The following is a 56673-nucleotide window of genomic DNA, read 5'->3' as shown; positions in this document are numbered from 1 at the left end:
AATAACATCAGTGCCACATGACAGATTCAAACCGTCAATTTTAATTTTTATCATTAAATTTTTCCTCCAGTCTTTTTATTCTGTTCTCCAGTTTCTGTACTTTTTGAATACCGGCCATCGAAAGGGCATTATAATCAACGCTGTAAATACCTTCATGGTTTTTATCCAGAATATACATGCTTAAAGGATGATCTATAATATCCTGTGCAACAATACCTATCGCATTTTCTTTTCCATTTTTATAATCAAATGTTTTTATTTTTAAAATATCAACTAATTCAGAGAGATCGATATCCTCTATATTCTTTTTTAATTTTTTGTCTGAACCTACTGTAATAGGAACCGATGATGAGATCGTTGAACCGCTGATATATATATGATTGGATGCCAGAAGCTGAACATTAGGACCGTCTACAGATGTTGTAGGCGGATTCGAATTTAAAAATCTAAGAACTGTATTAGTTCCCATAACAGCAGCAAAATCGCCGTTCCCAGAAAAACGGATATTTCTTCCTATCGTAATATCCTTATCTGTAGCTATATTGCTCCCATTTATTTCTCCACCTTCAATCGTCGAACCTTTTACCGTACCTGAAAATTCGGCATCAGTTGCTTTCATATATCTTGTTACAAGCTCACCTTTATCCATATCCCAATAGCTGTTGCCCTGCCTGTCGCTTAGAATACCGGTAATTATGTAGTCAGCAACTATACTTTCAAAGTTTATAGCAGTTCCCCACTTCCAGTCTGTATCAGTCTCGTTTCGCTTTTTTGCAATTTGAATGCCCTGAGTACCAATACACAGCGCCCCGAAAGTCGGACTGTCTTTATCTATGTCCTCAAACAGAATTGCTCTTACATCCTGCTTTTTGGCAATATCTTTCTGTGCTTTCAGCGATGTGGTCAGAAGATTTATCACACCGCTTATTTTTTCTGCCATTAGGGTATTGTTCGATTTATCGATAACTTTATCTACTCTGTTCATAACAGAATCCATATCACTAAAATAACTGCTTATATAATCTCCTAAAGTCAAAGTATCTACTTTTTTTGTGATCATATCATATGTCATAGAAATAACTCTGGCCTCAGTTGTTATGTTAAGTCTTCTGTGTCCGATATGTGCAGTATCACCAAGATTTACATTTAAAAGTTTCTTATAATCCTTATACATATCTGTTTTAGATAAATCGACCATATCGACATCATAGGTAATCGAAGGTACGTCAATACCGTTTTCAAACTCGTCTGCTGCCCTGTTTCTCAGCGCTGTATATAAATCCTCTAGAGACTCGCATACAGTGATTCCATTTTCTAAATCACCCTCCTGTGCATCCTCCTTGAGCTTTATATCCTGATATTCAATTACTCTGGTATATACCACAGGATATTTGTTTATATTTGGACTGTCGACCGTTTCATTATCCGGAAGTATATAACCGTTATAACTTTTTGGTATGATACGTGTTGCCACTTCGGTCATATCGACAGTTTCAGAGATTCCCATTAAATTAAATCCAAATTCTACACGAAGTCCATTGTCAGCACCAAGATGCTCATTAACTGTAACAGTAAAATTATCATAAGAAATTTCCCCGCCCCACCGGCTGGTGAAGCTGTTTTCATCATCGCCGTTTAGTGCCTCCATAAAGTTTTTTTGGATATAATAACTGGTATTCACAGCCTTGATATCTGATGATGCTGAGTATTTTTCATTAGATGCTAGCATAATATCAAGTGCTTCCTGACCGTTTTTTTCAGTAGGTCTTACATCAAAAAGAAAACAGTCATTTTTAGAATCGAAAAATATCGGATATGCAGTACATGTCACACTGCTGTCATTTTTTGTTATATTCCGGATCCTGAATAGCTGTTTTTTCCCTACTGGTGTTTCACTGCATATGACCGCATTTTCAGTCAGATATTCAAGTTTATCATCCACCGGGTGAGTCATAGAAACACTCCACGCACCGTTTAAATTCATAGTTAACATGCATTCTGTCGGATTCAGTGTCATGTCGCCATTCATGCTGTATTCTGTATTTTCAGGTTTGTATATTTCTATCATTATCTGCACCTCCAGTTGGGAATTATCATAAGTTCAAATCCATCTGTTATGGATATTTCATTCATGCCCTCTTTTAACTGCATATCTTCATAATCTCCACTGACAGCTGTATTTTGAAGCGTACCGTCACTGCGGTAGCTTATTTTAAGAAATGTATCAATTACAAGATTCTGACCAATATTGCATTTAATGTCAGTACCGTTTATTTCCAGATGGCAGACTCCTTCACCTGTAATAAAATAAAGCGGTCTGGTTCTTTCATAACCGTTATACAGGACTTTTTTATATGGATATTTATATTTTCCTGAAACCGAATAATAATACGGATCAAGAGTGACACCTACAGAAAACTTTCCAATTCTTTTTGATACTCTTTCATTAGTATTTATAACTGCTTTTTTTACACGATGATAAAACTCGTTATCGTCACTGAATTCAAGAGTTTTTGCATCTAGAAACATTTTTTTACACTTCCTGAATGTGTCATGCCACTGATCGGGCGCACACATATAGTTGAACGTAAGTGTAATCTCAATATCATCATATGTCCCCAGATCCTCATACAGTTTCCCGTCACGACCGGGAATATCATATTCATTGTAATTTTTAACAGGTGCAGGGATATCCGGTCTTGTTGTCGGCAGTATCTTCTGCTCAATACAGCTTATATCATTAATATAAATATCGTACACAGTACTAATACCCCCTTACCAGTCTCATACTTTTTTGATTTGCTGAAATTTCTTTTTCAACATATTTAGTAATATCCCTGCCGTTAAGGTCTGCTCTTACGTTTACTATAACGGTACTTTCATTTACGTTTTTTGCACTTGATTCGATTGCCGGATTATATGCAAGATTCATGTTCGATGCTAAGGAAGCTATCTCATCTTCAACACGCCATCTGTTATCCTTGATTCCTTTAGACAGACCAGACATCATATCCGGCATCCATTCTTCATATTCTCTCAACGGTCCTTTATCCGGGCGTGAAAAATGAAGCCAGCTGAAGACAGTATCTGCAACATCAGAAACCGCATCGACCACTTTTCCAATGGTACCGGTTATCCCGTCAACAAATCCGTCAATCATATCCGATCCCCACTCGATTGCTTTTCCGGGAAGACCTGTAAAGAAAGATGCGATTGCATCGATTGTGTCGCTGACCGCAGTGCTTACCTTGTTATACATCTCACTGCCCCAGCTCGCAAATCCATCGATTGAATCAGAAAGCCATTGAGATATTCCATCGAACATGTTATGAAAAAATGAACCGATATCATCTACATAGTCGCTGATTGCTGCCCCAAAATTTGCGAACTGATCCTGAAACCACTTTACGATTTCATCCCAGTTTTTAAATATAAGAATCACCGCAGCTACAACAGCAACTACTGCCAGGATCGTCGCAATTACAGGTAACAGTGACATGTTAAGAAGACCAAATCCGACAGCTGAACCCGATGCGGCAGTACCTGCCGCTGCTGCTCCGCCTGCCGCTACCCCTGCCGATGCCCCGAAAATTGAAAACAGAGAAGATACCGCCATTATTGCAGGAGAGAGGATTGTCAGAATTGTTATAATTCCCAAAATCACTCCTATAACAGCCTGAACAGGCGCGGGCAGTGAATTAAAAATTTCAATAAGTTCAGTTATAGCTTCTGTAATAGAAGTAAATACAGGCATCAGAGTTTCGCTCAAATCACTCAATGCTTCCTGATACTCTGCCTGTGCCTCATTATTTTCAATCAGAGCTTTATTGTTGTCCCGATATGCTTCTGCAGAAGCTATCAGCCCCTGGTCAGCCAGTTCCTGAAGTATCATATTGGCGCGTTTTGACTGGTCAGTCGTTGCCTGGAGTTTAGTATTAAAATCATCTTCACTCGTACCTGCCCAGTTTAATACATCAGCAAAAGTACCGGTAACAGTACCTGTCTTGACTGTTTCATTAACTGCTTCTGCTAACCCGTCAATAGGTATACTGTCACCATATTTTGTCCATGCTCCAATTGTTCCGTAAGTCAGTCTGGTCAGTTCTTCCTGACTTAATCCCAATGCCTGCAGGTTTGCTGTAGTTGTGGCAGCTGTCTGATCATCTGCCAGTACTCCGTACAGGATTTTATATGTTTCAGCAGTTTGTTCAGCTGTGTATCCTGCAAGCTGTGAGGATGCTTCAAGAGCACTCATTATTTTTAAATGTTCTTTTGATTCATCAACAATGCCTCTGATATTTTCAGCAATTGCCGAAGCAGCATCAGAAAGCTCGCTAGTTGCAAATGCGCCTTTGATGGTATCGCCTAGATTTTTTGTATCATTTTCAGCGTTTTTCGCCTCATCGCCTAATTTTGACAATCCGGTAGCTGCATCACGGCTTCCTTCTGCCATTTCATCCAGATACGAATTGTTGGTCCTTATTTCATTTGACAGTTTATTTGAAAAGGCGGTAGTCTCATTTATAGAAGTACTCAGCTTGGAAATATTTGCCTCTGTATTCCTGTAGGCACTCTGTGCCTTGTTCACTTCTTTTGAGTTTTCGCCATACTGAGCAGTAAGATTTTTTATTTCTGCTTCCTGTTCGCTCAATAAACTTTTCTGCTTTTCAAGCTGCCCTTGAAACAGTTTTAATTTCTGCTGCTGTGTCTCATACTGTTTTTCCAGCACTTTATTTTTAGCAATAAGGGCTTCCTGACTGTTAGCATTATCATCAAACTGCGAAGATACAGCTTTTAATTCGCTGCCGTATTCCTTAAGTGAATTGTTGATTTTAATCAGCTGCTGATTAAATTCCTTTTCGCCTTTCAGCGTTATTCTTGGACCGATATCATATGCCATGCTCTCACCTCAGTTCTATCGGAATATAATAGTCATTTTCAAACGGTATATCTTCATCGCACAGCCCGTTTAATATATCGGCTGCATCGATCAGGTCGCTTAATTCACCAATAGGCATATATAAAAATTCACTGCTCGGGATATGCATCATATAGGCCTTGGCCTTTAAATAAATATGTGTATCTCCCGTCAGCTTCTTTGCTTCTTTTTTTTTGAATGACCGCTGATTTCAAATGGTTTAGTACCGATTTTTTTAACGTTTCCACTTCTGATACATTTTTGAATTTTATCGGTCAGTCCTTTGATTGAATTTTCATCCAGAGGCAGGCTGACTTTTACCTGTTCACTGGTTAAATAAAAAAATCTGCCCTGTGTATACGGAGCATCTTTATACGGGTCAAGATGATATGCATTGCAGTATCGAACCCCCGAGTATATCATCATTGCAATGATGTCACTCAGCATATTTAACTTTTTATCAACTGGATAATTTCTATCCTTTAAATTTCTCTCTAATACATTTAAATCGCGGTATTTTTTAGCAATCTGTTCAGCAGTAACAAGGGAAAAAGAAAGAGGGTATTTGATACCCTCTATATAGATGTATTCCAGATTCATTAATGATCACCTGCTAAATCGCTAGTAGTTTTCCCGCCCTTGAACATTAAGTATTCCAGTGCATCGGCCTTAGTTTCCAGATCTGCTGTAAACTGCCACGGATTGATATTATCTTCACTGATCTGTGCTGATCTTAAAATCTTTCCTGACAGTTCCTGAGTTTGCCATTCTACTGTCTCACCTTTTGTTGTTGCTGCATTGCTTGGAATATTGAACAGCACTCTTGCTAAAAATACCGCACGATAGAATGTTTTTCCGTCTACCTGATGCATTTCAATAACGCCTACACCAAGCTCAGCTGACTGCATATCACTGTCATAAGTTAATTCAGTTACACTCTTACCGTTCGGTAATTCTATTTTCTTTTCTTTTACGTTTAAAATAAGTTTTGACGTATCATTTGACAAATCACCGGTTGTAACATTAAATGTTCCGCTTGAAAAAGCTGCACTGTCGCTTTCAGCAATATCATCATCTAAATACAGATCATTAGAATCGCCGGCTTCTATCTCTGTTGAATATTCTGCTAGTTTTTCACTGATAACAGGATCACTGTAAGTAACATTGTTTCCATCTGCCTTATACTTTGCGAAAACTAATTTTGATAGTCCTTTTTTTGCCATTATTCCATCTCCTTTTTAATTTCCTCTTCAATTACATTATTCATCGTCTCAACTGTTTTTTCTTTTGCTTTGCTTATCGCTCTTCTTACAAAATCATTCTTATGTCTGAATGATGTTCCTGATATGATGGCACGGGCAGTAAGCACGACAGGGACACCGCCGGGATAATTTCTGGTTTTATGACCGTAGCCGTCGAAACCGATTTTTACATCAATACTGTCTGCGATTTTCTGCACTGGTGAAATCCCAAACCCTTTTATCAGATCATCCTTTTCTTCCGGCAGTACTCCAATCTTTTTACGTTTATCTTTTTTTCCCTGAATGGCTATCCCGCTTGCAGGCAGCGATTCGATTTCTTTTTTTATTTCATCAGCTGCTGTTCCTGCACCTTTATAAACTGCTTTTTTTGCAATCCCATCTGAATTCTTTACCAGTCTGTCAAGAACGCTTACAAACTCTTCTGCAGCTTCGATTTCCATTTTTCCCATTATATTTCAAATCTCCATTCATAGTGAATGAACTCAGTTTCCTCTTCATACTGAACTGAATTGAGTATAAAGGATATATCAGCCCCGCTGAGTGCATTCTGTATATCATCAATCAGCTGATCATATTCGTCTTTTGTAAACAGATCAACAGTTCCCGTTATGACCTGTTCATTCTTTTTGTCATTAAGATGAAGTGAATCGCCTTCACCATCCTCCATCCAGACTATATATGGACCGTTTTTATTCTCCGCTTCATAATGAAATACATTTTCTGTGACCTGCGTCAAGGCGTCTCTAACGGTTTTAAGTTTCGAAACAACAGACATTTTTATTCATCCTTTCCAGACTCAGTTTTGTACAGTCTATTCCGTCGCTGTCTTTAAAATGCTGAGCCAGTACAATTTTAAATTCTGAATCATCTTCAAATCTTGCAATATCATTTACTCTTATACTTCTGTCCTGATATATATTTACAACTGTTTCTATTTTTTCGTTATTTGCAAGGGCGGTATAATATCTTGTCAGTCCCAGTGTCTCATAACTAAAATAAAAGGAAGATTTATAGAACATTTTATATTTAGGCTTGTCGCCTTTTTCAGAAACGTTTACCAGTCTATAAATCTTTATTATTCCATCGTCAAATGTCATTTTTGTTTTTGCGAAAACAGGATATTATTAAGCTCATAACGCAGATGCCGGGGCATCTTCATTTCGCTGTTCGCTCTTTTTCTGAAAAGGAAGGCTGCATAGTCAACAACGGCCATATCGTAATCATTTGTACCGTCATTAACTATTCCTTCACGTTTCATTAACGATTCAGCCTGTTTCAGCAGTTCCTTTAGGTACAGATCCTGTGAATCAGTCAGGAGCTGTAAATTATTTTTCAGGACCGATAATTTATGGCTGTCATTCATTTTTATTTAGCTTTAGCCGCTAAAGTTTCAACAGTATTAGCGCTGTCAGGAGCAAATGCAGCCACAGTAGTAGGCGCTTTTCCTGCGATATTCATAATTGAAAATGATTCAGCAATTACCGGTTTACCATCGTATCGTGCAGTTCCTTTAAATGCTGTCTGGTCTTCAAAGAATAATACATCAGTTGAAGTTGCCAGCTGCATACCGCGCCGTTGAACAAGTTTGTAATTATTCATATATCCAAAGACGATATCACCATCAGCCATGAATGATAACTCCTCAATTTTCCCTCCTACAACGGGCATTGTATCATTCATACCGCTGACAATTGCAGCATTCATATTGCTTCCCATCGCTTCAACAATAAGATCAAGATGCGTATTTTGATTCATGATCCATACAAGATTATTTGATGCATAATCTGTAAAAATCGTTTTCATTGATTTTGTGATTTCTTTAAACAGTTCAATACCTGTTTTACCTGTAATTTTGATAATATTTGATGTTGATAAATCTTTCCACTCTCTCTCAGTTGCTGAATAATCGCCCGGCTTCTCTGTTTGCGCAAGTCTTGTTACGATACCCATAGGCATTTTGACACCTTTACCGTAAACAATTGCTTTATCAAGCGCCTTAGCAATTGCGATACCGATAGAATTAATAAACTCCTGTGCAAGATTAACATCATTATCTTCTAAAATCGCATTGCACATTTTAAAGAATCCTGACACTTTATAACCGTCGACCTCAATGTCATTGAATCCTAATGATAATTCATTGATCTTTCCGCATTGTTCAGTCCATACTGCTTCAGGATAAGACCCCATGATTACCATACGTCCTGTACCGGTCAAAGGTTGGAAATCAGTATATTTCTGCAGTTTTGAATTTGTCTCTACGACCTGCTTAACCATAGGTAAGAAGTTTTGAGGGATGATTAATTCTGTATTTCCAACTGCACGTTTTTGACTGAACAGTGATCTGATGTCTCCTAAGAATTTTTTAACATCCTCACGAGCAAATAAAGCATCTCTTTCGTGAATATTTAATCCAAAAAATTTATCTCTTGTATCCATTAAATTATTTTCCTTTCTTTCTTCATTGTTCTTGTCGGGGTTAGGCTGTGGAATTGGTTTAGGCTGTTTTTCCTCAATCTCTTTTATTTCATCTTCAATATCCTTGATTTCCTTTTCCAAACCTTCAATTTTTTCTTGATGTTCCTGTTTTTCAGTTTCCAGTTTATCAACTTCATCCTGTACTGCTTTTTGCTCCTCTTCTGAAGATTCAGGGTTTAATTCCTCAATAGCAGTTTCCAGTTCTTTTTCACGGGTTTCAAAATCACTGCCGTTTCTTAAATCTTCCAGTTGTTTTGCTAATCCGTCTTTTTTCTTTCTTAACATCAGTACTTTTAATGCCATTACTTTTCTCCTTTCAGTTTCTTTCTTAGATTTTGCTTTAAAGTTTCTATTTTTCTTTTGCTGATTTGAGCAAGATCGTTTTTCCTTGCACTCACACTGGTTTCTTCATAAGCCGGAAATGTAACTATTGAAACTTCATACAGTTTCACCGACTTGATTGTCCAGTGTACAGTACCGTCACCGTTATCAGTAAATTCCTCGTTTTCAATATCGAAACCAAATGAACACTGATCAACATCACCGCGCTTGACACGCTCGTATAGATTCATTGCATCCTGATCGTTTGGATTGATCTCAACTTCTCCCCACAGTCCTCTTGAATCAATTTTCAAGCTCAGCGTTTCGGCTTTATTACGTCCTAATACCAGTCTTGTATCATGATCGATTAGACACCTGATATCTCCGCTCAGCTGACCGTCAAATGCATGTGCATCTATACTTTCAGTTGCACCGGGCCACAATTCATAAACTGAATCAAAAACCGAGAAATAACCGCTTATATAAAGTCTGTCATCCTCGGTTCTCGTCTTAAATTTTGCATCTTTTCCAAGACTTCGATATCTTGTCTTTTTAGCATCATTCATTCTGTTCACCACCTCCATTTAATTTTTTCTGGTCACCGATCATCCCTGATGGAATATAGTTTTCCAGTATAATAAGCTCATCAAGACCTTCTCTAGGCGAATATCCGATCGAGTCTCTAACCTCATTTCTGGAAAGAATACCACGGCTGAATAAATTACATCCAACATTGGAAAGTGTCTCAATATCATACGCAAAAAGAGAACGGTGATTAAATCTAAAATACAGATTTGGACTAATCAAAATTACTTTTGTCAGCGCCTGTTCAATAACGTTGCATATGTTTTTAATCCGTGTATTGATCCAGTTATTCCATTCCTTTTCGTTAAAACTGCCTATTCCCAAAACAAAAGCCGGAATATCCAGAATACCGGCTACAGTTTTTTTATCAAGTTCAACACTGTCCCTAATTGCAAGATCATTTAAAGACAGCGGTTTTACGGTCACCACATCGAACTGGTCTGCCGGAATGATCCAGGGCTGACCTGCATCGCTTGACTCGATATATTTATTAAGGAGCTTTGTTCTTCCTTCTTTTGTTGAAAATTCTTCTGTCATTCCGTCTGCCTTAACGATAATCGACGGTTTCCATTTGGACTCCATGAATCCTTTTTTTGTTGCTGAAGCCTGTTTTAAAGTATCAGCAACCTGTCGCAGTGTTTTGCGGTATCCTGTACCTTTCCATGGAAATACCGGGTCCGGATTGATAGGAATATGTACCAGTTCATCACATGTATACTTTACTCCGTTATACATCATGTAATATCCAAATCCATCCGGAATAAATGAAACCTGTCCGGGAGGCAGTATATACAGCCCGTCTATCAGTCCGTTTCTTGTTTCCGGATAAATAACTGCATTCCCGTCTCCTTCAAGCAGCAGAATCCTGACAAGCGCACTGATGAAAGTTGCTCTTGTCATATACGGATTGGGATTTATATCTATCTTTCTTGATAATTCGTTGATCAGCCGCTGATCGCCGTTTTCAGTATTTTCCATCAGATGAATAGTCATGCCTGCAATCAGGTTGGCTGTCTTGTTTACAGCGCTAATTATTTCGGGATTCTGGGAAAGCGGTGTATATCCGCTGCTTATAAGTACGTCCCAGTTGTCTATACTGAATCCTATTGACCGGCTTCCAGATTCTTTTGGGACGCTGCTTCTGCTTTTCTTTTTTTTCTTTGCCATATATTCCTCCTTTTAATCAAGATACATGCTTGCATTCGATGATTTTTCACCTGCGATAAGAAGCTGTTTGCAGGCAATTACACTTGCATCAAATAAATCAATTCTCTGAGTAGGCATTACTTTCTGGAATCTCACAAATTCATCACTGTCTTCAATTGCTTTTACATTGCTGACACAGTATTCATACGCCTTGTTATGCAGATAATAAAATTTCTTTAAGGTGTATTTCTTTTCAATTTCTCTAAACGCTTCTGTTTTTTCAACATATCTTTGCAGCTGATCTCTTATTTTGAACCCGGCTTTTTTCATTTTTAAGATAAACTCTCTCGAATATCTTCTGTCATATCCCACCCATTTTATCTTAAAACCCATTTCTTTCATTTCGATAAACCATTTCACAACATCCTCATATTCGATCACATCACTGTTACAGGTTGTCAGCCATCCTTCCTCTTCCCACCAGAAAAACGGGATATTGTCTTCATCGGCTTTGAGATGTGCAACTGCAATCGGGATAAAGGCATGTGTGATACATATATCAACATCGCGGTAGCGACCGTATAAACAGACTCCTGTCAAATCGTGAAGTTTTGATAAATCGGCACCGCCGTACCAGTTGACTGGTAGTTTTGCCAGTTCCTCAAGAGTCCAGCTGTATTTAAGATCACTTGCCTCAACAACATTCATATCAAAATAAGTATCGATCTGATTTGTGAAAACATTTAACGATTTAGCAAAAAAATCCTTCCGCTGCTGCGGATCATTCATTGCCTGCATAGCATCGTTCATTAATTCTTCAGGTCTTATTGACTCCCCGTATGCAGGATTTGCCATTTCATGAACTTCGGGATTAGTATAATCAAGTATTTTATTGCCGTCCTTGTCAACGGTCATATCCGCTTCACAGATGAAAACAAAATACTGATCATCAGTTACTTCCTTATCAAGAATTCTTTTGCAGTATCTGACTCTGTTTGCTAAAAAAGAATTGGGATCATCGCCCGCAGTTGAAATACCAATTAATAATTTATTGGTGTATGCTTTCATCATTTCTTTAAAAAGATTGTACTGTTTCGGCTTTTTAAAAGCATGGATTTCATCACATATAGCAAAGTTCCCATTAAACGAGTCCTGACTGTCGGGGTTGGCTGCCAAAGCATTTAATTCAAAGAAACCACCACCGATTTCAGCCTTAATCGAATGTTCATTGTTATTGTCAATGATATGAAAATGTCCGCCGTCTTCATCATGCTCACCCATGTTACGAATGTTGTACTTTAAAAAACCAAAAGTTTCTAATGTCTGCTTTAATGCAGCTGCTACAACATATATCTTTGATCCGCTGTTTCTGTATAAAAGACCAAGTGCATAAGAAAGTGCTCCTGCAAAAGATGTCTTAACATTTTTACGCGGAATAAAAATAAGCGCTTCTTTAAATCTGTTTATGATCGTTCCCTTTTCCTTGAATCCAAGAAGGTTATATATAATAAATTTATGAAATGTCATTAAAAAAAACGGAGTACCTCTTAGCGGCGTTCCGTCTCTTTTTTCACCCTGCTGATGACAGATAGTTTTTTCGATAATATTGATAACAAAATCTGCATCTTTTGGATTAAAATCCCATTTGTCATTTTTTAAATCATCCATGAATCTTTGACATGCTTTTTTTCGATATTTATTTGCTCTTATCTTTCCAGTTATACATCCCTCAGCATATTCAAGAACTTCATCAAAATATTTTCCCTTATACATCCTGATCAAAGATCCTGTCTAGAGCACTTTTTTTATTTTGCTCAAGTCCTTTATTTTTAATCATTTTCAAACCTTTTGGAGTAAGTCCAAAAATATTCTCAAGTTCCAGAAGTTCTTTTCTTAATGATTCGATCGAAAGATAAATTGCGGTCTTTCTTTGATTGGTTGCACCATTTTTATTTGTATACGGTTCGGTGACAGCACACCCACTTTCAATCCATTTTTCATTTAAAATCTCATACTGAAGCTGCATTTCTGCATATCTTCTGATCGTCGTATCAAATTCAATTTTATAAGTTCCTAAATCTTTCATTTTATTTGTTGTATCCTTAATAAAACCGTTGATTTTTTTTGTTCTTGTCTGCTTGTGAATTGCCATCACCCCCTTTCACAAAATGTTCTCAGAGTTGGAAAAAGCTACCCACCCCAGTAGAAATTTAACGATATTTAACGTTTTACAGGTGGGGGGATTGCAATTTTTCTTTGGTTTTATTTTCAGATTTTAATATTTTTTTATTGTATTTCACATTAAATCCCCAGCCTTTCTTTATCAATCTTATCTTTATCAATACCCAGCTGTTTAGCGATATCACTGATACTAATCAATCCGCAATTGAATGCTAAATTTAATTTCATAATATTCAAAATGTTTGTAAGTGTATTATCTAATGAATCTATCTGTTTATAGATGTTACGTAGTTCATCGTGTATCTCACTGTCATTAACTTCCATTATTTTTCCTCCATTCAACTCCTGGTACAGTTTTCTGCATCAGCCATTTTCCTAAAGGTGTCAACTCACCAGTCTTACGGTTTTCCAATTTATTATGTGATTTATTGCTTACACTAATCAGATTCCAGTCACACCATGCATATTCAGGATAATCCTTCGCAGGATATATATGATGCACTGTATTGGCTTCCTCACTACGACCGAACCATTTAGCTATCTGACATTTGTATTTATCTTTTCTCAAAATGCTGTTTCGTTTCTTTTTCCATTTTCCACCATAATAGTCAAACATACGTTTCTCCTTTGCAGATTATTTTAAACTGCCACCTATGCATAAAAAATGAAAGCGAGGTATTTTGCTGCATAACTGACAGTTTAAAATAAAAGAAACCCATATAAATGGATTTCTTCCAGTAAAGTGTTGATTAACTGTTGTTGTGGTGTTCTTTCAAAAACTCCACAATATCATAATAACACATTTTTTCGTGAACATTGTTGCAACTTTACTTTTTTTTCAAAATTTTATTAATTTCTTTATTAATATTACGATACATAGTACTTCTGTCCATTTTGTGATTCTTTGCTGTTTTTGTGTGATTTAAACCAATGCAGTATATTTCCATCATCATGGTCTGCACCTCTAAAGGAATTTGATCAAACAATACTCTTACATCATATATCTTACGAATGTATTTATCACGCTCTAATATTAGGTTTTCTTCATCAATTAGCAACGAATTTATTCCCTGCATACTGAACGGTATTTTATTTTCAATGTGATATTCTTTTGGTGCTATTGATTTAACACCTACAAGCTGTACGTGTATAGCTTCCAACTGATTAGTCAGAGATATGATTTTACGATTGTAATAACCGCATGATGTTACATCTCTGATAAACTGTTTTCTATCTTCCTTGGTTACTTCATTTTCTTCCATTAAGCCTCTCCTTTAATGTTTCATAATTATCTGCAATATAGATATATGTATTTATATCCAATCCACTGTACTCCTGTCGTTCATGACTGTAAATTGATGGCTGTTTAGGGTAATCCTTAAACACATGATTCACAGCTGCCTCATATCGTTTAATATAATCCGCTAACAGTTCATTACTTATACCTAAATCATCCGTTCTATTTATCTTCATTTTTTACTCCTTTAAACGCGCAATATATCCAAGATGTTATATTGCATTTATATTTTCTCTCTAATCCCTTGCTACATAAGCGATTAGAGAGATTTTTTTATTAAAATAGTTTTTGTTAAATTTCTAAATCCTCCTATGTCCTTAAATCTCTCTTATTGCTTAATTCATAAGCAATTTGATTTTCTTTATTGTAGCCTATTGGAATGATTGATTTAGGACCGCTTCTGTTTTTCTCGATTACCAGATAATAATCTTCTGCGCAGTCTTTTTCGTTCCTCCAGACAAATATAACCTTGCTTGCACTTTGTTCAAGCTCACCCGAATCTCTTAACATTGATAAATTAGGCTGTTTTGCATTTTTAGTTGCTTCTCTGTTTAATTGACAAAGTCCAATAATCGTACAGTTGTTATCCAAACTCATTTTTCTTAGCTCCTTGGCTACTTCTGTCATTTTTTCATAACTGTTTTTAGCACGTACACCAATAAGCCCTACATGGTCCACAAACACTATAAAATGCTTATCGCTTTTGTAGCTCATAATAAACGATCTTAATTTATCCAATGTTGATGAATGATTGATAATATCAATATGTCTTTTTGAAATATCATCAATTGCATCATTAACAACGCTCATATTTTTTTGTGGCAATGTTTCATAACTCTCTAACATTTTTTGATTTAATTTTGAATTAATTGAAATAAGCCTTTGATACAGCTCCTCTTCTACCATTTCGAAATTGAAATATACACAAGGATAATTGTGAGACAGATCATCTAATAGATTTATAGCTATACCTGATTTACCTACACCGGTAGCACCGGCAAGTATAACAAAATCATTCTCTTTTAGATTTAGTTTCTTTTCCAAAATTGTAAATCTAGTAAATTTGATATTATTCTTGTGTTTAGTGATAGAACCTTTTAACAGTTCTTTAGTAAGCCTCGTCGATGAATAAGACCCTAAAGATGCAAAATTGTTTGTATCCTTGTAAAATTCATCAATTGTAATTTCTTCATTCTGGAGCTTTTTAGCAGTTGCCAATAAGGCTTTCTTTTTATACTCCTTAATCGCGTAATCCTGATACTGTTCAAATAGAGCAGTTGTTGCGGTACTTGTAGAACAGGCAATAACAAGATCAACATCAATTCCCTTTACTGCTAGGATATCCTCTAAAATAATAGTTTTATTTTCCTTATACGACTTTTTTATAGCAGTAAATATATCGCGATGCTTCTTATCGAAATATGACGGTTTTAGAATAGTTAAATCCAGAAGCTGCGGTTTAACAAGAAACATACCGATTAGATCATCCTGATAATTATTCATATCCGCTCATCCATTCATTATCATCATTTGTATTGTTTTTAGAAACTGTACTGATTTCATCTTCCCATCTTTCGCCGTTAAGCCATGTGGAAGCGTGAGGGATAAATCTTTCATTCTGCCACTGTTCTGTCTCTTTATAATCAACAACTGCGCTTAACATCTTTTGCAGTACAGTTTCATCGGTACATTTTTTAACAAAAACATCAAATGCTTTTTTCTTGTTCGTATGTCTGGGATATACACTCCAGAATCTTTTAAATGCATCATTTTTATCAAATTTTGCACTATATATATTACTAGTATTATATTCTATATTATTGGGTGAACTTTTTTCACCACCCCCGTGAACTTTTTTCACCCCTGGTGAACTTTGTGACACTACTTTGTAACTGCAAAATTTAACACCATTTTTCTCTTTTTCTTCTTTGATAATCAATCCGTTTTCAACAAGAACATTTAATACTTTAGTTACATTTCTTTTTGTAGTATTGGTCCAATCCGCTAAATATTGTCTACTCCCAGTATAAGAATCATCGCCATTTTGTGAAAAGCCGTAAATAATTGCATAAATAAGCAGTGCACTTCCACTTAATCCTAATTCTGAAACCATCCATCCTAAAATTGTTATGTAATTGCTTTGTCTAACTTTAGTCTCCATCATTACCACCGATCCTGTTTTTTAATCTCTGTATCTTTAATTCAGCATTGACCTTTAGTTCAGTTTCATCGATACCGAAAATAAATTTAAGCTGTTCAAGCATTATGTAGACATCTGCCATTTCCATAGCTATATCACTTCTATTCTCTTTACCTCTGCGGTCTTTAAGCAGCTCCTTTGTAAGTTCGCTCATTTCCTCTATGGCCATATCGACCTGAGGACCGTTCCCGTAATGTTCCAGGGCATCAAGCATTATGTTAATTTGGTTTGTGTTAAATTCCATGCTGTTTCCTCCATTCCTTAAATAGATATCTAATTCCCAAAACAAGAGACAAAATAAACGCAATAAGCATAATTAGGAAAAATACGAATGCTATTTGTTTAGATGTCATTTTCCTTTGCTTCCCTTGTTGACTTAACATATTTATCACGCAGTTTCGTAATTAGTTGGCATTTTTCACATGTACCGATTTTCTTTTCTTCCTTGCATCCCCATTCATAACAGCAATCAGTGCAGATTTTATCTACAACAAATAGATCATAAAACTCTTCATCATAAATAGTCTCACGTTCTTCATCAGTAAATGTATTTTCAAATACTATATGTATTTCTTCCATACCTTTAAAACCAATTCTAGCGTTTTTGTATCCATTTTTTTGCCTAATATCAAGCCACCGTTCAATGTGCTTTAGAATATTTTGTTTATCCATCTTCTTTCACTTCCATTTTAATTAAATTAGCGTATTGCACTGGAAAGAAACGGTTTTCTTCAAATGCACCATCTTCGCAAGTTCCATCACTATAACTACGATGTGGATATATTCCAGCGATAAAATCTATTCTACAAAATTCATCATATTTAATATCATAAACCCACATATCCTCTTTTAAATCTTCAAGTTTGTATGGTTTGTTTAAATAGATATTTTTTAGCTCTGCTTCATTCTTAACTCCAAAATGTTTACAAAGGTTTCTTATTGTCATTTTCATACAATGTGTCTCAAAACGATAGTCGTGGACATCATCAAGAATTTTTGAGTATTTTTCTTTAAGTTCAAAATAATCATCAATTAGCATATTATATAATCCAATATTTTCAATTTCTCGTTCAGTTACATCATCATCTAAAAAATCAAATAGAGAGAAAAATCGTTGTGAAAGTTCATAATATCTTTCCTTATATTCTTCCTTACTCAACATTTTCTTTTACTTCCTTTAACTTTATCTTTAATGTTTCAACCTCTTTTTCTAATTCATTAGTTTCAGCAATAACCTCATCCAGCTTTTCACTCAGCAGATTAAATCCTTGTATTAAAGTGTCTATAACCTCTGCATGTCTATCAAGCGGTTTATAATAATTTCTTCTTATTTTCTTTTTTAATAATTTAATCATCTTCATCACCGCCCACAATGGTACAGTTAGCTAGAATTTCATAAATTTCCCGCGGTTCTGCATCTTCCCACTTAATGAAACTGAATAAACCGAAATTAAATATTAATGAGAAATCCCCTCCATCACTCCATGCAATTTCTTTTTTATCCGGCTTGTTTCTATAAAAACAAATCTCCCCATCAAAATCACATGCTACAAACCTGTATCCCAGTTCTCTTGCATATCTGAGTATTCTGAATTCAAGCACTGTTAACTCATATGGTCCTTTATATTCTTCTAATAAATCCATAAGCGACAGCTTTAAGCAATCTGAGCAATCTATACCTATTCTATAACAGGTATCATCGTAATTCTGATTTGTTGCAATCCGAGATAAATAACATTGCAAATCCTCACCGGAATTCACCGTATCAAAATTTTTAATTATATCTTTTAGTCTTTCAATTTTTAACATTTTTTCATCCTCACCTTTCCGGTTTCAACACCTGTAAAAAAAGTTACATAATCCCTAAGAGTGTCAATTTTTTTGATAGATAACCTAAATCGTTTAAACTCTACAGCCATCAACACTCTTGGCAATTTTTAATCAATTAAATTTCTAAAAAAAGTTACCGTGACCCCGATTTACGTAAAATCGCACTTCCAGGGTGTTACTTTCTATTTTGTAAAGTCCACTCTTTCCACTGTTCTTTGTTTTTTATATCAACAAAATCACCATCGTTAAATGTCATATCAAATACTTCTAATTCTTCACACGCTTTATCTAATGCTTGTTCCAACTGTTCGATATATTGTTTTACAAGCTCATATTCATCTTCAAAATAATCACCAGCATTATCAAACAGTGCTTTCAAATCATGCATTACTTCACCTTTGTAAATCGTTACTTTATTCTCCATCAAATCCACCCCTTATTTACAAATATTTTAAATACTTCTCTAGGTGATAAACATTGCTTTTCGCTCTCCTCAATCGCTTTATAAATATGGTTGCAATCAACGATACGACTTAATGCAAACTTACCTCTAAATAGCACATTTGCTATGACATATTTTTCCTTAACGCCTCTATACAACATACAATCAGAACATAATTCATCTAATAAAAGAATTAACTCTGTTTCTAATTTTAATTGCTCTTCCTTACTCAACATTTTCTTTAACCTTTAACAATCCTTGTTTATAATTTTTACTAAAACGTGATTTTCCATTATTAATCCATTTATACCCTTTTGGATTAGTTGTTGCATCTTTTATTATTTTCCAATCTTTTGGTAACTTGTCATAAACAATTACACCATTTTTACATAATTTTTCTAACACTTCATCAGCAACATTATTTTCCATCATTCCTATCTCCTAATTAAGATCCTGCACTCATCAGATAATAAGAAATTAAGTGATAAATTTGATCTGACTAATCCACAAACTGAAATTTTCATAATACCATAATTATCAAAATAATATTTTTCTATTTTAATTGCCTGATTACTAAAATAAAATTGTTGAAACTTTTTTAAATGAAGTTTCTTTCTAATTAAAAATAAAATCAATTTATTTAACATTTTCATCATCCTTTTCTTTTTGTCCTAAATAATCAACAATTAAGATCGTTATTATTGCTTCTGCTGCGATGGTTAGGATTACCCCTAACCAAAAATCACTTATCATTTATGTACTCCTCCTAAGTAAACTGCTTCTCTATCATTTTCCGCATCTTCTTTACCCCAACAAATATACAGGAGTGTTACATTGGGTTCATCGTGGTTATACATCTTCATAAGAGTTAGAAGATTACCACCATTGGCATAATACTGATATCCGAATGTTTTTCTTAAACTGTGCATACCAAAAGTAAAATCGATGCCCACTTCCTTCGCATTTCTAGATACAATTTTATGTGCACGCTGTCGCGTTATAGGATAAACGTATTTCTTACCGTTCTGAACCTTCTTTTGTCCAAGAAACAAATAATCATAGTCTGTTAGATTGTTTCTATTTATGTAATCCAGAACATCATTATGCAGTTTCTTATTCATCTTAAAATTTTGCATCTTGGCGGTCTTATTTTCCTTTATATGCACATATCCTTTTTTTACGTCTATTACCCTCAGCTGAAGCAAATCCTCTGCTCTGAAAGCTGTATTAAAACCTAACATGCACATCATCCAGTTGCGATCAGCTTGGTATTTTTTGATTGGCGTTTTTGCTTTGTCTCTTTTCCTTAGAAGATTGAACATAAATTCATCAAGCTGCTTTTTGTCTTTTATTGGTAAGGTTTCATGCTGACCGCCAAAATGCTTTATTCGTCTTGCCAATTTATCACCCCTTTGGTGCAATATAACCTAAATATTATATTGCATTTATATTTTCTCTCTAATCCCTTATGTACCAACGGATTAAAGAGATTTTTTAACTAAAATAGTTTTTGCAGTTTTAAATACTTGAATTTCTTTGACCTCCACCTTGTGATATAATAAACAAATGAAAGTGAGGTGAAAAAAATGTCAAAAAAATGTTTTGTGGTTTGCCCAATTTCTGACGAACAAACTGATATTCGTAAGCGTTCAGATCAGTTACTTAAACATATAATCACACCTGTATGTCATGCATGTGGATTTGAAAATCCGGAACGTGTAGATCTAATTGCAAACCCAGATTCTATAACAAATAAAATATTAGAATGTTTATCAACTTACGACCTTGTAATGGTTGATATAACTGATCATAATCCAAATGTATTCTATGAATTAGGCTATCGTTCAGCATTAGGAAAACCATTAATTCAGCTAAAGTCGAAAGCTGATTCTATTCCTTTTGATGTTTCTAATATCAATACATTTGATTATGCTTTAGATGATCTAGATGAGGTTGAAAAAACAAGAGAGCGTTTAATTGCAACAATTAAATCATTCGATTTTGATAATTTAGATACAAAAGCAAGTAGTAAGCCAATAAATCAACAACATTATTTATCTAATGTTTTGCAGGAACTATATCAAATAAAAGATGATATCGAAATCATAAAAGAGCAAACAAAATCAACAGATATAGGTGCTATATCAGTATTAGCTGATAAACTAACTGCCAATAGTCAAAAAACTGATAATCAAGTTTTAATGGAAACTATGATCCCAAAATTACTTGATAACCCAGAATCTTTTATGGCTTTATTCGAATTATCTAAAAAAATAAATAAGTAATATTTAAAGTTTTATTTCTTTTAGGATTTCCTTAAACATTGCTTCAAGGAAATCTTTTGTTTTCCAAATTTTCTGATTGTCGATATTTTCTATTGAAACAGATAAAATTATTTTTTCTTTACTTTTCTCAAACTGTATACATTTTGAAACTGTCTTGCTAGTTGTCTCTAACATCTTTTTATTTCTCACTTTCTTTTTTAATATTCAAATTTACCGAACCAGTAGTGATCTTTGTTGATAATAACTCTTGTAATTTTCTTCTTTTTAAATATCTTTCTAAACTGTTTTACTGCCTTTTTATAGGCTGTTTCCCTTGTTTCTGCATAAATAACCAAGGGGAGTACAATTACCTCACTTTCTATGTAAATGTTGTATTTAAACATCGCCTTCTATGCCTAATCTGCCTTCAAGCTCGATAATATATTCATTGTTATTAATAACCTGACATTCAGCTGCTCTCAGTTTTTTTAACACTTCATCAAGATTATTTTCAAGCTGTTCAATGCGTGTATGCGCCTGCTTAAGTTCATTCATCACATAGGCTTCTGTACTTTTGTATTTATCCATTTCCACACCTCCAAATATTCAGTTTTAACTTATTTTTATTTGCCCACTCTTTTACAAATTCCTTTACATGATCATCTGGAATATAATCATTTTTACCATAGCACTGTTTTATCTCTTTTTGCTTAAGCTCCAATGTTACATACGGTCTATTCGGCTCTTCTTTTTTTCTTATAAAGAATATTTCTGTTTGATTTTCACAAACCCTGTCTATGTACTGCTTAACGCAGTGGTTTAATACATTAGATTCCTCTATAAGCTCACCACTGTTTCTGCATGGACAAATTAAATAATTATCGTTAAAATAAATATATTTATCGTATTTTCGAGAATTACTGAGTATTTTCTTATCCTTTTTTTTATTTCTAGATACGTGTATTTTTTTATTTAATTCATCATGTGCTTTTTTTAAGTCTGCGGGGTATCGATTGGATGAATTCATAATCATTGCAATCTCTCTACCCATTTTGATATAGTCGGTGTAAAGATTTATTACATTGTTTATGGAATACGATACATATCTGCCCGTTGCACCGTATAGATTTTCTTTAATCATTTCACACTGCCTGTTCATATAGTCAAAGAGCTTTTGTGTTGGATTTATGTTACATTCAATAAGTGTTTTATAAAGTACGTATTCAGGCATATGTTTAATCTTATATTTCCTTATCCACTCTAAATTTTTTCTAAATTCAGTTAAAGGAAGTTTTAAATGCCTTAAATATTCTATATCGTTCTTATCTATCCCTAAAAATTGTGACATAGGTTTGGTAAATCTTAATCCAGATGTATTTCTTATTAGATGCTGCAGCCCCATCTTGGCCAACATTTCAATCTGTTTTGGATGATCATCATATTTTTTTAAATACTTAAACAGTTCCTCTACCCTGTAATCGGTAAATTCAAATGCACAGTATTTATGCATCGAACTGTCTAGAAAATGCCTGTAATCATTGTGTTCTACGACCTTATATTTTGTGTTGTCATAAAAAATATAACTGTCTACATTGTTCTTTTCCCAGAGCATTTCATTTCCATTTACATTAACGGTGTAGGTAAAGTAGTTTCTATACCAGTCACCTGTAAGGATTAAAATACCACCAAAAGATGATGCATAAACTCTATTGGTAACCATCTGTTTTAGTCCTGCCAGTTGTCTTTTTACTTCGTAAATATACCTGTAGAATTCTTTATTTTCGAATCCCTCTTCGATGTAAAATGAGCGACATAGCAAACGTTTTTTATATGTACTGTAAATATTTACTATTTTTGCATTAACAACTCTTTTTCTTTTAGATCTGCCGATTTCTTCAGGGGTAGCGAAATACTGTTTAAAATAATTCTCGGAATATTTCCTAAAACTGTGATGTTCAAGTTCATAGAGCAGTTTCTCTTCCATTTTCTTTTCCATTAAAACAGACTCATCTGCCCTTCTGGAATATCCGGTTTCTTTATTTTTTTGGTTTTAGGCTTAGATTCAACTGTTTTTTTACTTTCCTGCTTTTGCTTATCTACACCTGATACTGTTTTCACATTTCCTGAAAGTTTATTTATTTTTATTTCATCTTCCTGATAATAGTGAAGAGCCATTTGATACAGTTCGTCATTATCCCATCCAAAATAGCGGTTATTGACTGCTTTTTTATAAACTTCCCCGGTTATATAATCGGCACACTCGCTCAGAGATTTATTTTCTTTTGCTAAGTTAGATGCCAAAGTTAAATCCTCTTTAGCACGTTCAAGCAAATATAGTCCTATCCCTTTTTCAAGAGATCCGTCTTTGTATTTTTTTATTTCTTCCTCGATTTTATCCATAAAATCCCTCCTTTTACCTAAAAATGGTGCAAATAAAAACAGTACCCTAAAAACACTGTTAAAAACCTATATATTTTTTATTATCCCGACGATAAAATCGAGAATGATACCTGAAGCTCCCGCAGCTATAAAACCTACCAAAATAATAATTAAAACGATTGTATAAAAGCCTCTGGCATTAAGCCTGTTAATGTATTTTTCCATTCTCGATATCCTTTATTAGATTATCGACAAGATATGAGCTTATGCCTACAATTGAAGGATATGTAGATTCTTTACAAAGAGAAAATCCCGCAGCATCCGGATACGCTTCGATAAGCTCCTCTAAAGTGTTAGAATCAACAACGTGTTTTATTTCATTTAAACGTTCAATAATTTCTTTATTCACCTTTGACACACTCCTTTTTATAGTCTATAATTAACGTGGTTTCATTGATTAGCTGCTACTGGACATAGCAGCTTTTTTCATGTGTTTTTCATGTGCTGTTACTGTTTCAACATAATTACTCATGCGTTCGCCACGATATTCCCTTTGAAAATCTAGAATTTCTTCTTGGCTAAATTTCCAACCTTTTCCTAAAAAAATCGGATTAAGCAAGCCTAAATCAATAAAAATGTTTAGCTGTTTAGTAGAAATTCCTAAATCTGTCTTAACCTGCTCGAATGTAAGCATTGCTGTAGGTCTCATTTATATCACCCTTTTTTTAATTTATTAATCTCATTAATTGTAAAATCACACGTTTTGCGAAATTTATCTTCAATATCCAATAAATGCCTTACCAATAACAAATGTGTTATCAAATAAGAAATGGTCACACTTATTGTTATACTAACTAATATACAATCCATACTATGCCCCCTCATTCACGCTTGAAATTTCAATTTGTAGATTATGATCCGGTCTCCATCCCTGCAGGTATTCTTTTGCCTTTTCGAAGTCTATCTTTAGGGTATCGCGGTAACTTGGAATCTTGAAATAATCCTTGTAATCTCTCCATAACTGACAGAACACTTTATGATGGAGCTCTAAATACGCTTGACTGTCTTTACCTCCCAAGACTCTAACTGCTGTTGCACTCGCTATTTTTCTTAGTGTGTACTGCTTTCTACTGTCTACAGTAGTTGTGTTTTCTAGATTAGTTACGCGACTATCGATAACCTTAACTCTGTCATTTGTTTGCTCGGTAGCTTCAAACATCAGCTTAAGAGCAATCATTGGATCGTCAGAAACTTGATAGACACCATATTTTCTAATTGATGGTAAAACCTCATTTGTTACCCACCTTTTAAATTTTTTTGCAGTTGGCAATTTACTGGATAGTATTAAACTGTATAACCCTGATTCATTAATAATTACAGTATCTTGTGTGCCACCTTGGGGGTGAACGATTCGTTCAGTCCTTTTATCATCTTCATCAATATGATCTCTGATGGCCTTTTGCGGATTGCTATAACCTAGAATCAAAGCAACATCCTTTCCAACAAAACATGGTTCATTATTTATTAATAGACTTCTCACTTCTCCAAATTCTTCATTTTTAAATATTTGTAATTGATTCATAAAATCCTCCTTAGACTATTTTTTATGTGTTAAAACATATATACATATAAATTCAATAAATACACAGAGCAGTAAAAATAAGATTATCCAGATCATATCAATTACCTAATTTCTTTATCAGCATATACATCAGTAAATCACGATTATCGCATTCTTTAGCCAGTGCAATCATTAGTCTGTATCTGCTTAAATTTGCTCCAATCAAATCATCAAAACCGTTTATAAACCCATTTCCAAGATTTAGGCTAAGCATTGTTTTAGCCAGTTTTATTTGACACCACTCATTGCATGAAAGATTAGATTTCATGTAATCATCAAATTCAGCTTCTGTTTCTATAAGTTTATAGTTACCCTTTTCTTTAAATATTTCCTTTGCTGTCTTAACACTAATGACCTCATATTCTAAAATATCTTCTGAATCAATAAACCATCTATCATCATGAAGTTTAAATTCAATAATCTTTTTTGCTTTTCTCTTTTCCTGATTCACTTTTCGTTCAACACACTCATCATAAGTGTTAGGAAATTTGTCATCACAATATCTAATAATTTTGAAGTTGTCTTTATGATTGGTTTCAATAATTTCATCTTTCTTTACTGTTATTGAAAAACCATACCAACCCGATTTACTATAAATGATGGTGAATTCATCCTGATCAATTAAATCCTTTTGTTTTTTAATCATCTAATGTCCTCCTTTTCATTCTTTTGAATCCGTTTTGAATAAATCATCGATTGATACATCTAAGGCAGAGGCAATTATTTTAACTTCTGCAATTTTAAGAATTCTTCTGCCATTAATAGCATCACAAAAACTTTGTTCACTGAATCCAGCTAATTGAGCTATTTTTTTCTGTTTTAGTCCTTTTTCATTTAGAATTTTTACAATGTTTTGCGCTACTGGACTGTTATAATTTATTATATTATTTGTTCTCATTACTCAACCTCCTTTTAAATAAGTTCGGTTTACTCAACCTATATCATCAGTATAGTCGAGTTTTACAACCTAGTCAATATTAAAATACGAAATTATCAAACTTTTTTTATTGACGTTCTAATATTTCGACTTTATAATTTTATTTGTAAAGAGACGGGGTGAAAACATGGCATTTAAAGAACAATTAAAAGCAGCACGATTGGCAAAAGGATATACTCAAGAACAATTAGCTACAGCTATAGGAGTTGCTAAATCAACATTTACTGGTTATGAAAAAGGGAATAGCGAACCAAATATGCTGACTATAAAAAAGTTAATGGAAATTTTAGAAGTTGATGCTAATTATTTATGGTATGACGAAAATGACAACAGTAATTCATTTGTGACATCTTTTATTGAACAACAAATCATAAAAAAATATCGTTTAATTGATGAAACTGGAAAAAATACAGTTGAGTTTGTATTAAATGATATATATGATCGGTGTGTTAAAGAGCCTGCTCCACTATATGAAACAGTATTAAAACCTGCTTATCAGTGTGGTCTAAGCGCAGGTACTGGTTTATATGCTTTTGATGATGTACCAACAGAACAGATAGAAGTTCCAATTGATTTTAAAGATATAGACTTCGTTATAAGCGTTAGTGGTGATTCAATGGAACCGACTTACCGTGACGGTGATAAAGTAATGATAAAAAAACAGCGTGATATTAAAATTGGCGAAATTGGAGCATTTATGGTTAATGGTGAGGCATATATAAAAGAACTTGGTAACAAATGTTTGATATCTCATAATAAAAAATACGCACCGATCCATTTTAACGAATCAATGCGCATAGATTGTATCGGAAAAGTTATAGGGAAATTATAAACTCCAGAATTAATTATATTTAGATATGAAAAAGATTCAAAAATCATTAAAAGAAAAAAAATCTATTTTATGGATAATTATATTTACATTACTATTACTTTTTATCGGTGCACCCTTATTTAATGCAATTGCAACAAATAAATGGTCCCTTCATTTTATCAATGAGAATAATTATGATGCTTGGATTGGTTATTACGGATCTGTATTAGGCGGCGCTTTAACCCTAGGTGGTGTTTGGTGGACTATTAAAGAACAAGATAATCAGCGAAAAGAAGACAAACGGATTGAATACAAGCCTATTATTCAAATAAAAAATCATTATAAAGATGCCATTATCAATAATAACATACTTACAGTATACTACGAAATAACAAACATAGGACGAGGTGAAGCAAAATATATAGACTTCAACTTACAACCCTATTTTTTTAAAGAAAATAATATAGATAAATATCCATTAAAACTTTTACAATATCAAATAACTAATTTAGACATTTTAAATATTAATGAAACTAAAAATATAAGAGTAAATATTGATGTAAGTCCCATAGACTTTGAGAATTATAATAAATTAATTAATCTTCAAATAAAATTATCGTATAAAGATTTATATGAAGATATTATTTATTATACAAATAAATCCGATAATATAACTGTTTATAACAATATGGAAACAGGGGGATTTTGGAAAATTGCTGTAAATGTTACAGAAAAGAATGGTAAAACTTTAATCACCGATCCAGTCATTGAAATTAACGAATAAAAAAGACCACCTTTTACGAGGTGGTCTAACAGTAGTATAGTTATAACGAATTATTCCAATTGCACACTGTTATAACTATGCTCCTATTATATCAAATAAAGGAGTTGTTTTAAATGTCAATTAGAGAAGTAAAATCAAAAAAAGCAAAAAAAGGAGTTACATATAGAGTTTATTTCGATTATAAAGATAAATATGGAAGACCTCAGCATTATTCAAAGAGTGGCTTTGTTAAAAAAACAGATGCACAAAATCATGAAAGACTTATATATTCTAAAATAGTTGATGGATCGTTGATAAATATAAAAAAAACGTTTGGCGATGTCTGGGAGGAATATATAGAAATTGATCCCCACACTTCAGTGACTACAAAACAGATTCGCAGTTCATATTATAATAAACATATACGACCACAGTTTGAGGATGCTGATATTACACTTCTTGATTACACCATAATTCAGAATTTTGTTGCTGAAAAAGGAAAGGAGCTTTCCAAAAGTACAGTTGAAAATATAGTGAAGGTATTTAGCGGAGTGTTTAAATTTGCCTATAATTGTAATTATATAGACCGTCTGCCATATGCGCGGTTAAAAATAACCGGCAAAGCCAAAAATGATTTGTTTAAGAAAAAAACAGTTGCTGAAAATGAATTTAAAGAGCTTCTAAGCGTTGTTGATAAAAACAGGTCTATCAGATACCGCTCATATAAAATCGTGTTTATGCTTGGATATTATATGGGATTAAGACTAAGTGAAGCTCTAGCGCTTGAAAAAAATGATGTAGATTTTGAAAATGAAAGAGTAATGATTACCAAAAATATATTTAAAAACAACGAAACAAAAGTACTTGAGATTAAAGAGACAAAGACTCCCGCATCCTGTGCGATTGTTCCATTGCCTTCACTGCTTGTTCCAATTTTAAAAGCATGGTTTGCTGAAAATGAAAGCAATTTAGTTGCTCCCGACAACTATATGAACTTATTAGATCCGCAGACTGTAAAAACCTTTTTAGAACGATATAGCAAACGTACAGGGGTTCATATAAGCAGCCATATGTTCAGGCATACTTTTGCTACAAGATTGTGGGAAAATAAAGTAGATGTAAAAATTGCGCAAAGGCTATTAAGACATGAAAGTTATCAGACCACACTGGATGTTTATACATCCTTGGAGAACGAAAATCTAAACAATGTTGTTAATAATGTGTATTCATAAAAAAGACATTCCTAATGCAGAATGTCTTTTTTAGTTTTCCTAGATATGTTTAAAAATTCTATCTGAATAAATTAATGCTATCATCTATTTTAGACCAGTTAACAACCTGAACTCCATAATTTGCCGTAGCATCATATATACTATCATCGACATTATTTGAATCATTAATCAATACTATAAATTTTGTATCATTTTTTCTCATTGGTCTAGTATCATCCCATTCAAACAAAGCCATCTTAATAGTTGATTTTGATGCATTGTTAATTAGCTTACACAATCTTTCAGGCTTATTTTTTGAACGCTGAAATAAAAAATCAAAATTAGAAGTATATCCACTCTTTCCAATGAAACTAGGATTTTCCGTGTAGTATATATCATTTTTATTAAAATATTTTACAACATCATCTAGAAAATATGACTTAACCTTACTACTAGTTGTAAAATTCATATCATCAACTCTCAAAATACATTGAATAAGAGAATTCAATCTATTTGAAAACTTATCTTTGGTTGTTCTAATTGATATCTTATCGCCATCAAATTGAGCACCAAAAGTCAAACATGTTCTTTCAATTTGTTTTATTCTATTCGGACTCATACCAACACCATTCATTTTTAAATTTCCAATGGTATTTCCATCATCATCCATATAAATATTATTATTTTCAAATTTTGCATATATCTGTATTGCATCACCAATAAAGTCATAAAACGGAACAGTAATTTCATAATATTCATTTAATTTAATTGTATTAGTTTGAGATTTCAAAAAATCATAATAATCATTTATAAGTTCATCCATATTACTATTCCTCCTTTCGATTAATTAAAAACAAAACATTCCTGATGTGTTTTAGGATAATTTATGACATTTACTTTTTTCATAAAGAAAATACAATCATCTATAAACGAACCATTGCTTTTACACTCCATAGCATCAGATAATTCTATATTTTCTTTAAAAATATGCAGATGTGAACCATGAATAATTTTACCATTACTATTCTTATGTGAAAGTGTACTACCAATATCTAATCTTAATAATTTTATATTTGACCCTTTTAATCTTATCTGAATACTATATTTATCTCTATTTTTTGATTTTCTATATATATTAATTATAAATAAATCATGACTAGTCAGACTTTTTACTTCATATTCTTTAGTCTCACCAATATCTGGATAATATATCTTGTTATCTATAAACTCTTTCAAAACAGCAATTAAATTTTCTGCATCAACTTCACTCATAAATTACACCATCCTTTATTTAATAATAATATAACTACAATACAATATCAAATAAAAAAATAAATTAACTTATCATCACAAAAATAACATAAAATTCATTATTTTTCACTTTAAATTTTAGATTTTTTATAAATCAATATTTAAATTTTTAGCAGGAATTTAGCAGTTAAGCAAATACATAGCTGTGCTATACCTACTACATAATTGACGATTTTTTAGGAAATAAAGAAAAAAGGTATAACATAGCTGCAATATAGTTATGATATACCTAAATTTCTTTAATTTACTAACCCATACGGTTATAGTATTCAACGATTAATGACTCATTGATTTCTTGATTTAATTCAGATCTTTCTGGTAAACGAGCAAGTTTTCCAGTTAATTTAGTATCATCAACTTCTACAAAAGCAGGAGTATGTACTCTAGCTTCTAAGCTAGCTTTAATGATTGCTAAATTTTTAGATTTTTCTTTAACTTCAATAACATCTCCAACTTTAACGCGGAATGATGGAATATCAGTCTTAATTCCATTTACTAAGAAATGACCGTGGTTTACTAATTGTCTTGCAGCTCTTCTTGTAGGTGCAAATCCTAATCTGTAAACAACATTATCTAATCTTCTTTCTAATAAGCAGAAGAAATTATAACCATGGATACCTTCCATTTTACCTGCTTGTTTGAATGTGTTATGGAATTGTTTTTCATTTACTCCATACATATGTCTTACTTTTTGCTTTTCAGCTAATTGTAAACCATATTCTGTTTGTTTTTTTCTTTTTTGACCATGTTGACCTGGAGCATAAGCTCTCTTATTTAATTCTTTACCATTTTCTAAAGTAGAGAATCCTAAACGACGAGATAATTTCCATTGAGGTCCTGTGTAACGTGACATTTGTCTTCCTCCATTTATTGTTTTATTTGCATAAAACAATAACATTGCATAGATTATTTGAATTGTGTTTATATTAAGTATTTCACTTTGCAGCTAGCTACTCTACAAACTTAAGTTATAAACGCTCTTTTCAAAACTCTATGTGCTGCTATCATTTGTTGCTTATTTACTATACCTTTTTTTATTGACTACGTCAACATTTTTTTCTAAAAGAATTTTTTCTTTTTCAAAATTAACATTTCAATAATTACAACTAAAATACTTGCTCCAATAACAATAATATAACCATAAGGATTATTTAACTCTGGCATATTTTTAAAATTCATTCCATACCATCCTGTGATAATCGATAACGGGAAGAAAATAGTTGTTGCAACTGTTAAAACAGTCATAATTTTATTTTGGTGGGTATCAATTTTATTTTGATACATTTCCTTTATTTGCAAAGAATAATCTTTTAAAGCATTTAACTGGTTATCCAAACGATCAATCCTACGTGCCTGCATGCTGAATAAATGACATTCATAATCATTTAAGAAATCTGATTCATTATCACTTAAAATATCGATCATATCCCCCAACTGATTATAATAGGAATTTAAAATTAATAGTTCTTTACGCAGCAAGATTATCTCATTATTTATTTGACTATTGAAATTAAAAGCTATTTTGTCTTCGATGACCTGTAAACGATCAGCATATTCTTGTAAATACATTCCATCATCAACAGTTATTAAGAAAATCAAATCATGAAAAAATTTGTTCAAACTTAGACGATTATTAGTATATGTATCTTTCATTTTTTCAATAAGTTTCATCACATAATCGTTATCATCAATAAAAATCATTTTTTGTTCTGTTAAATAAAAACTAAAACAATGTTTTATTTTTAAATCCTTTTTGTCAGGTATAACAAACGCTCCGCAAATCACATCGTAAAATAATTCTACTTTACAGTACATAATATCCCCAATATGCCTAATCACATGGTTTGCATGATTTTCCTTTTGATACTGGTTTATGAAATCTTCTTTACTAAGAATATCAATAACTAAGCTTCCTTCTTTATAACTATTTGTAATTTCTTTTTCTAAATAATACCGCATTATCTCACCTACCCGAATAAATTATAGCACATTAAGTCAACTTAGTTGAACGTTAACCATAAATATGATAACCTATTAAACGAAAGCGAGGCAATACATATGCAAGAAACTGTATTATTATACAATATTGATAAAACTGATGCTGGTAAAGCAATTATTTCAATTCTTGAAAAACTGAATGTTGAAGTAATCATTGTTAAATCAAGTGATTTAATGAGCCCGATTGGGTATATTTTAGGTGCTGATAATTTTGAACGTGGAACTGAAGCATTAACAGAGATTCCACAAGATGACATGATGGTTATGGCTGGTTTTGAAGATAAACAAGTTGATTTGCTATTACAAATTTTTAAAGAAGCAAACATTCCTTTCATTCCGTTAAAGGCAATTGTAACTCAAACAAATGTAAATTGGACATTTATGCAATTGTTGAAAAATGTTAAAACTGAATATATGGAATTAACTGGAATGAATAAAGATATGATCAACTAGATTATTTGTCTTGTTAGCAGTATCTATATCAGCGTTATAATATTTTAATTATTATTAAAGAGATTATTTGATTCTTAGAAGATTAAGTTTAATCTTCTTTTATTTTGTTAAAAATAAAAGTGGAGGTAACTTATATATGGAAACAAAAACCAAAACAAATTTATTAAGAGCTTTTGCTGGTGAATGTCAAGCTCGAATGCGTTATGAAATGGCTGCTAAAGTCGCAGGTAAGAATGGAATGGCTATTTTACAAGATATGCTTTATTTTACTGCAAATCAAGAGAAAGAGCATGCGATAGTTTTTTACAATTATCTTAAAGATGTTTTTAAAGATGCTAATGTTTCAATGGAGGCTAATTATCCTGTTGATCTAGATCAGGATTTAAGTTCGTTATTAGAACAAGCAGCACAACACGAATACGATGAAGCAACATCTATCTACAAGCAATTTGGTGATGAAGCTAAAGAAGAAGGTTATGTTGAAATTGCAACAACTTTTTACATGATTTGTGAGATTGAACACTATCACCATGAACGTTTTAAAAAATATCATAATTTATTAACCAGTGGTAAATTATTTAATGACCAGTCTACTGTAAAATGGATGTGTATGAACTGTGGTTTTATTTATGAAGGTACTGATGCACTAACGATCTGCCCAGTTTGTAAACACCCACAAGGTTATAGTCTACGTCTTGATGAATCTCAATTTCATTTATAAACTAGTAAAAGCAATCCTCTTGAAAGGATTGCTTTTTAAGTTAATTTTTTAACTTGTCTAAACTATTTAATATTAATTATAAAAAGTCTATAATTAAAATATAGTCCAAAAAAGGAGTTTAATTCAAATGAGAATACTAAGTTTTAAAGGCGGAATCCATCCCCATGATAATAAAAGTCTTTCCGCCAATCATCCAATCAAACTATTAAATCCTGGAGATGAACTGATTTATCCATTATCACAGCATATTGGTGCTCCAGCTAAAGCTATCGTTGCTAAAGGTGATCATGTTTTAGTTGGCCAAATTATTGCTAATGGAAACGGTATGATTTCTGCCAATGTTGCTAGTTCTGTCTCTGGAACCGTTAAAACAATTGATTTACGACTTGCCCCTACTGGTTTTTTTGTTGATTGTATCGTTATTACTAACGATCACCAATATCAAAGTATTCCAGAATACAACACAACAAATGATTATCATAATTATAGCAGTATGCAAATTCGTGAACTTATCGCTCACGCAGGAATTGTTGGTTTAGGTGGCGCCGGCTTCCCCAGCGCAATAAAAAATACCCCTAAAGATGATGACTCAATTAAATATGTAATTATCAACGGTGCAGAATGTGAGCCCTATTTAACTTCTGACTATCGTTTAATGCTAGAAGAAACAGATAAATTAATCGCTGGCATCAAAATTCAATTACAGTTATTTAAAAATGCCAAAGCAATTATTGCTATTGAAGATAATAAGCCAGAAGCATTAGCTCATTTAAAAAAAGTCGTTGTAGATGAAGATAAAATTGAAATAGCAGCCTTACCAACAAAATACCCTCAAGGAAGTGAACGCGTATTGATTAAAGTATTAACTAATCAAACAATTGTAAATGGGATGTTGCCAGCTGATGTTGGCTGTATTGTCAGCAATGTTGCATCTATTATTGCTATCTATGAGGCCGTTGCCTTAAATATTCCACTAATTGAAAAGATTGTAACGGTAACTGGTGATGCAATCTTTCAACCACAAAATTTTAAGGTTCGCCTAGGAACTAAATATCAGACCCTTGTTGACGCTTGTGGAGGTTTTAAAGTACATCCTCAAAAAATCATTTCTGGTGGTCCCATGATGGGTACTGCTTTATTTAATTTAGATGTACCAGTTTCTAAAACTTCTTCTGCTTTAGTTTGCCTAAGTGAAGATGAAGTATCTAAAACCGCTCCAACTGCGTGCATTCACTGCGGCCGATGCGTCGATGTTTGCCCTATCGGTCTTATTCCACAATTACTATACCGTTATGCCAGAACAGGCGATAAAGAAAACTTTTTAAAGGTTCACGGCAACGATTGTATGGAGTGCGGCTGCTGTACCTTCACATGTCCTGCAAAGCGAAACATGACACAATCATTTAAAAAAATAAAAAAAGCAATTAATGACGATCGCAAGAAAGGAGCAAAATAATGGATAATTTATTTAATGTGTCTACTGCTCCCCATATTCGTAGTTCAATTACAACTAAAAATATTATGTATGACGTAATCATTTCTTTATTACCAGCAACTTTTTTTGGAATTTATCAATTTGGATTTAATGCGTTTCTTGTTATTACAACTGCTATTATTACAGCTGTTCTAAGTGAATATTTGTATCAACGATTGATGAAGCTGCCAATCACGATTAAAGACGGCTCTGCAGCCATCACAGGCTTATTATTAGCGTTATGCCTATCAAGCTCATTGCCATTGTGGATGGTTGCTTTGGGAAGTATATTCGCAGTTATAATTGTTAAGCAACTTTTTGGTGGACTTGGTCAGAACTTTATGAATCCTGCTTTAGCAGCTCGATGTTTTTTATTAATTTCATTTGCCGGAAAAATGAACAGCTTTGTTAGCATCGACGCAAGTACTAGTGCTACTCCGCTGGCAATGATACAAAATGGACAAAATGTCAATCTTCTCAAAATGTTTATAGGAAATACTAGTGGTACGATTGGTGAAACATCAGTAATTGCTCTGCTTTTAGGCGCTGTCTACCTAATTTATCGAAAAGTAATTAGTCCTAAAATACCGTTGTGTATCCTATTTTCATTTTCTTTAATCATTTTGATCAATAATAACTTTAACAGTCTATTTTTATTACAACAAATTTGTGGTGGCGGTTTAATGATTGGGGCATTTTTCATGGCTACTGACTATGTGACAAGTCCGATTACTCCAACCGGTAAAATTATTTATGGACTGGTTATTGGAATATTAGCTGCTGTTTTTAGGCTCTATGGTAATACTCCTGAGGGAATGTCATTTGCTATTATCATTACTAATTTACTTGTCCCTTTGATTGAAAAAGTAACAGTGCCTAAAATAAAAGGTAGTGGAGGTAAAGCATAATGAAAAAAAATCTTCTAAAAGATATTCTCGTTTTTGTTGTAATTACAGTTGCTGCTAGTTTATCTCTAGCTATGGTTAATTCTATTACCAAAGACCCAATTGCTAGACAAAATGAAAAAATCATACAAGATTCTTATCGAAGTGTTTTTAAAGAAGGTCAAAATTTTGATAATAATAAACAAATAAATCAACTTGTTAAAAATTTTCCTAATGTTATAAAAGACAAAAAATATAACTTTGGTGAAAATGGCATTGTGATAGACGACGTTTTAGTCGTTACAAATGATAAAAAAGAATTAATAGGACATGTTGTCAAAGTCACTACTGAAGATGGTTATGGCGGTGATATCACATTAGTTGTTGGAATTGATACTAATGATGAAATTACGGGAATTGAAGTCCTCTCAATTGATGAGACGGTTGGATTAGGAATGAATGCTAAAAATGATAATTTTAAAAATCAATATTATCATAAATCAGTAACTGATTTTAAAATCACCAAAACTGGTAAGCAAAATGAAGATGAAATTGATGCTCTAAGCGGGGCTACAATTACTTCATCAGCTTTTAACAATGCCATTAACGGAGCCTTAGCAATCAACCAGGAAATCAAGGAGGCTAATCATGAATAAATATGTTGAACGTCTTTATAATGGAATCATAAAAGAAAATCCAACTTTGATTTTAATGTTAGGAATGTGTCCTACTCTTGCAGTAACAACTTCTTCTGTCAATGGATTAGGAATGGGCTTAACAACGATGATTGTCCTTGCCGCATCAAATTTTATGATTTCGTTCTTACGAAAAATAATCCCTGAAAGAATGCGAATTCCTTCTTATATCGTAATTGTCGCTTCAATGGTAACAATTGTCCAATTACTATTACAAGCATATTTGCCTTCATTATATGATACATTAGGGATCTACATTCCTCTAATTGTGGTTAATTGTATCATTTTAGGACGAGCTGAAGCTTACGCTTCAAAACATAGTTGCGTTTTATCGTTATTTGATGGTGTTGGTATGGGGCTAGGTTTTACGCTTGCACTGACTTGTATTGGTTTAATTAGAGAAATGTTGGGCAGTGGTACTTTTTTTGGAATTGAGTTTGCGCCACTTTTTAAAGATTTAGTTGGCACTAATATTTATAGCTTTTTTGCTCATCTTGAACCTGTAACTATCTTTGTAATGGCACCTGGCGCTTTCTTTGTTTTAGCTGGTCTAACGGCTATTCAAAACCGTTTAAAACTGCCAAGTGCAACTAATAAAAACAAAGATGGTAATTGTAATCATGATTGTCTTCATTGTCGTAGCAGTGATGAAAAGGCACTTTGTGATTTAAAGGAGGAAAAATAAATGACGGGAATGATTTTATTATTAATTAGTGTCGCTTTAGTAAATAATGTTGTCTTAAGTCAATTCTTAGGTCTATGTCCTTTTTTAGGAGTATCAAAAAAAATTGAAACAGCAGCAGGAATGGGTGGTGCTGTCATCTTTGTAATGTCTATTGCTTCAATTGCAACAAGTTTAGTTTACAAAATACTAGTACTCTTCCATTTAGAATATTTAAACACTGTTACCTTCATCTTAGTTATTGCTGCTTTGGTGCAGCTAGTTGAAATGTTCTTAAAAAAATATAGCTCTGGCTTATATAGTTCTTTGGGAGTATATCTTCCTCTTATCACAACTAACTGTGCCGTTTTAGGAGTTGCTATCACAAATGTTCAAAATAATTATGATATTTTGACAAGTCTTGTTTGTAGTTTTGGAACAGCTGTTGGATTTACGATTGCCATCGTTATTATGGCTGGGATACGTGAAAAAATCGCTGATAATGATATTCCTGTTTCATTCCAAGGTTCCCCCATTGTACTAATCACAGCAGGACTGATGGCAATTGCATTCATTGGCTTTTCAGGTCTAATATAAGGAGGAGAATATAAGATGAATGAAATTATAATTGCGGCCATTATTGTAGGTGCAATCGGTTTACTTATTGGTATTCTTCTGACAATTGCTAGTGAAAAATTTGCCATTACTGTTAATGAAAAAGAAATTCAAATTCGTGAAGAACTTCCTGGAAATAATTGTGGGGGGTGTGGCTATCCCGGATGTGACGGGCTAGCCAAAGCAATTGTTGCTGGTGAAGCAAAGATCAATCAATGTCCTGTTGGAGGAAAAAGTGTAGCTGACGCCATTGCAATGATCATGGGAGTAGAAAGTGAAGAAACAATGCGAATGACAGCATTTGTTCGTTGCGGTGGTACTTGCGAAAATGCAACGATTCAGTACTTATATCACGGTATCAAAGACTGTAATAACGCAGCCATCGTCCCTGGTGGTGGAGATAAACAATGTAGTCACGGCTGCATGGGATACGGCAGTTGTATCAGAGAATGTGAATATAATGCCATTTCAATTATTGATGGGGTTGCCGTTATCAATCCAGACTTGTGCCAAGCATGTGGTAAATGTCTTAGAGTCTGTCCAAATAATGTAATTACTTTGATTCCATATCAAAAACAGGCAGTAGTAAAATGTAATTCAAATGAACCAGCTCTCCGAGCTCGTAAAAATTGCGCTGTTAGTTGTATTGGCTGTGGTATATGTGCTCGTAATTGTCCTAATAATGCAATTATTATTGAAAACTCTTTAGCACGGATTGATTATACTAAATGTACAAATTGTGGACTTTGCAAAGAAAAATGTCCTCGAAAATGCATTATAACTGCTTAAAATTATATTAATCAAATGAAAAAGGTGACTTTGTGTAGTGAACTTCATTGTATCAAAAAATCACCTTTTTTACTTATCACTTTTCACTTATCATAAAATTACTAATTAATCTACTCTATACTTCATTCTTTTATTATACTTATTTTCCTCTATTAATAAATATGTTCAGTACAGTAATTCTAATTATCATCTCATAAACTACTTTAATTTTTCTCTTGACTTGAAGTAAACTTCAAGATGTATGATATTATCACCTATAAAAAGTATTTTTTATAGTATCTAGTTATATGGGAGGTAAATATGTTTTTAGAAAAAATAGACGATACAAACGATCTTAAAAAATTGAATAGAAAAGAATTAAAAGAACTTGCTAACGAAGTTAGAGCAGCATTGATTAATAAGATTAGTAAAGCCGGCGGACATAGTGGTCCCAATTTAGGGATGGTAGAAATGACAGTAGCTTTACATTATGTTTTTGATTCACCAAATGATAAATTCGTTTTTGATGTTTCCCATCAGTCTTATCCACACAAAATATTGACTGGCAGAAAAGAGGCATTTCTAGATGAAGAACATTTCCATGACGTAACAGGATATACCAACCCACTTGAAAGTGAACATGACATGTTTACAATTGGTCACACTTCTACATCTGTATCACTTGCTCTTGGGTTAGCAATTGGAAGAGATTTGAATAAAAAAGCCGAAAATATTATCGCTATTATTGGCGATGGTTCTTTATCAGGTGGAGAAGCACTAGAAGCTATCGATTATGCAGGCGAATATAATAAAAACTTGATCATTATCGTTAATGACAATGATCAAAGTATTGCCGAAAATCATGGCGGTATTTATCAAACGCTTAAAGAATTACGAGACACTAACGGAACAAGTAATAACAATATATTTACATCATTTGGTCTTGATTATAAATACTTAGATGATGGGCATGATATCGAAAAATTAATTGAATTATTTGAAAGTGTTAAAAATATCGATCACCCTATCGTATTGCATATCCATACAATCAAGGGAAAAGGATTACCATATGCAGAGGTAAACAAGGAAGCTTGGCATGCTGGTGGTCCATTTAATGTTGCTGATGGAACATATAAATTTGTTGATGAAGATGATCAAACCCTATTCAATAGCTTGACTAACTTATTAAATGCAAATAAAAAGGCTATTGTTGTAAATGCCGGTACACCGATGGGGCTAGGATTCATCGAACCTGTAAGAAAAGAATATGTCGAACGTGGACAATTTATTGATGTTGGCATTGCTGAAGAAAATGCTATGGCAATGATTAGCGGGATTGCTAAAAATGGCGGAATACCTGTCTTTGGAACTTTTGCTCCTTTTTTACAACGTACATATGATCAGCTATCTCACGATTTATGCCTGAACAATAATCCAGCAACAATTCTTGTTCTATCCGCTGGAGTCTATGGGATGAATTCAAATACTCATATAGCTTTATGTGATATTGCAATGTTTGCACATATTCCAAATTTAATCTATTTAGCGCCGACAACTAAAGAAGAGTATTTACAAATGTTTAAATATGCAACTACCCAAAAAGATCATCCAATTGCAATCAGAGTCCCAGTACAAATGATTGAAAGTGGTCAAGAAGACACAACTGATTACTCTATCCATAATAAATCTCAAATCGTTCAACAAGGTAATGATATTGCTATTATCGGAGTAAGTAATCTGCTTCCATTAGCCTTAAAAACAGCTCAAAAATACAAAGAGGATACCGGTAAAAATATCACTGTAATAAATCCAAAATTTCTAACAGGTTTAGATGAAGAATTACTAAATGACTTGACTAATAATCATCGTCTTATTATTACTTTAGAAGATGGTGAATTAGAAGGTGGATATGGGCACAGAATAAGCAGTTTCTACGGTATGACAGAGATGAAAGTCAAGAATTATGGTATCTCCAAGGCCTTTCATACTGATTTTAATGCTGATGAATTATTAGCTCAACATGGTATATCCGTTGATCAATTAGTGACTTATATGAAAAATAGCTAAAAACTATATATTATTGTTTTATATATAATTCTCATTAGTATACAATAAAATTAATAATGTATTTAAAAAAGGCTGTAACGTCTAAAGTGAACTGCAACCTGTCAAGTAGACAATTGAAAAAATATAAAATTTTTCCTGCCGGTAGATTATCTACTGGCAGTTTTTATGCGATTTGCAAATAAATTTTATGTTTTTCGATTCTGATATAATAATGGAATTCTGTTATATCTGTGAGCCGTTTCTCATTTAGTGCATCGGTAGTAAACTCTCGATTAAGTAAATTTTTAGCTATATATTGAGGATTTACAGCCTGTCCTGTACATCCATTAGTAGAGTATTTAATAGTTGATTTGATATTAAGTAGTACGTAGTACTCGTTTATCATTAACATCAATGTCATGATAAGATTCTAGATCATCTCTAATTCTTCATTATCCTCTATCTGGTGACTCTGTATGGAGCTTTTCAATCTCATCAGTAATCCGTCTGTTTTTTTGTTCGTTTTCAGAGCTTTCTCTGTACAACCTCCAAATGCAGTTTTTCTTCCTTTTGTCATAATAGTGTGTTCTCCTATTTCAGATGATTTTAACTCTTCATGATTATTATACTTCTTTATCCAGAGTTGTAACTTCAATCTTGGACAAATTCCGTATTTTTTACAAATATCATCCAAGGAACCACGACCATCTAAATAATCTAAAACAGCTTGCTGACACCAAACATAGATACAATTCGATTTTGGCTTTCTTTTCCATCTAGATACAAATTTACAGCATATACCTTATCCTCAATGGATATTTTTCTTTTAGACATAAAATATGCTTCCTCCTAAGTGACAAGTTTTTATTATTTCACTTGTCTCCCCAGAAAGAAGCATATCAATTTTAATGCGTTACAGTCTCTTTTATTTATAACTATTTAACAACAATATTGACAATTTTATTTTTTACAACAATCACTTTTACAATATTTTTACCCTCAGTATGAGCTTTAACATTTTCTTGTTCAAACGCAATTTCCTTCACAGCTTCATCATCAGTATCTTTAGTCACTTGAATCTTGGCTCTAAGTTTCCCGTTAACTTGAACACCCATTTCAACTGTCTCGCTCACTAACATATTTTCATCATATGTTGGCCAAGTTTCATATGCAATCGAACTATCATGTCCCAACATTTGCCACATTTCTTCACAAATATGAGGAGCAATGCAAGAAAGCATTTTGATAAAATTAAATGCATACTCTTTATATACTGTCTCTGCTTTATAGCATTCATTAATGAAGATCATCATTTGTGAAATAGCAGTATTAAATCCTAATGTTTCAAAATCATCTGTAACCTTTTTAACTGTTTGATGATATACACGGTCAAGACTATGATCATTTTCATCACTTAATTTATCTTGTTCGATAAATAAACGATATACCCGATCTAACCATTTACGTGAACCATCTAATCCATTTGTTGACCAAGGAAGAGCAGCTTCCAATGGTCCCATAAACATCTCATATAATCTTAATGAATCTGCACCATGAGAAGCAACAATATCATCAGGATTAACAACATTACCACGTGATTTAGACATTTTTTCATTATTATCTCCAAGAATCATTCCTTGATGGAATAATCTTTGCCATGGCTCTTTACATTTCACTACTCCAGCATCATACAATACTTTATGCCAAAAACGAGAATATAGTAAGTGTAATACAGCATGCTCAGCACCACCTACATACAAATCAACAGGCAACCACTTTTCTAACAATTTAGGATCACAAATAACTTCACTATTATGTGGATCAATATAGCGAATATAGTACCAGCAAGATCCTGCCCATTGAGGCATTGTATTAGTTTCACGACGACCTTTTTGACCATCAATCTCTACTTCCAACCAATCTTCACAGTTAGCTAATGGTGATTCACCACTATCATGGGGTTGAAAATTCTTAGTAGCTGGCAATTCTAATGGTAATTCTTCAACCGGAACGGTTCTCATTGTTCCATCTTCCATATGTACGATTGGAATTGGCTCACCCCAATAACGTTGACGAGAAAATAACCAGTCTCTTAACTTATAAGAAATTTTCTTTTCTCCACACTTATGCTCTTCTAACCAGGCAATCATCTTATCAATCGCTTCTTGTTTTCCTAGTCCATCTAACCATTGAGAATTAATATGTAATCCATCTTCAGTATAAGCGGCTTCTTCAATATTTCCGCCTTCTAAAACAGGTATGATCTCAATTCCAAACTTTTTAGCAAATTCCCAATCGCGATCATCATGTGCTGGTACTGCCATAATTGCACCAGTTCCATAACTTGCTAGTACATAATCAGAAATCCAGATAGGAATTTTCTTACCATTAACAGGATTAATTGCATACGCTCCTGTAAAAACACCTGTTTTATCTTTGTTTAGTTCAGTTCTTTCTAAATCTGATTTACTTGCACAAATTTCTTTATAAGCTTCAATAGCTTCTTTTTGTTCCAATGTAGTAATTTCAGCTACATATGGATGCTCAGGTGCCATAACACAATAAGTTGCACCAAATAAAGTGTCGCAACGAGTTGTAAAGACTGTAAATATTTTATCTGTTCCATCAATCCTAAAATCAACATTAGCTCCAACTGATTTTCCAATCCAATTTCGCTGCATTTGTTTTGTTGCTTCAGGCCAATCAAGATCATCTAAATCTTCAAGCAATCTTTCAGCATATTCAGTAATTTTTAAAACCCATTGCCGCATCGGCTTACGGATAACCGGATATCCCCCACGTTCACTTTTTCCATCAATAACTTCTTCATTTGCTAAAACAGCTTTAAGTTCTGGACACCAGTTTACAGGAATTTCATCTACATAAGCAAGACCGGCATCATAAAGTTTTGTAAAAATCCATTGTGTCCATTTATAATATTCAGGATCACTAGTTGCGATTTCTCTATCCCAATCATATGAGAAACCTAAAGATTTAATTTGTCCCTTAAATACCTCAATATTCTTTTTAGTAAATTCAGCTGGATGATGTCCTGTTTGAATAGCAAACTGCTCTGCAGGAAGTCCAAATGAATCAAATCCCATTGGATGTAAAACATTGTATCCTTGCATTCTTTTCATTCTTGAAACAATATCTGTTGCAGTATACCCTTCTGGATGCCCTACATGTAAACCATTCCCTGACGGATATGGAAACATATCCACACAATAATATTTTGGTTTACTATCATCGTAGCAGTCTGTTTTAAATGTTTTATGCTCATCCCAATATTTTTGCCATTTCGGCTCGATTTGTTTGTGATCAAACGGCATTTTATAATTCCTCCTTAAAATAAAAAAATCATCCTATCTAAGGACGACTTTTAATCGCGTTACCACCTTAGTTCCAAGTCTAAAAGACCTAGCCCTCAAAACTTTAACGCAGTTAACGACAACGACTACTTAATTCCCCGCTGCATCTCCTAGGTGAGTTCATAACCCGTTTTATCAGTTTCCACCAGCCACTGATTCTCTATAAAAAACGTCAATTACTACTAGTCCTATTCATCGACTTTCAAATACTAGAATATTATAACATAAAAAGGCTGATATGCAACAAATTTTATTACTAATAATTTGGTTGTTTTAATGCTTTAATAGGATCTAACCGGCCTGCCAAAAAGGCGGGAATATAGCTACTGCACAATCCAAAACATAATGCTCCTAAATAGATAGCAATTACTAACTGATAATCAATTTGAATAAACGCTCCTGATAAATCAAGCTGCAGCTCATTTTCAACAAGCTGATTAATTAAATTAACTAATTGATAAAAAAATACATAAGAGCAGATAAACGCTCCACTAATTAAAGTAAAACTTTCTAATAAAACTAAATTCATGATCTGTAATTTACTCGCACCCATACATTTAAAAATACCGATATCTTTTGTTTTTTCTATAACAGACAAATATAACACTTCCCCAATTAAGAAACATGCTGCTACTATAGCCAATAAAGAAAATAGTAAAAGAACTCTTTGAATTTGTAACATAAATGTATCTATTCTTTCATTAATATTTTCTCCTGCAACTTTAAATTCAAATTGACTATACTGATCTTCTAAATCCATTAAAAGATCATCAAGATCCGCTTTGCTATTTAAATTGATCATAGCTAATTGAAACAATAATCGTTTCTTATCAATCGCAAAAGCTTGGCTAATATGATCGAGATTAGCTAATTCATTAATATAGATTGTGTCAAAAGCAGTTACATCTTTCCCTATTCCAACAACAGTGAGTGAGACTCCTTTAATTTGATCGTCCTTTAAATAATATCCATATAATTGTTGATTCAATAATTTTTGATAATCAGGATTAAGATGTGTTGCCGTTGTTTTTGATAAAACTATTTCATTACTATTTTTTGTTTCACGTCCTATTTCCAAATTCCTACTTTTTATTGGTTTAGTCATATCACTGATATAGATTGTTTTTTCAACTTCATAATCACTTTGCAGTGATACTCCCATAAATTCATAATCGGCTGGTTCCCCATAGATAAATTCATTCATATCTAAATTTGATAATGAAAATAACTCATGATAACTAAGTAATTTTTTATGTACATTCTGAATCGAAATTAGTTGATTTGGAAATATAGAATCAAGCTGTCTTTTTATTTGGGTTTGTAATGATCCACTCAGTGTAAAGGTAATCATAATACAAATCAAAGCTACTGTAATACCAGATGATATTTTTAAATTTCTACCCAAATTAGCACGATATTGTAACAATGCCAGTTGATATAATTTTAATGGTGAATGCTGTTTGACTAAACGCGAATAAAAATGATTATTTTTATCCCGGCGATACTTCCCAATCAATTGTCCATTTTGCATAGAAAAGCATTGATCAGCATATTGATAAGCTAATTGCTCATTGTGCGTTATAACAATGACAAGTCGTTCCTTAGCTTCTGCATGTAATAATTCAAAAACCATCTTTGCATTTTTATCATCTAGAGAACCTGTTGGCTCATCACACAATAAAATATCAACATTTTTAATCATCGCCCGAAGTAATGCAACCCGTTGTTTTTGTCCACCAGATAAGATTTTGACCCTTTTTTTATTCAGTTTTCGGAGTTCTAATTTTTCTTCTTGATCTTCAACTGCTCTTTTATATGAAATTTTAGTAAAAAATTTTGCTAACAAATAATTTTCTTTGACATTTAGCCAATTAATTAAATTGAAATCCTGAAAAATAAAACCAATATGCCTACGACAATACTTTTTAATTTTTCGAATATCTTGATGATCAAATAATATTTCTCCTTCATAATCTTGATCTATTCCACCAATTAGATTTAATAATGTTGTTTTTCCGCATCCAGAATTTCCTACTATTATGATCAATCCCGTACTTGGTAATATTATGTTTAAATTTTTAATAATAGTTTCATCATATCTTTTAGTTAAATTTTTAATTTCCAGCATTTTAGTTCTCCTTTAACAATATGCTAATATCCATTCTGTTTATTTTAAGACTAGCTTGTAACCCTGCTAAATAACATGCAATTATATAAATAACAATCAACACTACATATAAATCATATTTTGTAAAAATATATTTCGGTAAGACAAACAACCTTGGAATGTTAAATAAATAATCACTTAAATCAAATAGCTCAATTAATCTTAATACGCCCATTGCTAAGATTGCTCCCGCACTTCCAATCAGCCCTCCTATCAAAATTGCTTCACGACAAAATAAATTAATTGCTTTACCTTTACCAAGACCATTAGCCAATAAAAGACTAGTATCTCTTTTTCGTTCAATAAAAATTGTTTTAAGAATAACTGAAATTAAAATTAATGAAATAGCAAAACTAATTACAATAAATAAGAAAATCACAAATCTAGTGATATCAAAAATTGATCGATAGTTGTCAATATAATCACCGTGTAGATTAATCAGCAAATAATCTTTTTGATATTCTTTTATCACAGCATCTACTTGATCACTATGAAATATTAAAACTGTTTTATCCAGGCAATCATCATTTAACTCTTCTTCTAAATACTGTTGTTCTAAATAAAGATTAGTCCCTATATTAATATGATCATTAATGATTCCACTAATAGTAAATTCATATTCATCATCATTAATTTCAAAATTAATTCTCTCACCTATTTTTAATTTATACTTCTTTGCCGTTGTCTGATTAATTAATATTTGATTCTCTTTTGAAGGATATTTCCCAGAAATATAATCTAACTTTTTAGTTTTAAATATCTGATATACCTCAACGTCTAACTCTTCATCATAACTGCTTAAAATTCCATTACTAAATACTAATTTGTAAGCAACATTTGCTATTTTATTATTCTTCTCAAATTTTTTAATTTCTTTGCGTTCAAAGATATTATTAATATAATCATTTTTTGAAACTTCAATAACTCTTTTTAATGGGTCTTCTTCAAATTTTTTTTCTAAATATTGCCATCCACCATTAAAAGCACTTAATAATAAAACAAAAGCTAGAATAATAAATATTTGTGATACAAACATCATTATTATCTTTTTAAATTGATATTTGAGTTGCCTTTTACAATAAAAAAGCAGTCGACCTGGCTGCTTTTTTATGATTATTGGTGAATATTTATGATATCGTTCATTACTAAAATTATAATAATTCTTTTTTTTATCAAGATCTACAATCATTTTTGTATATTGTTTAATTAATCGAGAATTATGCGAAATAACAATCACTAAATGCTCCTTGGCATACCTTTTTAAAAGTCTCATCACTTCAATACTTAATTTATCATTTAATGCTCCAGTTGGTTCATCTGCTAAAAGAATTGGTGTATTACACAAGAAAGCTCGAACCAATCCAATTCGCTGCTTTTGACCACCCGATAGTTCATCGGGATATCTTTCCAACAATTCAACTACTTTTAAAGTTCGACAATATTCCTCCAATTGACCAGACACTTGCTTTAAATCAATACCTTTTATTTTTGTAATTAAGATTAAATTCTCTTTTATTGTTAAAGCATTGAACATAACTAATATAATCACGTTGATACATTCTAATTTGTTGATAGTTGAGCCTATGCCCATCAATTAATACCTGACCATTGCATGGACGCTCAATTCCCGCAATAATGTTTAACAAAGTTGATTTCCCTGTACCACTTTGACCAATGATTCCTATCATCCCTCTACTTGGAAATTTAATTGTTAGATCATCAATAACGCGTTGTCTCTTTTTTCCATACTTATAAAATTTAGTAATATTAATAAGTTGTAATGCCATAACGTCCTCCTTATGTTATAATAGCAATGGTGATAAAATGAACTTATTTAAATATAGTGATGATAATAAACGCTATCATACTTTTAATTATTATCTGAAAAATAAATATCAAAGTAAAGTTGCCAAAGTTAGTTTGAATGCGGGCTTTACTTGTCCAAATCGCGACGGTACTAAAGGCACGGGCGGCTGTATTTTTTGTAGCAGCACTGGTTCAGGTGATTTTGCCGGAAATATCCAGGATTCATTAGAAATACAATTTAGTAATGTTAGTTTGCTTCTTCAAAATAAATGGCCAAATTGTAAATATATTGCTTATTTTCAAGCCAATACTAATACATACGGCCCATTAAAAAAAATCAAAGCTTGTATCGAGCCATTTATCAATAAAAAAAATGTGGTTGCAATCAGCATCGCAACTCGGCCAGACTGCTTGGAAACCGATGTTTTAAATTATTTAGCAGAAGTTAATAATCGCTGCGATTTATGGGTCGAATTAGGTTTACAGACCATTCACGATCAAACAGGTGAACTAATCAATCGTGGCCATAATTATCAAGACTTCCTAGACGGCTTGAATAAATTACGAAAATTAAAAATTAATGTCTGTGTACATATTATCAATGGTCTACCTGGTGAAACATATGAAATGATGCTTGAAACAGCAAAGGCGGTTGGGCAGTTGGACATTCAAGCCTTAAAGATCCATATGCTTTATGTCATTGAAAAAACAAAATTACATCAGTTATATTTACAACAGCCTTTTAAAATCCTGAGTCGTGACGAATATATTGATTTAGTTGTCAAACAATTAAGTTACATCCCAGAAAATATTGTTATTGAAAGATTAACCGGAGATGGAAATATTTCAGATTTAGTCGCTCCCTTATGGTCAATTCGTAAAGTAACTATCTTAAATGATATTGATAAATTAATGGTTGCTAAAGATTATTATCAAGGTTGTAAAATAAAAAAGCCCATTTAGGGCTTTTTCTATTATTCAATTATTAATTACTAGTTTCAATTAAACCATAATCACCATCATTACGACGATATACGATACTAATTGAATCACTTTCAACATCACGATAAACGAAGAATGAATGACCAATCAATTCCATTTGCATGATTGCTTCTTCCATATCCATTGGTTTAGGGGTAATTGACTTAACCTTTACCAAGACATCTTCTTCAGATTCAACATCTTCAATTGAAGATAGGTTGAACGCAAGTTTATTATCTTTTGATTTACGACTTAGTCTAGTTTTGTACTTTCTGATTTGTCCTTCTAATTTGTCAACAACTAGATCCATAGCATTATATAGATCATCATCTACGACCTCTGCTCTTAAAAGTACATATTCAGTAGGAATCGTAACTTCAAGTTTTTGTCCATAAGGATAAACTCGACATAAAACTTTTGCTTCAACATTGTCACTTACGATGAAATACTTATCTAATTTAGATAGTTTTTCTGAAATCTTTGCTTCGATAGCCTCTGTGATTTCAATGTTTTTTCCTCTTACTGAGATTTTCATAAGAATTCCTCCTTTGTATAAACATATTATACAATATATATTTGTAAAATAACACTCAAATTATTGATAAAATTTCCCTAAATTTAACATAAACAAAAAACACTCGAATAAATCGAGCATTTTTATCTATAAATATTTTTTTAGAATTTCTACTTTATCTAACTCTTCCCATGGAAGATTGTTATCCCCACGACCAAAGTGTCCATAAGCAGCTGTTTTTAGATACAATGGTTGACGTAAATCTAACGTTTTAATGATTCCTCCTGGAGTTAAATCAAAGTTATCTCTGATTGCTTTTAGGATTATATCATGGTCAACATGTTCAGTTCCATACGTCTCAATAAAAATTGAAGTAGGTTCTTTAACTCCAATAGCATAAGAAACCTGAATTTCTAATTTATCACAAAGATTTGCCGCAACAATATTTTTAGCAATATAACGCAACATATAGGCAGCTGAACGGTCAACTTTGGATGGATCCTTTCCACTAAAAGCCCCACCACCATGGCGAGCAGCCCCACCATATGTATCAACAATAATCTTTCGCCCAGTTAAGCCAGTATCACCATGCGGTCCTCCAATAACAAAGCGACCAGTTGGATTGATCAGCACTTTATAATCAGTGTTTAAATTATATTTTCTTACAACTGCATCCATTATTTCTTCTTTAATATAACGTTTGAATTCAGTTTCATCAAAATCAGGATCGTGCTGAATCGACATTAAAATAGTATCAATTTTAGGAGTACTTTCGGTATAATCAATCGTTACTTGAGCTTTCATATCAGGACGGGCTGACTTAAATTCTCCAGTATCCTTTTTTTCAGTTGCATAACGAACCAAATGATGAGCAATTGAAATCGGCAAAGGCATATACCCTTTTGTTTCTTTACAGGCGTAACCAAACATGATTCCTTGATCCCCCGCTCCTCCAACTTCATCATTTGTTCCTAAAGCAATATCAGGAGACTGTAAATCCATTACTACCTGAACCTTGCAAGTCCGATAATCGATTCCTTTATCGCTATCATCATATCCAATGTCCTTTAAAACATCTCGAGCTACCTGCTCATAGTTAACTTCTGCAGTAGTTGTGATTTCTCCACCAATAACTACCAGATCAGTAGTAGCAAAAACTTCACAGGCCACACGTGAATTAGGATCTTCTTTTAAGCACGCATCAAGGATAGCATCACTAATTTGATCACAAACTTTATCAGGATGCCCTTTTGAAACTGATTCAGAGGTAAATAATACTTTTTCTTTCATTTTTCTTTCTCCTTCTACAAATAAAAAAGCTTCCTAAAGAGAAAGCATACATAGTTAGGAAGCCTTCTCTCATTGTTCAAGTATAAACTTGCTCAGTTAGGCACCTTCTAATTTAATATAGGGTTGCCACTACATCATCGATCTTCATCTAGTAGTTCTTAATAAGAGTCTTTTTTATTTATTTGTTCTATTTCTTCTTTAGTTAGTGACGTTATTACCTCAATAATATCGTCATCGAGTCCAATATCTAATAAGATACTGGCAATCATTTTTTGTTGCCTTACATTCTTCATATTATCACCTTAACTTAGTTTGCATAAATTAAAAAATAATATTCCTTAAAACAACAAATACATAATAATATATCTAAGACATTATTGCAAGCAATTTATTAGATACTAATATTTTAGCATGGAATGAATCTTTTTTTGTCTCAACTTTGTTTTAAATTAATACTCAGTTCCTTCTAAAATATTTTGCACTCCTAAAACTCCTGGTACTTCTTCCATTAAGATTTGCTCAACACCATCCTTTAAAGTTTCATCTAACATTGAACAACCCGCACAGGCACCTAACATCTTCACATAAACAATGCCATCTTTAAAATCTATTAATTCGATGTCACCACCATCACGATTTAAGTACGGTCTTAATTTGTTAATTACTTTTTCTACTTCTTCAATTGTACTTGTATTTTCCATTGTCCTTCACTCCTTTAGCACTTATCTATTTTACCACAAAAAAATTATTTTTAAATAAATATACACTTTAATTAAGAAAATTACTAGGATAATATGATTTTAACTAAAAACCATAAAAATCACTTAGATGATCTATATTATAATCGACTAACTGTCGGATGAAAAACACTGTAATGACGGTGTTGTAAAACAAGATACTTAATAAAGACCATTACTACTAAATATCCTATCTTCATCACTATTAATTCTTCATCACTATTAATTGTTTAACTTTTTTATTTTTTTTATATAAAAAAATGACTGTTTTTCTTTTGCAAGAATATATCAGCTATTACGGGATAAAAAATAGTGCATTATTTTTTCATTCTTCTTTTTATTTTGATATAATATATCCGGGAAATGAGTATAAGTCCCAAAACTCTCATTTCTCAAACATGCAAAAGGACATGTAACACAGATAAAGAGCCCCACTAAACTGAGGTTCTTTATCTGTCTGACAAATGTTCTAACTACGTACATATATGCTAAAATTACAAAGCTAGACACAATATTTTAATTTAAATATAAGGATTGATTTCTCACTCATAATGAAGTCAATCTTTTTAATTATGTTTTGATTTTTTGTTCTTAATAACAAAAATATCCCTCTATTTCCTACTCTGTTCTAATGATTCATATTCATAAAATATTTCATTCTTCATAAAAAATCCTCTATGACTTAATTACCAAAACAAAACTTTACTATAATACCTTCGCTTCTATCAAATTTTAGTCTCTCTATTAAATCATTATACTATCTGACCACTACCAAAATTAACAAAAATTTATTGTAAAATATTTTTTATTAGATATTTCAATATTACATTTTAACTTCATTAACTATTCAGCAAAACGAAAAGATAGCGTTTTCAAATTACTATGTTATAATAAAAGAATGATATGTGTGATATAAATGTGATATATCAGGAGGGGTGGTTATGATGAACAATAAAAATACTGCAAAGAAAATGTCGATTAATGAAAATGCTATTTTAGAAAAATATTTAAATACTCTGGCAACTCCAATTAGTAAACACAAACCTGATAAAAAACTCTCATTTATATGGGCAAATGATGCTTTTTATAAAATGACCGGGCATGAAAAAAAAGATTTTAAAATGATTTGGCAGGATTTAAAAACATACTACAAACCTTATACAGATGATTTTATTATTCTTGAAAATCAATTAGCAAAGTTGCAAGAGCATCGTGATTTACATCAAGAATGTATAATCCGAATTCCTTTTAGACATGATGAAATAAAATGGATTAAATTATCTATTTCACTTTCTTTCGAAGTAATAACAATTGCATATAACGATATTAGTAATTTGATCAATACACAGAATACACTCATTTCAACTAAAAATGTATATATAGATAACTTTCAATGGATGATGGCAGAAAATGCCGGAAATGTTTATATCAGTGATATTGACACATATGAACTTCTATATTTAAATAAAGTTGCATGTGAAACGCTTGGTACTAGAGCTGAACAAGCAATAGGGAAAAAGTGTTATGAAATCATACAAGGTAGAAGTTCCCCCTGTCCTTTCTGTACAAATAAATATTTAAAAAAGAATCAAACTTATGAATGGGAGTTTTATAACCCTTTATTAAAAAGAAATTTTATTATCAAGGATCGTATGTTGAATTGGCATGGCCACTCTGCCCGTATTGAGCTTTCCCATGACACTTATAGTACTGAATATAAGCTAGCAAAGAAAGATTAAGAACGAGAAGCAATTTTAAAAACCATTTCTGCCGCGATGGTACGTGTTGATGCAAGGGATTATTCTTCAATTCTCTGGTGCAATGATATTTTTCTTAAAATGATTGGTTATACAAAAGAACAATTTAAAAGTGAACGTTATGAGTTAAAAAGCTATATGCACCCTGAGGACTTAAAAAGAGCCAAGCAGATTGTTCATAAATTAAGAAATTCAAAAGAGAGCGTTGTATTCGAGGGACGAGTCTATACCCGTAATAAAGAAGAACGTATCTGGACACTGACATTATGCTACGTAGATGAAAGGGACAGCTGGGATGGTATCCCTTGTTTTTATAGTATGGGTCTAGATATTACAGATGAAAGACAAAAAATAAAGACATTACAGCATAAAGCAGAAAAAGATGCATTAACTGGGATATACAACCGCTCTGAAACCGAAAATCAAATAAAAAACTTTATTATTGAACATCATGACTCTAAGGGAGCACTCTTCATGATTGACACAGATAATTTTAAACAAATCAATGATACATTGGGACATATTGCTGGAGATATGGTATTAGGTGAAATGGCAACGGCTATGAAAAAGAAAGTACGTGATAGTGATGTCGTTGGTAGAATTGGTGGTGACGAGTTTATTATTTTCATGAAAAATATTACTAGCCACTTAGATGCAGAAAAGAAAGCTGAAGAACTACAAAAAACATTTGCCCATCTATTTGACAAAGAGAAAAGTAAGATTCAGGTAACAAGCAGTATTGGTATCGCTTTATATCCAAAAGATGGACATAATTTTTTGGAATTGTATGCAAATGCTGATAAAGCCCTTTACCAAGCCAAAATCCAAGGCAAGAATACATATATCGTATATAATGAAAAATCTTGTAATCAGCAAAGTATTACCGCATATTCTTCACTAGGTGCAACTATCGATTCACAACAATCTTATAGTGAAACATCTGTTTCATTAGCAGATTACGCCTTTCGTATTCTATTTCAAAACAAAGATTTAAAAACAGCTATTAATCTGATTCTTGAAATTACTGGAAAACGCTATGACGTAAGCCGTGCTTATATTTTCGAAACCATGACAGACAAAGAACATTGCTCCAATACATATGAATGGTGTAATGAAGGGATCACCGCTGTAAAAGAACAACTACAAAATATTTCTTATCATGATATGGATGAATATGAAAGAGTATTCGATGAAAATTCTATCTTCTACTGTCATGATGTCACGTCATTAAGCAAAAAACAAAGACAACTGTTTGAAGCCCAAGGAATTCATTCTACACTACAGTGTGCGTATTATGAGCAGGAAATGATTGCCGGTTTCGTTGGCTTTGATGAATGTACAGGAAAACGAATATGGACAAAAGAAGAGCTTAGAATACTTACTCTCATATCGCAAATTATATCAATCTTTCTAAAGCATAAAGGATTAAGTGACCAAGTATCAAAATTGTAATCTAGTTATTGTTTTAGACTACTAATAAATAAAATATATCAGTAATTTAAAGATATTTAGAAAATAATCTTATATACACAAATAGGCTGGACAATAATTCCAGCCTATTTATATTCATTAATTCTCTAATCGTCTTTTAAAACTAGTAAAGCCATCTTACTTCTACCAGCAAATCATTCATTTCCTTTTCACATAATTTTAGAATAACTATTCTTCTACTACATTCTTTAAATTGTTATTCCTGGTTCTAGATGGCGTAATACTTTATTCTTAGCTTAAATTTAATTTTAACAACCTTAAAAATGTATTCTTTTACTTAATAAAAAAATATACTAAATTTATTGAATCTATTGCCTTATCAATGATTTTTGTATTATTTATAAAAAATGAAATAATTTTATTTATTTTGTGCTATAATATCCACGCAGGGAGTGATTATTAAATGAGCCAAAAGATTAAACGCGGTGATATCATTGATGTCAAAATTACTGGTATCCAGCCATATGGAGCTTTTGCCAGTTTACCAGATAATTCAACAGGATTAATACATATTTCCGAAATATCTGATAAATTCGTTAAAAGCATCGATAGTTTTGTTAAGGTGGGTGAATCAATCAAAGTAAAAGTTATTGATTTTGATCAGGAAACTAACCATGCTAAACTTAGCTTGAAAGCCATTGATAATCGTTATCGTAGACGCAATAAACGTGTTTACTATAAGAATCCTAGACGATTAATCGTTGAAACGCCTAATGGTTTCAAACCATTAGCTCTTGCCATGGAAAAATGGCTTAAACAAGGAATCACGGAGGAAAGTTAAAATGATTACATTAGATTTATCTAAAGCTAAATTAAGCGAGGATTTAGAATCATACAAGGACAAAGTAAAAGAAATCCATGATATGATTCACAACAAAACTGGAGCTGGTAATGATTTTCTTGGGTGGGTTGAATTACCTGAAAATTATGATAAAGCTGAAGTTGAATTAATTAAAGAAACAGCTGCTAGTCTAAGAGAAAAAACAGATGTGTTACTAGTTTGTGGTATTGGGGGATCTTACTTAGGTGCACGTGCAGCAATTGAAGCAATCAACGGATTATATCCAACTAATGATGTTGAAATCATTTATGTAGGAAATACTTTTTCATCAAATTATATTAAACAAGTAGCTGATTATATTAAAGATAAGGATTTTGCTATCAATGTAATTTCTAAATCAGGTACAACTACAGAAACTTCTATCGCATTTAGAATTTTCAAAGAAATGTGCGAAACTAAATACGGTAAAGTTGGAGCTAAAGAAAGAATCGTTGCTACAACAGATAAGGCTAAAGGTGCATTAAAAACTTTGGCTACTGAAGAGGGATATACGACATTTGTAATTCCTGATGATGTTGGTGGCCGTTATTCAGTTTTAACACCAGTAGGATTATTCCCAATCGCAATGGCTGGAATTGATGTAGATGCAATGTTAAAAGGTGCTAAAGATGCGATGGAAAAATACGGTAATGCTGATCTTGATCAAAATGATGCTTATAAATATGGTGTTGCTCGCCAGATTTTACACAAAGCCGGATACCCTGCTGAAATGTTTGTAACTTACGAATTACAACTAGCTATGGTAGCTGAATGGTGGAAACAACTTTACGGTGAATCAGAAGGTAAAGAAGGTAAAGGTATCTTACCTACTAGTGCTACTTTCTCAACTGATTTACATTCTTTAGGACAATTTATCCAAGAAGGTACAAAAGTTCTTTATGAAACAATCATGCAAATTAAAGAACCAGCTGGAGATATCACTATTCCTAGTGATAAAGATGATTTAGATGGTCTTAATTATTTAGCAGGTAAATCTGTAGACTATGTAAATAAAAAAGCTTGTGAAGGAACTGTTGATGCTCATGTTAATACTGGTAATGTACCTAACATTTTGATTACTTTAGATAAAATGGATGCTTATGGTTTTGGTTACATGGTATATTTCTTTGAAATGTCATGTGCTATGTCTGTATATTTACTTGGTGTTAACCCATTTAATCAACCAGGTGTTGAAGTGTACAAAGCAAACATGTTTAAATTACTTGGTAAACCAGGCTATTAATTATTATGACGATCTTTGATCGTCTTTTCATTTGCATAAATATTTAAAATATGGCCAAAATGTAAAAGAAGTGCTTATTATATTAAACTAATTATAAAAAAATTAATTTATTATAATTTTTTTTATTGACTAATTGAAAAGTAAATGATAATATATTTAGGCACCAAGGCACTGGAGGTTTAGCTCAGTTGGGAGAGCATCTGCCTTACAAGCAGAGGGTCAGC

At 32.6% G+C, this 56673-nt stretch carries 71 protein-coding genes, 1 pseudogene, 1 riboswitch and 1 other annotated feature (1 of these 74 only partly in view); of the genes and pseudogenes, 18 read left to right on the top strand and 54 right to left on the bottom strand.

Annotation, left to right across the window (positions count from 1 at the left end):
- From KTF99_RS05225 to KTF99_RS05070, 32 genes are all read right to left on the bottom strand, one after another.
- Positions 1-54, bottom strand: the beginning of a protein-coding gene (locus tag KTF99_RS05225; protein WP_117562121.1) for a hypothetical protein. Its footprint begins 684 nt before the window's first position; 54 of the gene's 738 nt are visible here — the first part of the coding sequence; it begins with the start codon at positions 52-54; its stop codon lies beyond the left edge, outside the window.
- Positions 41-2068 (bottom strand): phage tail spike protein, encoded by a 2028-nt coding sequence (locus KTF99_RS05220; RefSeq protein WP_051397560.1) that lies wholly within the window; start codon positions 2066-2068, stop codon positions 41-43. Before KTF99_RS05220 ends, KTF99_RS05225 begins: the two co-directional genes overlap by 14 nt.
- Complete coding sequence (locus tag KTF99_RS05215) at positions 2068-2760, bottom strand: phage tail protein (protein ID WP_029479898.1); 693 nt, start codon at positions 2758-2760, stop codon at positions 2068-2070. The genes KTF99_RS05220 and KTF99_RS05215 overlap by 1 nt, the downstream gene beginning before the upstream one ends.
- A 4-nt stretch (positions 2761-2764) precedes the next feature.
- Positions 2765-4900: a phage tail protein gene (locus KTF99_RS05210; RefSeq protein WP_029479897.1), complete on the bottom strand. Its 2136-nt coding sequence runs from the start codon at positions 4898-4900 to the stop codon at positions 2765-2767.
- Positions 4901-4904: 4 nt separating this feature from the next.
- Positions 4905-5051 (bottom strand): hypothetical protein, encoded by a 147-nt coding sequence (locus KTF99_RS05205; protein WP_155854209.1) that lies wholly within the window; start codon positions 5049-5051, stop codon positions 4905-4907.
- Between the two features lie 38 nt (positions 5052-5089).
- Positions 5090-5518, bottom strand: a complete 429-nt coding sequence (locus KTF99_RS05200) for a hypothetical protein (RefSeq protein WP_029479895.1) — start codon at positions 5516-5518, stop codon at positions 5090-5092.
- Positions 5518-6141, bottom strand: coding sequence for a hypothetical protein (locus tag KTF99_RS05195; protein WP_029479893.1), 624 nt, complete (start codon positions 6139-6141; stop codon positions 5518-5520). Before KTF99_RS05195 ends, KTF99_RS05200 begins: the two co-directional genes overlap by 1 nt.
- The gene (locus KTF99_RS05190; protein WP_029479891.1) at positions 6141-6629 is read right to left on the bottom strand and encodes a hypothetical protein; all 489 of its coding nucleotides are present in this window, start codon (positions 6627-6629) and stop codon (positions 6141-6143) included. The genes KTF99_RS05195 and KTF99_RS05190 overlap by 1 nt, the downstream gene beginning before the upstream one ends.
- Complete coding sequence (locus KTF99_RS05185; RefSeq protein WP_029479889.1) at positions 6629-6955, bottom strand: hypothetical protein; 327 nt, start codon at positions 6953-6955, stop codon at positions 6629-6631. Before KTF99_RS05185 ends, KTF99_RS05190 begins: the two co-directional genes overlap by 1 nt.
- Positions 6933-7277: a hypothetical protein gene (locus KTF99_RS05180; protein WP_029479887.1), complete on the bottom strand. Its 345-nt coding sequence runs from the start codon at positions 7275-7277 to the stop codon at positions 6933-6935. Before KTF99_RS05180 ends, KTF99_RS05185 begins: the two co-directional genes overlap by 23 nt.
- On the bottom strand, positions 7274-7543 hold the full coding sequence (locus KTF99_RS05175; RefSeq protein WP_029479885.1) for a head-tail connector protein: 270 nt from the start codon (positions 7541-7543) through the stop codon (positions 7274-7276). Before KTF99_RS05175 ends, KTF99_RS05180 begins: the two co-directional genes overlap by 4 nt.
- Positions 7544-7545: 2 nt before the next feature.
- Positions 7546-8961: a phage major capsid protein gene (locus KTF99_RS05170; protein ID WP_029479884.1), complete on the bottom strand. Its 1416-nt coding sequence runs from the start codon at positions 8959-8961 to the stop codon at positions 7546-7548.
- On the bottom strand, positions 8961-9545 hold the full coding sequence (locus KTF99_RS05165) for an HK97 family phage prohead protease (RefSeq protein ID WP_029479882.1): 585 nt from the start codon (positions 9543-9545) through the stop codon (positions 8961-8963). The genes KTF99_RS05170 and KTF99_RS05165 overlap by 1 nt, the downstream gene beginning before the upstream one ends.
- Entirely contained in the window at positions 9538-10731 is a 1194-nt protein-coding gene (locus KTF99_RS05160) for a phage portal protein (protein WP_029479880.1), read from the bottom strand. Before KTF99_RS05160 ends, KTF99_RS05165 begins: the two co-directional genes overlap by 8 nt.
- A 12-nt stretch (positions 10732-10743) precedes the next feature.
- On the bottom strand, positions 10744-12483 hold the full coding sequence (locus KTF99_RS05155) for a terminase large subunit (protein WP_029479878.1): 1740 nt from the start codon (positions 12481-12483) through the stop codon (positions 10744-10746).
- Positions 12476-12862, bottom strand: coding sequence for a P27 family phage terminase small subunit (locus KTF99_RS05150; protein WP_029479876.1), 387 nt, complete (start codon positions 12860-12862; stop codon positions 12476-12478). Before KTF99_RS05150 ends, KTF99_RS05155 begins: the two co-directional genes overlap by 8 nt.
- 149 nt (positions 12863-13011) lie before the next feature.
- Entirely contained in the window at positions 13012-13215 is a 204-nt protein-coding gene (locus KTF99_RS05145; RefSeq protein ID WP_029479875.1) for a hypothetical protein, read from the bottom strand.
- Positions 13205-13507, bottom strand: a complete 303-nt coding sequence (locus tag KTF99_RS05140; protein ID WP_029479873.1) for an HNH endonuclease — start codon at positions 13505-13507, stop codon at positions 13205-13207. The genes KTF99_RS05145 and KTF99_RS05140 overlap by 11 nt, the downstream gene beginning before the upstream one ends.
- 211 nt (positions 13508-13718) lie before the next feature.
- Positions 13719-14153: a hypothetical protein gene (locus KTF99_RS05135; RefSeq protein WP_029479871.1), complete on the bottom strand. Its 435-nt coding sequence runs from the start codon at positions 14151-14153 to the stop codon at positions 13719-13721.
- Positions 14140-14364, bottom strand: a complete 225-nt coding sequence (locus KTF99_RS05130; RefSeq protein ID WP_029479869.1) for a hypothetical protein — start codon at positions 14362-14364, stop codon at positions 14140-14142. Before KTF99_RS05130 ends, KTF99_RS05135 begins: the two co-directional genes overlap by 14 nt.
- A gap of 133 nt (positions 14365-14497) precedes the next feature.
- Positions 14498-15691 (bottom strand): DnaB-like helicase C-terminal domain-containing protein, encoded by a 1194-nt coding sequence (locus tag KTF99_RS05125; RefSeq protein WP_029479867.1) that lies wholly within the window; start codon positions 15689-15691, stop codon positions 14498-14500.
- Positions 15684-16349, bottom strand: coding sequence for a helix-turn-helix domain-containing protein (locus tag KTF99_RS05120; protein WP_029479865.1), 666 nt, complete (start codon positions 16347-16349; stop codon positions 15684-15686). Before KTF99_RS05120 ends, KTF99_RS05125 begins: the two co-directional genes overlap by 8 nt.
- Positions 16339-16632 carry a hypothetical protein gene (locus KTF99_RS05115; protein WP_009300105.1) on the bottom strand — a complete coding sequence of 98 codons (294 nt, stop codon included), beginning with the start codon at positions 16630-16632 and terminating at the stop codon, positions 16339-16341. Before KTF99_RS05115 ends, KTF99_RS05120 begins: the two co-directional genes overlap by 11 nt.
- A 98-nt stretch (positions 16633-16730) precedes the next feature.
- Positions 16731-17060 (bottom strand): hypothetical protein, encoded by a 330-nt coding sequence (locus KTF99_RS05110; RefSeq protein ID WP_029479863.1) that lies wholly within the window; start codon positions 17058-17060, stop codon positions 16731-16733.
- On the bottom strand, positions 17053-17550 hold the full coding sequence (locus KTF99_RS05105; RefSeq protein WP_029479861.1) for a hypothetical protein: 498 nt from the start codon (positions 17548-17550) through the stop codon (positions 17053-17055). The genes KTF99_RS05110 and KTF99_RS05105 overlap by 8 nt, the downstream gene beginning before the upstream one ends.
- Positions 17540-17743, bottom strand: a complete 204-nt coding sequence (locus KTF99_RS05100) for a hypothetical protein (protein WP_029479858.1) — start codon at positions 17741-17743, stop codon at positions 17540-17542. The genes KTF99_RS05105 and KTF99_RS05100 overlap by 11 nt, the downstream gene beginning before the upstream one ends.
- Positions 17736-18197: a hypothetical protein gene (locus tag KTF99_RS05095; protein ID WP_029479856.1), complete on the bottom strand. Its 462-nt coding sequence runs from the start codon at positions 18195-18197 to the stop codon at positions 17736-17738. The genes KTF99_RS05100 and KTF99_RS05095 overlap by 8 nt, the downstream gene beginning before the upstream one ends.
- A 196-nt stretch (positions 18198-18393) precedes the next feature.
- Complete coding sequence (locus KTF99_RS05090) at positions 18394-18642, bottom strand: hypothetical protein (RefSeq protein ID WP_029479854.1); 249 nt, start codon at positions 18640-18642, stop codon at positions 18394-18396.
- Positions 18642-18896, bottom strand: a complete 255-nt coding sequence (locus KTF99_RS05085; RefSeq protein ID WP_029479852.1) for a hypothetical protein — start codon at positions 18894-18896, stop codon at positions 18642-18644. Before KTF99_RS05085 ends, KTF99_RS05090 begins: the two co-directional genes overlap by 1 nt.
- Positions 18886-19089, bottom strand: coding sequence for a hypothetical protein (locus KTF99_RS05080; protein WP_029479849.1), 204 nt, complete (start codon positions 19087-19089; stop codon positions 18886-18888). The genes KTF99_RS05085 and KTF99_RS05080 overlap by 11 nt, the downstream gene beginning before the upstream one ends.
- A gap of 5 nt (positions 19090-19094) precedes the next feature.
- The gene (locus tag KTF99_RS05075) at positions 19095-19307 is read right to left on the bottom strand and encodes a hypothetical protein (protein ID WP_029479847.1); all 213 of its coding nucleotides are present in this window, start codon (positions 19305-19307) and stop codon (positions 19095-19097) included.
- A 102-nt stretch (positions 19308-19409) separates the two neighbouring features.
- Positions 19410-20060 (bottom strand): tyrosine-type recombinase/integrase, encoded by a 651-nt coding sequence (locus KTF99_RS05070; RefSeq protein WP_226816588.1) that lies wholly within the window; start codon positions 20058-20060, stop codon positions 19410-19412.
- Between the two features lie 204 nt (positions 20061-20264).
- Between KTF99_RS05070 and KTF99_RS05065 the strand changes: the two genes are divergently transcribed.
- A complete protein-coding gene (locus tag KTF99_RS05065) occupies positions 20265-20945 on the top strand; it encodes a hypothetical protein (RefSeq protein WP_217215474.1) in 681 nt (226 codons plus the stop codon).
- A 3-nt stretch (positions 20946-20948) separates the two neighbouring features.
- Here the strand turns inward: KTF99_RS05065 and KTF99_RS05060 are convergent, their stop codons facing one another.
- From KTF99_RS05060 to KTF99_RS05020, 9 genes are all read right to left on the bottom strand, one after another.
- On the bottom strand, positions 20949-21119 hold the full coding sequence (locus KTF99_RS05060; RefSeq protein WP_155854207.1) for a hypothetical protein: 171 nt from the start codon (positions 21117-21119) through the stop codon (positions 20949-20951).
- Between the two features lie 201 nt (positions 21120-21320).
- Positions 21321-21512 carry a hypothetical protein gene (locus KTF99_RS05055; protein ID WP_029479839.1) on the bottom strand — a complete coding sequence of 64 codons (192 nt, stop codon included), beginning with the start codon at positions 21510-21512 and terminating at the stop codon, positions 21321-21323.
- Positions 21505-22920, bottom strand: a complete 1416-nt coding sequence (locus KTF99_RS05050; protein ID WP_029479837.1) for a PcfJ domain-containing protein — start codon at positions 22918-22920, stop codon at positions 21505-21507. The genes KTF99_RS05055 and KTF99_RS05050 overlap by 8 nt, the downstream gene beginning before the upstream one ends.
- Entirely contained in the window at positions 22920-23324 is a 405-nt protein-coding gene (locus KTF99_RS05045; protein ID WP_029479835.1) for a Cas9 inhibitor AcrIIA9 family protein, read from the bottom strand. Before KTF99_RS05045 ends, KTF99_RS05050 begins: the two co-directional genes overlap by 1 nt.
- A 187-nt stretch (positions 23325-23511) precedes the next feature.
- A complete protein-coding gene (locus KTF99_RS05040) occupies positions 23512-23712 on the bottom strand; it encodes a hypothetical protein (RefSeq protein ID WP_008791866.1) in 201 nt (66 codons plus the stop codon).
- Positions 23713-23760: 48 nt separating this feature from the next.
- Positions 23761-24012, bottom strand: a complete 252-nt coding sequence (locus KTF99_RS05035; RefSeq protein ID WP_029479825.1) for a helix-turn-helix domain-containing protein — start codon at positions 24010-24012, stop codon at positions 23761-23763.
- A gap of 162 nt (positions 24013-24174) precedes the next feature.
- The gene (locus KTF99_RS05030; RefSeq protein ID WP_336244687.1) at positions 24175-24843 is read right to left on the bottom strand and encodes a BRO family protein; all 669 of its coding nucleotides are present in this window, start codon (positions 24841-24843) and stop codon (positions 24175-24177) included.
- Positions 24844-24982: 139 nt separating this feature from the next.
- Positions 24983-25570, bottom strand: a complete 588-nt coding sequence (locus tag KTF99_RS05025; protein WP_029479821.1) for a hypothetical protein — start codon at positions 25568-25570, stop codon at positions 24983-24985.
- Between the two features lie 15 nt (positions 25571-25585).
- Positions 25586-25822, bottom strand: a complete 237-nt coding sequence (locus KTF99_RS05020) for a helix-turn-helix domain-containing protein (RefSeq protein WP_029479819.1) — start codon at positions 25820-25822, stop codon at positions 25586-25588.
- Positions 25823-25988: 166 nt separating this feature from the next.
- On the opposite strand from KTF99_RS05020, the gene KTF99_RS05015 reads away from it, so the two are divergent.
- The 3 genes from KTF99_RS05015 (at position 25989) to KTF99_RS05005 (ending at position 28667) form a co-directional block, all read left to right on the top strand.
- Positions 25989-26693, top strand: coding sequence for an XRE family transcriptional regulator (locus KTF99_RS05015; RefSeq protein ID WP_029479817.1), 705 nt, complete (start codon positions 25989-25991; stop codon positions 26691-26693).
- Positions 26694-26718: 25 nt separating this feature from the next.
- Positions 26719-27456 carry a hypothetical protein gene (locus KTF99_RS05010; RefSeq protein WP_029479816.1) on the top strand — a complete coding sequence of 246 codons (738 nt, stop codon included), beginning with the start codon at positions 26719-26721 and terminating at the stop codon, positions 27454-27456.
- 113 nt (positions 27457-27569) lie between these two features.
- Entirely contained in the window at positions 27570-28667 is a 1098-nt protein-coding gene (locus KTF99_RS05005) for a site-specific integrase (RefSeq protein ID WP_217215472.1), read from the top strand.
- Positions 28668-28725: 58 nt separating this feature from the next.
- Here KTF99_RS05005 and KTF99_RS05000 read toward each other — a convergent pair whose 3' ends face one another.
- The 4 genes from KTF99_RS05000 to KTF99_RS04985 form a co-directional block, all read right to left on the bottom strand.
- Positions 28726-29469: a DUF1829 domain-containing protein gene (locus tag KTF99_RS05000; RefSeq protein ID WP_029479812.1), complete on the bottom strand. Its 744-nt coding sequence runs from the start codon at positions 29467-29469 to the stop codon at positions 28726-28728.
- A gap of 20 nt (positions 29470-29489) precedes the next feature.
- Positions 29490-29918, bottom strand: a complete 429-nt coding sequence (locus tag KTF99_RS04995; protein WP_029479810.1) for a DUF6978 family protein — start codon at positions 29916-29918, stop codon at positions 29490-29492.
- A gap of 286 nt (positions 29919-30204) precedes the next feature.
- A complete protein-coding gene (rpsD, locus tag KTF99_RS04990) occupies positions 30205-30810 on the bottom strand; it encodes a 30S ribosomal protein S4 (protein ID WP_008791878.1) in 606 nt (201 codons plus the stop codon).
- A gap of 206 nt (positions 30811-31016) precedes the next feature.
- Entirely contained in the window at positions 31017-31916 is a 900-nt protein-coding gene (locus KTF99_RS04985; RefSeq protein WP_003538078.1) for a magnesium transporter CorA family protein, read from the bottom strand.
- Between the two features lie 99 nt (positions 31917-32015).
- Between KTF99_RS04985 and KTF99_RS04980 the strand changes: the two genes are divergently transcribed.
- From KTF99_RS04980 to KTF99_RS04940, 9 genes are all read left to right on the top strand, one after another.
- Positions 32016-32408 (top strand): DUF3783 domain-containing protein, encoded by a 393-nt coding sequence (locus tag KTF99_RS04980; RefSeq protein WP_008791879.1) that lies wholly within the window; start codon positions 32016-32018, stop codon positions 32406-32408.
- Positions 32409-32544: 136 nt separating this feature from the next.
- Complete coding sequence (gene rbr, locus KTF99_RS04975) at positions 32545-33129, top strand: rubrerythrin (RefSeq protein ID WP_003538076.1); 585 nt, start codon at positions 32545-32547, stop codon at positions 33127-33129.
- Positions 33130-33256: 127 nt separating this feature from the next.
- Complete coding sequence (gene rsxC / locus KTF99_RS04970; protein WP_009009052.1) at positions 33257-34585, top strand: electron transport complex subunit RsxC; 1329 nt, start codon at positions 33257-33259, stop codon at positions 34583-34585.
- Complete coding sequence (locus KTF99_RS04965) at positions 34585-35511, top strand: RnfABCDGE type electron transport complex subunit D (RefSeq protein ID WP_008791882.1); 927 nt, start codon at positions 34585-34587, stop codon at positions 35509-35511. Before rsxC ends, KTF99_RS04965 begins: the two co-directional genes overlap by 1 nt.
- A complete protein-coding gene (locus KTF99_RS04960) occupies positions 35511-36143 on the top strand; it encodes an RnfABCDGE type electron transport complex subunit G (protein ID WP_008791883.1) in 633 nt (210 codons plus the stop codon). The genes KTF99_RS04965 and KTF99_RS04960 overlap by 1 nt, the downstream gene beginning before the upstream one ends.
- Positions 36136-36867 (top strand): electron transport complex subunit RsxE, encoded by a 732-nt coding sequence (rsxE, locus tag KTF99_RS04955; protein WP_003538071.1) that lies wholly within the window; start codon positions 36136-36138, stop codon positions 36865-36867. The genes KTF99_RS04960 and rsxE overlap by 8 nt, the downstream gene beginning before the upstream one ends.
- Positions 36868-37440, top strand: a complete 573-nt coding sequence (locus KTF99_RS04950; RefSeq protein ID WP_003538070.1) for an electron transport complex protein RnfA — start codon at positions 36868-36870, stop codon at positions 37438-37440.
- Between the two features lie 15 nt (positions 37441-37455).
- Positions 37456-38247: an RnfABCDGE type electron transport complex subunit B gene (locus tag KTF99_RS04945; protein ID WP_022007644.1), complete on the top strand. Its 792-nt coding sequence runs from the start codon at positions 37456-37458 to the stop codon at positions 38245-38247.
- A gap of 300 nt (positions 38248-38547) precedes the next feature.
- A complete protein-coding gene (locus KTF99_RS04940) occupies positions 38548-40293 on the top strand; it encodes a 1-deoxy-D-xylulose-5-phosphate synthase (protein WP_008791884.1) in 1746 nt (581 codons plus the stop codon).
- Positions 40294-40702: 409 nt separating this feature from the next.
- Here the strand turns inward: KTF99_RS04940 and KTF99_RS04935 are convergent, their stop codons facing one another.
- The 5 genes and pseudogenes from KTF99_RS04935 to KTF99_RS17505 form a co-directional block, all read right to left on the bottom strand.
- Positions 40703-40966 carry a hypothetical protein gene (locus KTF99_RS04935; RefSeq protein ID WP_003538066.1) on the bottom strand — a complete coding sequence of 88 codons (264 nt, stop codon included), beginning with the start codon at positions 40964-40966 and terminating at the stop codon, positions 40703-40705.
- 241 nt (positions 40967-41207) lie between these two features.
- Positions 41208-43604 (bottom strand): leucine--tRNA ligase, encoded by a 2397-nt coding sequence (leuS, locus tag KTF99_RS04930; RefSeq protein ID WP_029479799.1) that lies wholly within the window; start codon positions 43602-43604, stop codon positions 41208-41210.
- Positions 43605-43640: 36 nt separating this feature from the next.
- Positions 43641-43848 (bottom strand) — a binding site (T-box leader).
- Positions 43849-43899: 51 nt separating this feature from the next.
- On the bottom strand, positions 43900-45771 hold the full coding sequence (locus tag KTF99_RS04925; RefSeq protein WP_029479797.1) for an ABC transporter ATP-binding protein/permease: 1872 nt from the start codon (positions 45769-45771) through the stop codon (positions 43900-43902).
- A 1-nt stretch (position 45772) separates the two neighbouring features.
- Positions 45773-46846: an ABC transporter permease gene (locus tag KTF99_RS17510; protein ID WP_336244688.1), complete on the bottom strand. Its 1074-nt coding sequence runs from the start codon at positions 46844-46846 to the stop codon at positions 45773-45775.
- A 330-nt stretch (positions 46847-47176) separates the two neighbouring features.
- Positions 47177-47498, bottom strand: a pseudogene (locus KTF99_RS17505) (ATP-binding cassette domain-containing protein); the annotation flags it as partial.
- Positions 47499-47634: 136 nt separating this feature from the next.
- On the opposite strand from KTF99_RS17505, the gene KTF99_RS04915 reads away from it, so the two are divergent.
- A complete protein-coding gene (locus tag KTF99_RS04915) occupies positions 47635-48579 on the top strand; it encodes a TIGR01212 family radical SAM protein (protein WP_003538061.1) in 945 nt (314 codons plus the stop codon).
- 22 nt (positions 48580-48601) lie between these two features.
- Here the strand turns inward: KTF99_RS04915 and hpf are convergent, their stop codons facing one another.
- The 4 genes from hpf to KTF99_RS04900 form a co-directional block, all read right to left on the bottom strand.
- On the bottom strand, positions 48602-49132 hold the full coding sequence (gene hpf / locus KTF99_RS04910; RefSeq protein ID WP_003538060.1) for a ribosome hibernation-promoting factor, HPF/YfiA family: 531 nt from the start codon (positions 49130-49132) through the stop codon (positions 48602-48604).
- A gap of 126 nt (positions 49133-49258) precedes the next feature.
- Positions 49259-50401: a methionine adenosyltransferase gene (gene metK, locus KTF99_RS04905; protein ID WP_003538059.1), complete on the bottom strand. Its 1143-nt coding sequence runs from the start codon at positions 50399-50401 to the stop codon at positions 49259-49261.
- A 66-nt stretch (positions 50402-50467) separates the two neighbouring features.
- Positions 50468-50569, bottom strand: a riboswitch (SAM riboswitch).
- Positions 50560-50694 (bottom strand): hypothetical protein, encoded by a 135-nt coding sequence (locus KTF99_RS17370; RefSeq protein ID WP_003538058.1) that lies wholly within the window; start codon positions 50692-50694, stop codon positions 50560-50562. (Overlaps the previous riboswitch by 10 nt.)
- A 156-nt stretch (positions 50695-50850) precedes the next feature.
- The gene (locus tag KTF99_RS04900) at positions 50851-51102 is read right to left on the bottom strand and encodes a NifU family protein (protein WP_003538057.1); all 252 of its coding nucleotides are present in this window, start codon (positions 51100-51102) and stop codon (positions 50851-50853) included.
- Positions 51103-52079: 977 nt separating this feature from the next.
- Here KTF99_RS04900 and KTF99_RS17015 point away from each other — a divergent pair.
- From KTF99_RS17015 to KTF99_RS04885, 4 genes are all read left to right on the top strand, one after another.
- The gene (locus KTF99_RS17015; protein ID WP_254210092.1) at positions 52080-52877 is read left to right on the top strand and encodes a PAS domain-containing protein; all 798 of its coding nucleotides are present in this window, start codon (positions 52080-52082) and stop codon (positions 52875-52877) included.
- Between the two features lie 12 nt (positions 52878-52889).
- Entirely contained in the window at positions 52890-54347 is a 1458-nt protein-coding gene (locus tag KTF99_RS17010) for a diguanylate cyclase domain-containing protein (protein WP_272222515.1), read from the top strand.
- A 442-nt stretch (positions 54348-54789) separates the two neighbouring features.
- A complete protein-coding gene (locus KTF99_RS04890) occupies positions 54790-55167 on the top strand; it encodes a CvfD/Ygs/GSP13 family RNA-binding post-transcriptional regulator (protein WP_003538055.1) in 378 nt (125 codons plus the stop codon).
- 1 nt (position 55168) lies between these two features.
- A complete protein-coding gene (locus KTF99_RS04885) occupies positions 55169-56449 on the top strand; it encodes a glucose-6-phosphate isomerase (protein WP_003538054.1) in 1281 nt (426 codons plus the stop codon).
- Positions 56450-56673 lie beyond the last annotated feature (224 nt).

Origin of the sequence: Erysipelatoclostridium sp. MSK.7.34 (genome assembly GCF_019041935.1) — a bacterium.
GTDB lineage: Bacteria > Bacillota_I > Bacilli_A > Erysipelotrichales > Coprobacillaceae > Thomasclavelia > Thomasclavelia ramosa.
The sequence above is the reverse complement of the archived record's forward strand: the minus strand, read 5'-3'. Positions and strand labels throughout refer to the sequence as shown.

Coding starts and splice junctions, on each gene's coding strand:
- KTF99_RS04960 (WP_008791883.1), top strand. CDS start 35,511: ATGAAAAAAAATCTTCTAAAAGATATTCTCGTTTTTGTTGTAATTACA.
- KTF99_RS05155 (WP_029479878.1), bottom strand. CDS start 12,483: ATGTATAAGGGAAAATATTTTGATGAAGTTCTTGAATATGCTGAGGGA.
- KTF99_RS17510 (WP_336244688.1), bottom strand. CDS start 46,846: ATGTTTGTATCACAAATATTTATTATTCTAGCTTTTGTTTTATTATTA.
- KTF99_RS05060 (WP_155854207.1), bottom strand. CDS start 21,119: ATGTTAGAGACAACTAGCAAGACAGTTTCAAAATGTATACAGTTTGAG.
- KTF99_RS05090 (WP_029479854.1), bottom strand. CDS start 18,642: ATGGAGAATAAAGTAACGATTTACAAAGGTGAAGTAATGCATGATTTG.
- KTF99_RS05190 (WP_029479891.1), bottom strand. CDS start 6,629: ATGGGAAAAATGGAAATCGAAGCTGCAGAAGAGTTTGTAAGCGTTCTT.
- KTF99_RS05010 (WP_029479816.1), top strand. CDS start 26,719: ATGAAAAAGATTCAAAAATCATTAAAAGAAAAAAAATCTATTTTATGG.
- KTF99_RS05175 (WP_029479885.1), bottom strand. CDS start 7,543: ATGAATGACAGCCATAAATTATCGGTCCTGAAAAATAATTTACAGCTC.
- KTF99_RS05185 (WP_029479889.1), bottom strand. CDS start 6,955: ATGTCTGTTGTTTCGAAACTTAAAACCGTTAGAGACGCCTTGACGCAG.
- KTF99_RS05135 (WP_029479871.1), bottom strand. CDS start 14,153: ATGGAAGAAAATGAAGTAACCAAGGAAGATAGAAAACAGTTTATCAGA.
- KTF99_RS05085 (WP_029479852.1), bottom strand. CDS start 18,896: ATGTTGAGTAAGGAAGAGCAATTAAAATTAGAAACAGAGTTAATTCTT.
- metK (WP_003538059.1), bottom strand. CDS start 50,401: ATGAAAGAAAAAGTATTATTTACCTCTGAATCAGTTTCAAAAGGGCAT.
- KTF99_RS05210 (WP_029479897.1), bottom strand. CDS start 4,900: ATGGCATATGATATCGGTCCAAGAATAACGCTGAAAGGCGAAAAGGAA.
- KTF99_RS04890 (WP_003538055.1), top strand. CDS start 54,790: ATGAGCCAAAAGATTAAACGCGGTGATATCATTGATGTCAAAATTACT.
- KTF99_RS04945 (WP_022007644.1), top strand. CDS start 37,456: ATGAATGAAATTATAATTGCGGCCATTATTGTAGGTGCAATCGGTTTA.
- KTF99_RS05015 (WP_029479817.1), top strand. CDS start 25,989: ATGGCATTTAAAGAACAATTAAAAGCAGCACGATTGGCAAAAGGATAT.
- KTF99_RS05160 (WP_029479880.1), bottom strand. CDS start 10,731: ATGGCAAAGAAAAAAAAGAAAAGCAGAAGCAGCGTCCCAAAAGAATCT.
- KTF99_RS04965 (WP_008791882.1), top strand. CDS start 34,585: ATGGATAATTTATTTAATGTGTCTACTGCTCCCCATATTCGTAGTTCA.
- KTF99_RS05200 (WP_029479895.1), bottom strand. CDS start 5,518: ATGAATCTGGAATACATCTATATAGAGGGTATCAAATACCCTCTTTCT.
- KTF99_RS05170 (WP_029479884.1), bottom strand. CDS start 8,961: ATGGCATTAAAAGTACTGATGTTAAGAAAGAAAAAAGACGGATTAGCA.
- KTF99_RS05050 (WP_029479837.1), bottom strand. CDS start 22,920: ATGGAAAAGAAAATGGAAGAGAAACTGCTCTATGAACTTGAACATCAC.
- KTF99_RS05120 (WP_029479865.1), bottom strand. CDS start 16,349: ATGGAGACTAAAGTTAGACAAAGCAATTACATAACAATTTTAGGATGG.
- KTF99_RS04900 (WP_003538057.1), bottom strand. CDS start 51,102: ATGGAAAATACAAGTACAATTGAAGAAGTAGAAAAAGTAATTAACAAA.
- KTF99_RS04950 (WP_003538070.1), top strand. CDS start 36,868: ATGACGGGAATGATTTTATTATTAATTAGTGTCGCTTTAGTAAATAAT.
- KTF99_RS04915 (WP_003538061.1), top strand. CDS start 47,635: ATGAACTTATTTAAATATAGTGATGATAATAAACGCTATCATACTTTT.
- KTF99_RS05025 (WP_029479821.1), bottom strand. CDS start 25,570: ATGATTAAAAAACAAAAGGATTTAATTGATCAGGATGAATTCACCATC.
- KTF99_RS05130 (WP_029479869.1), bottom strand. CDS start 14,364: ATGAAGATAAATAGAACGGATGATTTAGGTATAAGTAATGAACTGTTA.
- KTF99_RS05055 (WP_029479839.1), bottom strand. CDS start 21,512: ATGGATAAATACAAAAGTACAGAAGCCTATGTGATGAATGAACTTAAG.
- KTF99_RS05195 (WP_029479893.1), bottom strand. CDS start 6,141: ATGGCAAAAAAAGGACTATCAAAATTAGTTTTCGCAAAGTATAAGGCA.
- KTF99_RS05005 (WP_217215472.1), top strand. CDS start 27,570: ATGTCAATTAGAGAAGTAAAATCAAAAAAAGCAAAAAAAGGAGTTACA.
- KTF99_RS05125 (WP_029479867.1), bottom strand. CDS start 15,691: ATGAATAATTATCAGGATGATCTAATCGGTATGTTTCTTGTTAAACCG.
- KTF99_RS04995 (WP_029479810.1), bottom strand. CDS start 29,918: ATGAGTGAAGTTGATGCAGAAAATTTAATTGCTGTTTTGAAAGAGTTT.
- KTF99_RS05145 (WP_029479875.1), bottom strand. CDS start 13,215: ATGGAAGTTAATGACAGTGAGATACACGATGAACTACGTAACATCTAT.
- rsxC (WP_009009052.1), top strand. CDS start 33,257: ATGAGAATACTAAGTTTTAAAGGCGGAATCCATCCCCATGATAATAAA.
- KTF99_RS05100 (WP_029479858.1), bottom strand. CDS start 17,743: ATGATTAAATTATTAAAAAAGAAAATAAGAAGAAATTATTATAAACCG.
- KTF99_RS05045 (WP_029479835.1), bottom strand. CDS start 23,324: ATGGATAAAATCGAGGAAGAAATAAAAAAATACAAAGACGGATCTCTT.
- KTF99_RS05020 (WP_029479819.1), bottom strand. CDS start 25,822: ATGAGAACAAATAATATAATAAATTATAACAGTCCAGTAGCGCAAAAC.
- KTF99_RS05220 (WP_051397560.1), bottom strand. CDS start 2,068: ATGATAGAAATATACAAACCTGAAAATACAGAATACAGCATGAATGGC.
- KTF99_RS05165 (WP_029479882.1), bottom strand. CDS start 9,545: ATGAATGATGCTAAAAAGACAAGATATCGAAGTCTTGGAAAAGATGCA.
- KTF99_RS05110 (WP_029479863.1), bottom strand. CDS start 17,060: ATGGATAAACAAAATATTCTAAAGCACATTGAACGGTGGCTTGATATT.
- KTF99_RS04940 (WP_008791884.1), top strand. CDS start 38,548: ATGTTTTTAGAAAAAATAGACGATACAAACGATCTTAAAAAATTGAAT.
- KTF99_RS17015 (WP_254210092.1), top strand. CDS start 52,080: ATGATGAACAATAAAAATACTGCAAAGAAAATGTCGATTAATGAAAAT.
- KTF99_RS04925 (WP_029479797.1), bottom strand. CDS start 45,771: ATGCTGGAAATTAAAAATTTAACTAAAAGATATGATGAAACTATTATT.
- KTF99_RS05180 (WP_029479887.1), bottom strand. CDS start 7,277: ATGACATTTGACGATGGAATAATAAAGATTTATAGACTGGTAAACGTT.
- KTF99_RS05115 (WP_009300105.1), bottom strand. CDS start 16,632: ATGGAATTTAACACAAACCAAATTAACATAATGCTTGATGCCCTGGAA.
- KTF99_RS04885 (WP_003538054.1), top strand. CDS start 55,169: ATGATTACATTAGATTTATCTAAAGCTAAATTAAGCGAGGATTTAGAA.
- KTF99_RS05080 (WP_029479849.1), bottom strand. CDS start 19,089: ATGGAAAATAATGTTGCTGATGAAGTGTTAGAAAAATTATGTAAAAAT.
- KTF99_RS05000 (WP_029479812.1), bottom strand. CDS start 29,469: ATGGATGAACTTATAAATGATTATTATGATTTTTTGAAATCTCAAACT.
- rpsD (WP_008791878.1), bottom strand. CDS start 30,810: ATGTCACGTTACACAGGACCTCAATGGAAATTATCTCGTCGTTTAGGA.
- rsxE (WP_003538071.1), top strand. CDS start 36,136: ATGAATAAATATGTTGAACGTCTTTATAATGGAATCATAAAAGAAAAT.
- leuS (WP_029479799.1), bottom strand. CDS start 43,604: ATGCCGTTTGATCACAAACAAATCGAGCCGAAATGGCAAAAATATTGG.
- KTF99_RS17370 (WP_003538058.1), bottom strand. CDS start 50,694: ATGAAGAATGTAAGGCAACAAAAAATGATTGCCAGTATCTTATTAGAT.
- KTF99_RS05095 (WP_029479856.1), bottom strand. CDS start 18,197: ATGTTAAAAATTGAAAGACTAAAAGATATAATTAAAAATTTTGATACG.
- KTF99_RS05140 (WP_029479873.1), bottom strand. CDS start 13,507: ATGTTTGACTATTATGGTGGAAAATGGAAAAAGAAACGAAACAGCATT.
- KTF99_RS04985 (WP_003538078.1), bottom strand. CDS start 31,916: ATGCGGTATTATTTAGAAAAAGAAATTACAAATAGTTATAAAGAAGGA.
- KTF99_RS05150 (WP_029479876.1), bottom strand. CDS start 12,862: ATGGCAATTCACAAGCAGACAAGAACAAAAAAAATCAACGGTTTTATT.
- KTF99_RS05075 (WP_029479847.1), bottom strand. CDS start 19,307: ATGTTAAATAAATTGATTTTATTTTTAATTAGAAAGAAACTTCATTTA.
- KTF99_RS05035 (WP_029479825.1), bottom strand. CDS start 24,012: ATGAGACCTACAGCAATGCTTACATTCGAGCAGGTTAAGACAGATTTA.
- KTF99_RS05205 (WP_155854209.1), bottom strand. CDS start 5,051: ATGATGCATATCCCGAGCAGTGAATTTTTATATATGCCTATTGGTGAA.
- rbr (WP_003538076.1), top strand. CDS start 32,545: ATGGAAACAAAAACCAAAACAAATTTATTAAGAGCTTTTGCTGGTGAA.
- KTF99_RS04980 (WP_008791879.1), top strand. CDS start 32,016: ATGCAAGAAACTGTATTATTATACAATATTGATAAAACTGATGCTGGT.
- hpf (WP_003538060.1), bottom strand. CDS start 49,132: ATGAAAATCTCAGTAAGAGGAAAAAACATTGAAATCACAGAGGCTATC.
- KTF99_RS05105 (WP_029479861.1), bottom strand. CDS start 17,550: ATGTTGAGTAAGGAAGAATATAAGGAAAGATATTATGAACTTTCACAA.